Origin of the sequence: Micromonospora saelicesensis (assembly GCF_900091575.1) — a bacterium.
GTDB classification, from domain to species: Bacteria; Actinomycetota; Actinomycetes; order Mycobacteriales; family Micromonosporaceae; genus Micromonospora; species Micromonospora saelicesensis.
Map to the genome: position 1 here is coordinate 55,872 of NZ_FMCR01000009.1, position 53,759 is coordinate 109,630.

At 70.1% G+C, this 53,759-nt stretch carries 60 protein-coding genes and 1 pseudogene (2 of these 61 cut by a window edge); 29 read left to right on the plus strand and 32 right to left on the minus strand.

From position 1 onward, the window contains the following. Both GA0070561_RS30120 and GA0070561_RS33985 read right to left on the minus strand, forming a co-directional pair. Positions 1 to 80 carry the start of an NUDIX domain-containing protein gene (locus tag GA0070561_RS30120; RefSeq protein WP_208603885.1) on the minus strand. Its footprint begins 442 nt before the window's first position, so the window shows 80 of its 522 coding nt (coding positions 1-80); its start codon is at positions 78 to 80; its stop codon lies off the left edge, out of view. A 40-nt stretch (positions 81 to 120) separates the two neighbouring features. Next, on the minus strand, positions 121 to 1,479 hold the full coding sequence (locus GA0070561_RS33985) for an NsdA family TPR-like regulatory protein (protein WP_208603886.1): 1,359 nt from the start codon (positions 1,477 to 1,479) through the stop codon (positions 121 to 123). Between the two features lie 217 nt (positions 1,480 to 1,696). Between GA0070561_RS33985 and GA0070561_RS33855 the strand changes: the two genes are divergently transcribed. Continuing rightward, on the plus strand, positions 1,697 to 1,858 hold the full coding sequence (locus GA0070561_RS33855) for a hypothetical protein (RefSeq protein ID WP_167362535.1): 162 nt from the start codon (positions 1,697 to 1,699) through the stop codon (positions 1,856 to 1,858). Further along, on the plus strand, positions 1,845 to 3,089 hold the full coding sequence (locus GA0070561_RS30125; RefSeq protein WP_091408210.1) for a helix-turn-helix domain-containing protein: 1,245 nt from the start codon (positions 1,845 to 1,847) through the stop codon (positions 3,087 to 3,089). Before GA0070561_RS33855 ends, GA0070561_RS30125 begins: the two co-directional genes overlap by 14 nt. A 28-nt stretch (positions 3,090 to 3,117) precedes the next feature. Here GA0070561_RS30125 and GA0070561_RS30130 read toward each other — a convergent pair whose 3' ends face one another. Together GA0070561_RS30130 and GA0070561_RS30135 are read right to left on the minus strand one after the other, a co-directional pair. After that, a complete protein-coding gene (locus GA0070561_RS30130) occupies positions 3,118 to 3,987 on the minus strand; it encodes a hypothetical protein (protein WP_141710496.1) in 870 nt (289 codons plus the stop codon). A gap of 80 nt (positions 3,988 to 4,067) precedes the next feature. Next, positions 4,068 to 4,535, minus strand: a complete 468-nt coding sequence (locus GA0070561_RS30135; protein ID WP_091408216.1) for a peptidase inhibitor family I36 protein — start codon at positions 4,533 to 4,535, stop codon at positions 4,068 to 4,070. 456 nt (positions 4,536 to 4,991) lie between these two features. On the opposite strand from GA0070561_RS30135, the gene GA0070561_RS30140 reads away from it, so the two are divergent. Continuing rightward, positions 4,992 to 5,333 carry a GlsB/YeaQ/YmgE family stress response membrane protein gene (locus GA0070561_RS30140; RefSeq protein WP_181539213.1) on the plus strand — a complete coding sequence of 114 codons (342 nt, stop codon included), beginning with the start codon at positions 4,992 to 4,994 and terminating at the stop codon, positions 5,331 to 5,333. 231 nt (positions 5,334 to 5,564) lie between these two features. Here GA0070561_RS30140 and GA0070561_RS30145 read toward each other — a convergent pair whose 3' ends face one another. From GA0070561_RS30145 to GA0070561_RS30160, 4 genes are all read right to left on the minus strand, one after another. Then, positions 5,565 to 5,987, minus strand: a complete 423-nt coding sequence (locus GA0070561_RS30145; protein WP_091408218.1) for an SHOCT-like domain-containing protein — start codon at positions 5,985 to 5,987, stop codon at positions 5,565 to 5,567. 11 nt (positions 5,988 to 5,998) lie between these two features. Next, on the minus strand, positions 5,999 to 6,256 hold the full coding sequence (locus tag GA0070561_RS30150) for a hypothetical protein (protein WP_091408220.1): 258 nt from the start codon (positions 6,254 to 6,256) through the stop codon (positions 5,999 to 6,001). Next, positions 6,256 to 6,633 (minus strand): DUF2089 domain-containing protein, encoded by a 378-nt coding sequence (locus GA0070561_RS30155; protein WP_208603887.1) that lies wholly within the window; start codon positions 6,631 to 6,633, stop codon positions 6,256 to 6,258. The genes GA0070561_RS30150 and GA0070561_RS30155 overlap by 1 nt, the downstream gene beginning before the upstream one ends. A gap of 220 nt (positions 6,634 to 6,853) precedes the next feature. After that, a complete protein-coding gene (locus GA0070561_RS30160) occupies positions 6,854 to 7,297 on the minus strand; it encodes a hypothetical protein (RefSeq protein WP_091408225.1) in 444 nt (147 codons plus the stop codon). Between the two features lie 152 nt (positions 7,298 to 7,449). On the opposite strand from GA0070561_RS30160, the gene GA0070561_RS30165 reads away from it, so the two are divergent. Beyond that, complete coding sequence (locus GA0070561_RS30165) at positions 7,450 to 7,782, plus strand: YciI family protein (protein ID WP_091408825.1); 333 nt, start codon at positions 7,450 to 7,452, stop codon at positions 7,780 to 7,782. A gap of 186 nt (positions 7,783 to 7,968) precedes the next feature. On the opposite strand, the gene GA0070561_RS30170 is transcribed toward GA0070561_RS30165, so the two are convergent. Beyond that, the gene (locus tag GA0070561_RS30170; protein ID WP_244166495.1) at positions 7,969 to 9,042 is read right to left on the minus strand and encodes a glycoside hydrolase family 43 protein; all 1,074 of its coding nucleotides are present in this window, start codon (positions 9,040 to 9,042) and stop codon (positions 7,969 to 7,971) included. A gap of 146 nt (positions 9,043 to 9,188) precedes the next feature. Here GA0070561_RS30170 and GA0070561_RS30175 point away from each other — a divergent pair, with 146 nt between their 5' ends. Both GA0070561_RS30175 and GA0070561_RS30180 read left to right on the plus strand, forming a co-directional pair. Further along, a complete protein-coding gene (locus GA0070561_RS30175; RefSeq protein ID WP_141710497.1) occupies positions 9,189 to 9,530 on the plus strand; it encodes a hypothetical protein in 342 nt (113 codons plus the stop codon). A 256-nt stretch (positions 9,531 to 9,786) separates the two neighbouring features. Next, positions 9,787 to 10,791: a hypothetical protein gene (locus GA0070561_RS30180; RefSeq protein WP_091408230.1), complete on the plus strand. Its 1,005-nt coding sequence runs from the start codon at positions 9,787 to 9,789 to the stop codon at positions 10,789 to 10,791. Between the two features lie 244 nt (positions 10,792 to 11,035). Here the strand turns inward: GA0070561_RS30180 and GA0070561_RS30185 are convergent, their stop codons facing one another. Next, the gene (locus GA0070561_RS30185) at positions 11,036 to 11,920 is read right to left on the minus strand and encodes a S41 family peptidase (protein ID WP_091408233.1); all 885 of its coding nucleotides are present in this window, start codon (positions 11,918 to 11,920) and stop codon (positions 11,036 to 11,038) included. A gap of 504 nt (positions 11,921 to 12,424) precedes the next feature. On the opposite strand from GA0070561_RS30185, the gene GA0070561_RS30190 reads away from it, so the two are divergent. Together GA0070561_RS30190 and GA0070561_RS30195 are read left to right on the plus strand one after the other, a co-directional pair. After that, positions 12,425 to 13,315 carry a GNAT family N-acetyltransferase gene (locus GA0070561_RS30190; protein WP_091408236.1) on the plus strand — a complete coding sequence of 297 codons (891 nt, stop codon included), beginning with the start codon at positions 12,425 to 12,427 and terminating at the stop codon, positions 13,313 to 13,315. 265 nt (positions 13,316 to 13,580) lie between these two features. Continuing rightward, the gene (locus GA0070561_RS30195; protein ID WP_091408238.1) at positions 13,581 to 14,402 is read left to right on the plus strand and encodes an HARBI1 family protein; all 822 of its coding nucleotides are present in this window, start codon (positions 13,581 to 13,583) and stop codon (positions 14,400 to 14,402) included. A 99-nt stretch (positions 14,403 to 14,501) separates the two neighbouring features. Here GA0070561_RS30195 and GA0070561_RS33370 read toward each other — a convergent pair whose 3' ends face one another. Both GA0070561_RS33370 and GA0070561_RS30200 read right to left on the minus strand, forming a co-directional pair. Beyond that, positions 14,502 to 14,687, minus strand: a complete 186-nt coding sequence (locus GA0070561_RS33370) for a hypothetical protein (protein WP_141710498.1) — start codon at positions 14,685 to 14,687, stop codon at positions 14,502 to 14,504. Between the two features lie 85 nt (positions 14,688 to 14,772). Further along, positions 14,773 to 15,438: a TetR/AcrR family transcriptional regulator gene (locus GA0070561_RS30200; RefSeq protein ID WP_091408241.1), complete on the minus strand. Its 666-nt coding sequence runs from the start codon at positions 15,436 to 15,438 to the stop codon at positions 14,773 to 14,775. 101 nt (positions 15,439 to 15,539) lie between these two features. On the opposite strand from GA0070561_RS30200, the gene GA0070561_RS30205 reads away from it, so the two are divergent. Next, positions 15,540 to 16,454 (plus strand): SDR family NAD(P)-dependent oxidoreductase, encoded by a 915-nt coding sequence (locus tag GA0070561_RS30205; RefSeq protein ID WP_091408244.1) that lies wholly within the window; start codon positions 15,540 to 15,542, stop codon positions 16,452 to 16,454. Positions 16,455 to 16,559: 105 nt separating this feature from the next. Here GA0070561_RS30205 and GA0070561_RS30210 read toward each other — a convergent pair whose 3' ends face one another. Together GA0070561_RS30210 and GA0070561_RS30215 are read right to left on the minus strand one after the other, a co-directional pair. After that, a complete protein-coding gene (locus tag GA0070561_RS30210; RefSeq protein WP_091408247.1) occupies positions 16,560 to 17,168 on the minus strand; it encodes a hypothetical protein in 609 nt (202 codons plus the stop codon). 54 nt (positions 17,169 to 17,222) lie between these two features. Then, positions 17,223 to 17,942, minus strand: coding sequence for a DsbA family oxidoreductase (locus GA0070561_RS30215; protein WP_091408250.1), 720 nt, complete (start codon positions 17,940 to 17,942; stop codon positions 17,223 to 17,225). A 115-nt stretch (positions 17,943 to 18,057) separates the two neighbouring features. On the opposite strand from GA0070561_RS30215, the gene GA0070561_RS30220 reads away from it, so the two are divergent. Next, a complete protein-coding gene (locus GA0070561_RS30220) occupies positions 18,058 to 18,489 on the plus strand; it encodes a winged helix-turn-helix transcriptional regulator (protein ID WP_091408252.1) in 432 nt (143 codons plus the stop codon). Between the two features lie 5 nt (positions 18,490 to 18,494). Here the strand turns inward: GA0070561_RS30220 and bla are convergent, their stop codons facing one another. From bla to GA0070561_RS30245, 5 genes are all read right to left on the minus strand, one after another. Further along, entirely contained in the window at positions 18,495 to 19,418 is a 924-nt protein-coding gene (gene bla, locus GA0070561_RS30225; RefSeq protein ID WP_091408255.1) for a class A beta-lactamase, read from the minus strand. Positions 19,419 to 19,444: 26 nt separating this feature from the next. Further along, the gene (gene rph / locus GA0070561_RS30230) at positions 19,445 to 22,075 is read right to left on the minus strand and encodes a rifamycin-inactivating phosphotransferase (RefSeq protein WP_091408257.1); all 2,631 of its coding nucleotides are present in this window, start codon (positions 22,073 to 22,075) and stop codon (positions 19,445 to 19,447) included. A gap of 169 nt (positions 22,076 to 22,244) precedes the next feature. Continuing rightward, positions 22,245 to 22,946 (minus strand): DUF4396 domain-containing protein, encoded by a 702-nt coding sequence (locus GA0070561_RS30235; protein WP_091408259.1) that lies wholly within the window; start codon positions 22,944 to 22,946, stop codon positions 22,245 to 22,247. A 143-nt stretch (positions 22,947 to 23,089) separates the two neighbouring features. After that, entirely contained in the window at positions 23,090 to 24,502 is a 1,413-nt protein-coding gene (tnpB, locus tag GA0070561_RS30240) for an IS607 family element RNA-guided endonuclease TnpB (RefSeq protein WP_091408262.1), read from the minus strand. Further along, positions 24,499 to 25,077: an IS607 family transposase gene (locus GA0070561_RS30245; protein ID WP_091408832.1), complete on the minus strand. Its 579-nt coding sequence runs from the start codon at positions 25,075 to 25,077 to the stop codon at positions 24,499 to 24,501. The genes tnpB and GA0070561_RS30245 overlap by 4 nt, the downstream gene beginning before the upstream one ends. Before the next feature lie 116 nt (positions 25,078 to 25,193). On the opposite strand from GA0070561_RS30245, the gene GA0070561_RS30250 reads away from it, so the two are divergent. From GA0070561_RS30250 to GA0070561_RS30265, 5 genes and pseudogenes are all read left to right on the plus strand, one after another. Further along, positions 25,194 to 25,598 (plus strand): hypothetical protein, encoded by a 405-nt coding sequence (locus tag GA0070561_RS30250; protein WP_091408264.1) that lies wholly within the window; start codon positions 25,194 to 25,196, stop codon positions 25,596 to 25,598. Between the two features lie 99 nt (positions 25,599 to 25,697). Next, on the plus strand, positions 25,698 to 26,444 hold the full coding sequence (locus GA0070561_RS30255) for an MBL fold metallo-hydrolase (protein WP_091408266.1): 747 nt from the start codon (positions 25,698 to 25,700) through the stop codon (positions 26,442 to 26,444). A 31-nt stretch (positions 26,445 to 26,475) separates the two neighbouring features. After that, a pseudogene (locus tag GA0070561_RS34415) lies at positions 26,476 to 26,577 on the plus strand (pyridoxamine 5'-phosphate oxidase family protein); the annotation flags it as partial. 111 nt (positions 26,578 to 26,688) lie between these two features. Continuing rightward, positions 26,689 to 27,291, plus strand: a complete 603-nt coding sequence (locus GA0070561_RS30260; RefSeq protein ID WP_244166496.1) for a TMEM175 family protein — start codon at positions 26,689 to 26,691, stop codon at positions 27,289 to 27,291. 14 nt (positions 27,292 to 27,305) lie between these two features. Continuing rightward, positions 27,306 to 27,749 (plus strand): DUF5990 family protein, encoded by a 444-nt coding sequence (locus tag GA0070561_RS30265; protein ID WP_091408269.1) that lies wholly within the window; start codon positions 27,306 to 27,308, stop codon positions 27,747 to 27,749. A gap of 13 nt (positions 27,750 to 27,762) precedes the next feature. Here GA0070561_RS30265 and GA0070561_RS30270 read toward each other — a convergent pair whose 3' ends face one another. Then, on the minus strand, positions 27,763 to 28,854 hold the full coding sequence (locus tag GA0070561_RS30270) for a winged helix DNA-binding domain-containing protein (protein WP_091408272.1): 1,092 nt from the start codon (positions 28,852 to 28,854) through the stop codon (positions 27,763 to 27,765). Positions 28,855 to 28,863: 9 nt separating this feature from the next. After that, positions 28,864 to 30,051, minus strand: a complete 1,188-nt coding sequence (locus tag GA0070561_RS30275) for a DUF418 domain-containing protein (RefSeq protein WP_141710499.1) — start codon at positions 30,049 to 30,051, stop codon at positions 28,864 to 28,866. Positions 30,052 to 30,237: 186 nt separating this feature from the next. Between GA0070561_RS30275 and GA0070561_RS30280 the strand changes: the two genes are divergently transcribed. Further along, positions 30,238 to 30,897, plus strand: coding sequence for a hypothetical protein (locus tag GA0070561_RS30280; RefSeq protein ID WP_141710500.1), 660 nt, complete (start codon positions 30,238 to 30,240; stop codon positions 30,895 to 30,897). Positions 30,898 to 30,902: 5 nt separating this feature from the next. On the opposite strand, the gene GA0070561_RS30285 is transcribed toward GA0070561_RS30280, so the two are convergent. Next, positions 30,903 to 31,613, minus strand: a complete 711-nt coding sequence (locus GA0070561_RS30285; protein ID WP_091408840.1) for a carbonic anhydrase — start codon at positions 31,611 to 31,613, stop codon at positions 30,903 to 30,905. A 171-nt stretch (positions 31,614 to 31,784) separates the two neighbouring features. On the opposite strand from GA0070561_RS30285, the gene GA0070561_RS33860 reads away from it, so the two are divergent. Continuing rightward, positions 31,785 to 32,291, plus strand: coding sequence for a hypothetical protein (locus GA0070561_RS33860; RefSeq protein ID WP_167362536.1), 507 nt, complete (start codon positions 31,785 to 31,787; stop codon positions 32,289 to 32,291). A 70-nt stretch (positions 32,292 to 32,361) separates the two neighbouring features. On the opposite strand, the gene GA0070561_RS30295 is transcribed toward GA0070561_RS33860, so the two are convergent. Together GA0070561_RS30295 and GA0070561_RS30300 are read right to left on the minus strand one after the other, a co-directional pair. Beyond that, positions 32,362 to 33,783 (minus strand): DUF1996 domain-containing protein, encoded by a 1,422-nt coding sequence (locus GA0070561_RS30295; protein ID WP_244166497.1) that lies wholly within the window; start codon positions 33,781 to 33,783, stop codon positions 32,362 to 32,364. 336 nt (positions 33,784 to 34,119) lie between these two features. Then, positions 34,120 to 35,130, minus strand: coding sequence for a saccharopine dehydrogenase family protein (locus tag GA0070561_RS30300; RefSeq protein ID WP_091408281.1), 1,011 nt, complete (start codon positions 35,128 to 35,130; stop codon positions 34,120 to 34,122). Positions 35,131 to 35,224: 94 nt separating this feature from the next. Between GA0070561_RS30300 and GA0070561_RS30305 the strand changes: the two genes are divergently transcribed. Further along, on the plus strand, positions 35,225 to 36,163 hold the full coding sequence (locus GA0070561_RS30305) for a helix-turn-helix domain-containing protein (RefSeq protein WP_091408284.1): 939 nt from the start codon (positions 35,225 to 35,227) through the stop codon (positions 36,161 to 36,163). A 69-nt stretch (positions 36,164 to 36,232) separates the two neighbouring features. Here the strand turns inward: GA0070561_RS30305 and GA0070561_RS30310 are convergent, their stop codons facing one another. Together GA0070561_RS30310 and GA0070561_RS30315 are read right to left on the minus strand one after the other, a co-directional pair. Continuing rightward, positions 36,233 to 37,078, minus strand: a complete 846-nt coding sequence (locus GA0070561_RS30310) for an SDR family NAD(P)-dependent oxidoreductase (protein ID WP_244166498.1) — start codon at positions 37,076 to 37,078, stop codon at positions 36,233 to 36,235. A gap of 85 nt (positions 37,079 to 37,163) precedes the next feature. Beyond that, positions 37,164 to 37,853, minus strand: coding sequence for a maleylpyruvate isomerase family mycothiol-dependent enzyme (locus tag GA0070561_RS30315; protein WP_167362537.1), 690 nt, complete (start codon positions 37,851 to 37,853; stop codon positions 37,164 to 37,166). A gap of 79 nt (positions 37,854 to 37,932) precedes the next feature. Between GA0070561_RS30315 and GA0070561_RS30320 the strand changes: the two genes are divergently transcribed. The 3 genes from GA0070561_RS30320 (at position 37,933) to GA0070561_RS34425 (ending at position 39,247) form a co-directional block, all read left to right on the plus strand. Next, entirely contained in the window at positions 37,933 to 38,586 is a 654-nt protein-coding gene (locus GA0070561_RS30320; RefSeq protein ID WP_091408289.1) for a TetR/AcrR family transcriptional regulator, read from the plus strand. A gap of 124 nt (positions 38,587 to 38,710) precedes the next feature. After that, on the plus strand, positions 38,711 to 38,956 hold the full coding sequence (locus tag GA0070561_RS34420) for a hypothetical protein (RefSeq protein WP_244166499.1): 246 nt from the start codon (positions 38,711 to 38,713) through the stop codon (positions 38,954 to 38,956). A gap of 96 nt (positions 38,957 to 39,052) precedes the next feature. Beyond that, the gene (locus GA0070561_RS34425) at positions 39,053 to 39,247 is read left to right on the plus strand and encodes a hypothetical protein (protein ID WP_244166500.1); all 195 of its coding nucleotides are present in this window, start codon (positions 39,053 to 39,055) and stop codon (positions 39,245 to 39,247) included. Between the two features lie 8 nt (positions 39,248 to 39,255). Here GA0070561_RS34425 and GA0070561_RS30330 read toward each other — a convergent pair whose 3' ends face one another. The 3 genes from GA0070561_RS30330 to GA0070561_RS30340 form a co-directional block, all read right to left on the minus strand. Further along, positions 39,256 to 41,307 carry an amylo-alpha-1,6-glucosidase gene (locus tag GA0070561_RS30330; RefSeq protein ID WP_091408291.1) on the minus strand — a complete coding sequence of 684 codons (2,052 nt, stop codon included), beginning with the start codon at positions 41,305 to 41,307 and terminating at the stop codon, positions 39,256 to 39,258. Continuing rightward, the gene (locus GA0070561_RS30335) at positions 41,307 to 41,672 is read right to left on the minus strand and encodes an SCP2 sterol-binding domain-containing protein (RefSeq protein ID WP_091408293.1); all 366 of its coding nucleotides are present in this window, start codon (positions 41,670 to 41,672) and stop codon (positions 41,307 to 41,309) included. Before GA0070561_RS30335 ends, GA0070561_RS30330 begins: the two co-directional genes overlap by 1 nt. Before the next feature lie 81 nt (positions 41,673 to 41,753). After that, the gene (locus GA0070561_RS30340) at positions 41,754 to 42,785 is read right to left on the minus strand and encodes a carboxypeptidase-like regulatory domain-containing protein (RefSeq protein WP_167362538.1); all 1,032 of its coding nucleotides are present in this window, start codon (positions 42,783 to 42,785) and stop codon (positions 41,754 to 41,756) included. 243 nt (positions 42,786 to 43,028) lie between these two features. On the opposite strand from GA0070561_RS30340, the gene GA0070561_RS30345 reads away from it, so the two are divergent. The 3 genes from GA0070561_RS30345 (at position 43,029) to GA0070561_RS30355 (ending at position 46,040) form a co-directional block, all read left to right on the plus strand. After that, on the plus strand, positions 43,029 to 43,979 hold the full coding sequence (locus tag GA0070561_RS30345) for an SRPBCC family protein (protein ID WP_091408299.1): 951 nt from the start codon (positions 43,029 to 43,031) through the stop codon (positions 43,977 to 43,979). Between the two features lie 29 nt (positions 43,980 to 44,008). Further along, positions 44,009 to 45,181 (plus strand): zinc-dependent alcohol dehydrogenase, encoded by a 1,173-nt coding sequence (locus GA0070561_RS30350; protein ID WP_091408302.1) that lies wholly within the window; start codon positions 44,009 to 44,011, stop codon positions 45,179 to 45,181. Between the two features lie 283 nt (positions 45,182 to 45,464). Further along, positions 45,465 to 46,040: a GNAT family N-acetyltransferase gene (locus GA0070561_RS30355; RefSeq protein ID WP_244166501.1), complete on the plus strand. Its 576-nt coding sequence runs from the start codon at positions 45,465 to 45,467 to the stop codon at positions 46,038 to 46,040. 4 nt (positions 46,041 to 46,044) lie between these two features. On the opposite strand, the gene GA0070561_RS30360 is transcribed toward GA0070561_RS30355, so the two are convergent. Beyond that, positions 46,045 to 47,064 (minus strand): S66 peptidase family protein, encoded by a 1,020-nt coding sequence (locus GA0070561_RS30360; protein ID WP_244166502.1) that lies wholly within the window; start codon positions 47,062 to 47,064, stop codon positions 46,045 to 46,047. Between the two features lie 398 nt (positions 47,065 to 47,462). On the opposite strand from GA0070561_RS30360, the gene GA0070561_RS30365 reads away from it, so the two are divergent. After that, positions 47,463 to 47,849 (plus strand): DUF2267 domain-containing protein, encoded by a 387-nt coding sequence (locus tag GA0070561_RS30365; protein ID WP_167362539.1) that lies wholly within the window; start codon positions 47,463 to 47,465, stop codon positions 47,847 to 47,849. A 34-nt stretch (positions 47,850 to 47,883) separates the two neighbouring features. Here the strand turns inward: GA0070561_RS30365 and GA0070561_RS30370 are convergent, their stop codons facing one another. Then, complete coding sequence (locus GA0070561_RS30370; RefSeq protein ID WP_091408850.1) at positions 47,884 to 49,362, minus strand: glutamate-cysteine ligase family protein; 1,479 nt, start codon at positions 49,360 to 49,362, stop codon at positions 47,884 to 47,886. Between the two features lie 153 nt (positions 49,363 to 49,515). Here GA0070561_RS30370 and GA0070561_RS30375 point away from each other — a divergent pair, with 153 nt between their 5' ends. Beyond that, positions 49,516 to 49,854, plus strand: a complete 339-nt coding sequence (locus tag GA0070561_RS30375) for a DUF3817 domain-containing protein (protein ID WP_091408310.1) — start codon at positions 49,516 to 49,518, stop codon at positions 49,852 to 49,854. A 163-nt stretch (positions 49,855 to 50,017) separates the two neighbouring features. On the opposite strand, the gene GA0070561_RS30380 is transcribed toward GA0070561_RS30375, so the two are convergent. Next, positions 50,018 to 50,566: a hypothetical protein gene (locus GA0070561_RS30380; RefSeq protein ID WP_208603893.1), complete on the minus strand. Its 549-nt coding sequence runs from the start codon at positions 50,564 to 50,566 to the stop codon at positions 50,018 to 50,020. Between the two features lie 142 nt (positions 50,567 to 50,708). Here GA0070561_RS30380 and GA0070561_RS30385 point away from each other — a divergent pair, with 142 nt between their 5' ends. The 3 genes in view from GA0070561_RS30385 to GA0070561_RS30395 are tightly spaced (at most 49 nt apart) and all read left to right on the plus strand, a layout consistent with a single transcriptional unit that may run on beyond the window. Then, positions 50,709 to 51,833, plus strand: coding sequence for a baeRF2 domain-containing protein (locus GA0070561_RS30385; protein WP_091408316.1), 1,125 nt, complete (start codon positions 50,709 to 50,711; stop codon positions 51,831 to 51,833). Further along, on the plus strand, positions 51,826 to 53,580 hold the full coding sequence (locus GA0070561_RS30390; protein ID WP_091408319.1) for a thiamine pyrophosphate-binding protein: 1,755 nt from the start codon (positions 51,826 to 51,828) through the stop codon (positions 53,578 to 53,580). The genes GA0070561_RS30385 and GA0070561_RS30390 overlap by 8 nt, the downstream gene beginning before the upstream one ends. Positions 53,581 to 53,629: 49 nt before the next feature. After that, positions 53,630 to 53,759, plus strand: the start of a protein-coding gene (locus tag GA0070561_RS30395) for an iron-containing redox enzyme family protein (protein ID WP_091408321.1). It continues 965 nt past the right edge of the window; 130 of the gene's 1,095 nt are visible here — the first part of the coding sequence; its start codon is at positions 53,630 to 53,632; its stop codon lies off the right edge, out of view.

Genomic DNA, 53,759 nt, shown 5'->3' on the forward strand with positions numbered 1-53,759 from the left:
GGGTCGGTGATGAAGGCTGCGGCGGCGGCGTAGAAGGAAGCCAGGTTCGCGTACCACGTGGCGGGCTCCGTCCAGGTCACCTCGGTGACGCTAGCGGATGTGTCTAGCTGCGCTCTTGCTCTAGATGGCTGCCGGCATGGCCGCGAGGGTATGCAGGACCTCGTTGACCTGGGGTGATGCCTGCTGCGGGCTGAGCGTGGTAGCGAGTTCGTGGACGCGCTGTCGGACACGCGCCGACTGGATGCCCGCAACATGCTGCCTGAGCTTTGAGGCCCAGTCGCAGGCGGCGTCGGTGTCTCCAGCGCGGGCGTGCGTCGTGGCGACGAGGGCGGTGTGCAGGGCACGCGTCCGAGTGTTTTGGCTGTGGAGTGTGAGCGCTTCGGGAGCGTGTCGGAGGGCCTGTGTGTACAGGTGCAGGTCGCCCAGGCACCTCAGCGCGGCCCCGGCCAGGTGGGCAGGGCTGAAGTAGCCGACCCAGCGCGGCCCCGGATCTGTGCCCGTCCGGTCGACAGCACGCTCAGCCCTAGTGAGGGCGAGCTGGCAGGCACGTCGCTCGCCGGACTGTCCGTAAGCGGTAGCTGCGGTGGCGTGCAGCCGAGCGAGGACTGCGGCGGGTGCGCGGCCGGCACCATCGATGGCTGCTTCGACAAGCCGGGCCGCCTGTCGGGCGTGCCCCAAGAACACAGCCTGGGTGGCGAGGTTGGCCAGCAAGTGAGCGCCGTAGAGGCGGTCGTCACCGGCCTTGGCGAGCCGCAAGCCGAGCGTCACATGATGTTGCGCCATGGCATGTTCGCCCGCGTCGTACGACATGAAAGCGAGTTGGCCGGAGAGTGTTGCCGCTGCGCGCATGAGGTCGCGCCCCACGGCATCGGTGTAGGTGCCGTGCATCATCGGCGTGACCTGACGCACCAGGAAGTCGGCCATGACAGCGCGGGTGCGCGGAGAGCCGCTGCCATGACGTCGGTCAAGATCGGTGAAGTGGTCCGCCAGCGCGTACAGCGATTGAACATCGGTGGAGGTGACCTGTTGCCGGCCGTTCCGGCTGACCGCCTTGTCGGGCAGGTCATACCGCCAGCCAAGCGCCGCCTCTAGCGCTTTGCCGCTATCGAACACCCCGCTGTCCTGTTGGCTGAGGCGCTTGGCCAATTTCGTCCAGATCAGCTCGGCGGTATCGATCGCCCCATCGACGGTCGCAGGGTAGACGCACATGCCGATGCTCTCGGCCGCGCCAAAGCCCAGCTCGGTCACGCCGACCGAGCGACCGAGCTTGCGGGCTAGGGTCTCAGCCATCGCGGCCTGGGCGTGCTCGCCAGGCCGACGACCGCGCAACCACCAGTAGACGCTGGCAGCGTCGTAGCGCCAGGCGCCCTCATTGCGGCCGGCGTGGTTGAGCTGCCGAGCAAAGGCGGCGTGAGCGTTACCGTAGCCGGCGGCAAGTAGCAGCCCCTCGAACGCTGCGTTCGTCACCGGTCGCGCCATGGTTCCGCCTCCAGGCATCAGTCAACTACCAACAGTGACGACCCTATTAGTTGCCGAGGTCCTATGGGGACCGGCGCAACCCTGCGCAACCCACGTCTTGAGCAGCGCAACCGAGCGCACTACTTGCCATCTGGTCCGTCGATCGGCAGCCCGCTTCGCTGATCGGACGGGGTTCTGAGTGACGGCAAACGTCACACCCCGGCCAGCGGAGGTGTCGATGCAGGGCGACCAGTCGGCGAACAAGGGTGAGCAGTCTGAGGCGGCCGAGCGGGAGGCCGCCAAACAGCGCCTCCTCGCCCAGGCCGAGGCGGAGCGCGTACCCGTGGACGACACGACCCGCGCGGTCCCGGACCGGCGGTGGCGGCGTGACCAGCGATGACCTCCCGATTGGTCGCCGGGTGGCCCGCTGGCGGGTGCGGCGGTCGATGACGCAGCAGATGCTTGCCGACCGGTTGCGCAGGTCGAAGAGCTGGGTGGACAAGGTGGAGCGGGGCGTGCGCGCCCTGGACCGGTACTCGGTGATCCAGGAACTGGCCGACGTCCTGCGGGTCGACCCGGAGGTGCTGCTCGGCCAGCCACGGAGCACCCCGGCGGGCACGCCGGACGGGGTGGAGGACATTCGGGCCGCGCTCGCCCGCTACGACACCCCGCAAGCCCAAGAGCAGACGACAAAAGAAGTAAGAAGGCAGGTCGGGTACGCCTGGCTGAGCTACCAGCACGCGCACTACGGCCAGTTGGTGCGCGTCCTGCCGAGTCTGCTCGACGCCGTCCAGGGCGTGCGGTCGGCGGAGCTGCTGGTGCAGGCGTACTGGATCACCTCGTCGCTGCTGGTGAAGCTCGGCGAGGCCGACCTCGGCTGGCTGGCCGCCGACCGGGCGATGTCCGCCGCCGGCGATGACCCGATCCTGGCCGCAACGGCGACCATCTCGGTAGCCCAGGCGCTCCGCGCGTCAAACCGCGACCGCCTAGCCCTAACGGCGGCCCTAACCGCCGCGAACCGCATCACCCCCACCCCAGCGCACCCCCGTGATCATGAGGTTGACGGGCCTCATGAAGATCAAAGCGACCGTCAACCTCATGATCACCGGGGCGGAGGCAGGGGCGAGCCGCAGCGGTCGGCGGGGGAGTGGGCCGTGGGTGGGACGCTGCTGCTCCAGACCGCCCTCGCTGCCGCCGGCTGCGGCGAGAGCCGCCGCGCCGACGAGCTGATCGACCGGGCCGCGGGGATCGCCGCCGGGCTGAGGGGGTACGACGACACGCACCACACCAGCTTCGGGCCGATCGCCGTGGAGCTGGCGCGGGTGGTGGTGGCGCAAAGGGATGACGCCGGCGAGGCGTTGCAAAGGCACTCGACCTTGGTGCGGCGGGAGGCGTGGCGGCGGTTGCCGGCCGAGTATCGGGGCGCGTATCTGGTGGACGTCGCGCGGGCGTACCTCCAGGTGGGTGACGTGCGCGGCGCTGCCCGCGCGCTCGTCGACGCGGACAGCGTCGCGCCGGCTGAGGTCCGGTGCCGGCCGTTGGCGCGTACCGTGATCGCCGATGTCGCCCGCGCGCAGCCGGCGCCGGCCGGTGTGGCGCGACTGGCCACGCTGGTCGGCCTGACCCGCTGACCGACCTTCCCGCCGGTCGCGGCTGGCCTCACCTCGTCGCCAGCACGCGTCGGCCATTGGCGAGCCGGGCGCTCTTGGCCTGCTCGTAGCGTTGGATGTCGGCGGAGCGGCTCGCGATCATGCGCTGCTGGTGCTCGACCATCGCCGCTTGCCAGATCGTCACGAGGTCCGTGCTGTCCTTGCACGCGACGTCGGCCACCGCGGTCCGGCGCTCCACGTCGCTGGGATGGTCGGTGCTCCACCGTGGGTCGTCGTTGGCCTGCCACGGGTCGGCGTAGGTGAACCCCTTACCGGCCACGCAGGTGGACCAGGCCCGGAAGCCGGCCTGAACCCGCGGGTCCTGCTCCGCTTGTTGGCCGGCCCGCAGGGCCAGGTCGTAGAGGAGCGTCTCGCCGACCGGGGGCCCGCCCTCGGTCAGGCGCCGGTTCGCCTCGCCGAGGCAGCCGCCCTCAGGGATCCGGCCGCCGGCCGGCTCCGGTCCGTCGGTGCCGAACCGGGTGCCGGTCAGCGCCAGCGCCGTCTTTTCCGGAGGCGGTGGAGGCTTGTCCTCAGCCGCGTCACCGCCGGGTGCGGCGTGGTATCCGAGGTGCTGCGCCTTGTCGTGCTTCACCAGCCCGTACAACCCGTCGCGTGTGGCAGCCGGGTCGGTGTGGTGCGGTTCCGGCGGCCGGTAGGAGATGCCGAGTCGGCGCATGCAGGCCACGACAAGTTTCGCCTCGGCCCGCTGGAGAAGCAGATCCTCGTCCCCGGACGGAAACAGTCGGTCCAACGGGAGGCTCATGGCCGCCACCGGTGTTGGCCCTGCGGGCCGCTGCGCGGGACCGCTCGGGTCACAGGCGGCCCCGGCACCGACGGTCAGACAGGCCAGGGCCAGGGCGGCGAATTGCCTACGGATCATGGGCATGAAGACCTCGCTCAGGCTGGAGGGGCCCGCGTTGCCCGCTGTTTCGCGGCCGACGCGAGCCCCTCGATGCGGTCCTAGGGGCGGCAGCGGGTCTGTGGCTGGCCGGCCCAGACAAAGCAGAACGAGCTGAATCGGTCGTCCCAGTGGTTCCCGTTCTGGTCCCGGTCCAGCGTGAGGTTCAGGGCCTCGTCCGACTGGCCGCTGTTGGCCTTCTGCCGCCAGAAGTAGAGGCCCCGGTAGTTCTCGTGCTCGAAGAGGCGGACGGCATTCTGCGTGTCGTAGTTGCGCAGCGAGCTGACGTTGTCATGCAGCAAGCAGTCCGAGGTGCAGGCAGCCACGAACGACCATTGCTTGAAGTCCGCAGTGGTCGAAAGGGTGTCGTAGCGACCGCCGCGTAGGTCGGGGTGCTGCCACATGCACAGTTCGCCGCTCTCGCACACGCCGTTGCGCGACGTCGCCGCCTGGGCCGGGCTGGCCACGGCCAGGAGCCCGCCGGCCGCCAGCGCCAACGCACCGAAGAACGCCAGGATTTGTCGCTTCATGAGTCTCCTTAGCTTGGGGATCCTTCTGCCGGAGCTGAGTGATTGTGCTGGTGGCACCGGTGTGGACGAGGTCAGTCAACCCCCGGGGTAGCGGCGCGGCCGAGACATTCGAACCAGTTCGAATCTCGACCCTGCCCGGGGTCTCCCGGGCTGCCGCTAGGGGTCCGCCCGGTTTGGTGAGGGGCGCCCAGGTGCGCCCGCGCGGGGGTGGTCGGTGGGCGGGCGTTGGTGCGTACCGTGATCGCCGACGTTGCCCGCGCGCAGCCGGCGCCGGCCGGTGTGGCGCGACTGGCGACGCTCGTCGGCCTCACCCGGTGAAGGGTCACGCGGTCGTCCACGACCAGCACCGTTCACAGTGAACGACGCAACCCTCCACACCACCGGTGGCCGGGGCGGTGTTTCCGGGAACGTGAAGTTCGGGCATGTACCTCGGCAGTGCTGGAGGGAGATTCGGCAATGCTGGTAACTGGTTATCTCGGCGCGGTGCTCATCGGTGCCCTCGTCGGCCTGCTCGGCCGACTCATCCTGCCGGGGCGGCAGCGGATCGGTGTCTTCGCCACGTTCGTCATCGGCGTCGGCTCGGCGGTGCTGGGCACCGTGGTCGCCCGGGCGCTCGATATCGACGACGGAGCCGGCGTGAAGGTGTGGGTGCTGCGCTGGGACTGGGTCGTGCTCGCGATCCAGCTCGGCGTCGCGATCATCGCCGTGGCGCTGGCGAACATGCTCACCTTCACCCGGCTTGCCGGCGGCGACGACAAGCCCCGTCGGCGGGTCCGCCGCAGCCAGGCCAAGGGCTGAACGAGCGAACAACCCCGGGTGGCCGCGACGTGCGCTGCCCTGTCGTCGGCTGTCCCAGCTGACGTGTGCGGGACGGCGCGGAGGGACCACCCGTCCGGGTGGTCCCTCCGCTGTTTCGCTGGTGAGTGGCTAAACTTCAGGTTGGCAGTTCACCTGTGCTCTGCTGCGGCGGGCGCAGCCTCGGGAGGGTGTTCCCGCACCCTCTCGAGGGGCCGTCCCATCGGACGGCGCCTACTCGCAGAAGACCCGCACTGTGGCATCGGGTGAATCCACCTCCACGGTCACCTCGTCGAGGTGCTCCACGAGCGCCTCCAGCTGCTCGGGCTTGAGCTGCGTCAGGTCGATCGGCACACCCGAGTCGCTGAGTGAGGCATTGGCCTTGACCAGGGCCTGCGGAGGGACCAGCGCCGCCAGCCGTACGCCAGCGCGCAGCAGTTGCAGTGGCACCCGCACGTTGACCCGCGACGGCTCGCCGTTGTCGGTGGCGTCCACCACCACCCGCAGGTACTTCACCTTGCCCTTCGGTCGGGCGTCGAGACTCCCCGTCGCCGGTGCCTGATCCCGTTCGAGTGCGGCGATGAGCTGCTCCGCCTCCTCTGCGGTGATTTTGCCGGCGACCAGCATGTCGAGGATGTCCTTGCGTTGTTCGGTCATTCGAACCTCTCCTATCGGATAGCCACGAGCACGGCCGTGCGGCCCTGCTCGATGTCGAAGCGGGCGCCGGGCAGCGCGGAGATGACACGCCAAGCGGCGCCGAGTGCCCGCACCACACCAATGCGGAACACGACGCAGGCCACGATCGCCGCCAGCACGACCAGGACCACGACCGGGAAGAGCACGAGCGCCACGGGGAGCACCGGAACCCAGACGCGGACGGGTCGGCGGTCCGGGCGGTTGACCTTGACGGTCACCAACTGCGGCATCACGTCGGGCCGCCCAGCTCGGCCAACGCCTGCTGTGCGGTGATCTCACCGCGGCGCAGCCGGTCGATGACGTCGGCTCGCGAAGGCGCCGGGTCGGTCTCGACGAAGTCGAGCATCTGCGTGATCCGGTTGAGTCGTGACTTGATCGTCGGGTAGCTCACCCCGAAGATGCGTTCCATCTCCTTGATCGAACCGTGGCAGCGCACGAACGCCGTGACGAACACCTGATCATCGACGTTGAGCTGAGCCAGTTGCGGTGGCTCAAACTCGCCCTCGATCGCGACGCCGTTGCTCGCCAGGCGCACCCGCTCGACGACGAAAGGCTGCCCTCGCGTCAGGCTGGTCAGGTCCTGCCAGTCCATCGCCTGTCCTGTCATACCTTAAGTTGTATCTTAAGAATCCTCAACTTCCAAGAGTCTGATCTTAATTTTCCTAAGGTGCGCTCGGTTGGAAGAGGCCTGGGTCGATCTCGCCGCCGGCCGGGAATGCGAAACCGCGGCGGGACCCGAAGAGGTCCCGCCGCGGTCGAAGGGTGTTGCTTGCCGGGTGCCCAGCGGCGGGAGCGGGTGACCCCGACTCCCGCCCGCGGCAAGCGGATCAGCACATCCGGATGTACCAGACCGGCGAGAAGTCGACAGCCTCCCAGGCGACTCCAGAGCTGAAGCCGCGGATCGGGTTGCGGTTCTGGTCCATGATGTCGGCCCAGGCGCCCCAGGTCTGGTTGTTGTAGATGGAACCCCAGCCGTTCCAGTTGGTGAGCGAGTACCACCGACACTGGTACAGCACGAACATGCGTCCGCCGAAGTAGGTGTCGGTGTAGACGCAGGTGGCGGTGTAGGGGCAGGGGCCGACAGCCTGGGACGAGACGCCGCTGATGCCGGCGTTCGGGTTGTCGGAGGCGATCGCGTTGGCCGGGTTGGCCGGTTGCGCCGCGACGCTGACGACCGGTTGGTCAGCCGGGCCTGCGGTGGCGGACGACGGCACTGCCAGCGTGGCGATGAGGGCCGCGAAGGCCGCGATCAGGAGCATGCGTAGCTTCATGCATTCACGATGCCCGATGGGCACGGAAGCGGAGAGTGTCTCGCCTGTGACGGAAAGTACCCCTTCTGTTGAGGTGTCAACGACCTGGTATTTCAGCCGGGGTCGTGATTGTGACTCGGCGGCCAGCGCAGGCGGCCACTAAGATGCACGGGGTGGGCAGGTTCCTGGCGCTCTTCAACGGCGCCGCTGACGAGGCCGACAAGGCCGAACTCACCGAGCAGCAGCAGGCCGAGTTCATGAACGCCTGGGCGTCATGGGCGCAGGCCAACGAGAAGGCCATCGTCGACCCCGGTGCTCCCTTGTACGCGAAGAAGCGGGTCACGGCGCGAGGTGTCGAGGACTTCACCGACGCCCTGATCGCCTACACGATTGTGGAAGCGGACTCGCACGACGAGGCAGTCGAGATCTTCTCCGGGCACCCGCACCTGGGACTGTTCGCCGGAAACTCCATCGTGGTCCTGGAGTGTCCGCCGCCGCCCAGCTGACACGCGCGCCGCCCACGATCCACTCGCCTTTAGGGAAGTCGGGGTGTCCCGGCTCCGTAGACGCCCCGACTTCACGGAACCCGAGTCGATCTCTCACCACTGGTCGGCAACACGGAACCGCGGCGGCACCCGGAAAGGGCCTCGGGCGACAGGAGAGACGCCAAGGCTAGACGATAACCATCGATATCACTCGAAGAACTTGATGCTGAATCCGGTGTCGGACGTCGGGCCGGGCACGTTGGCGCGGCGGTAGGTGGTGTTGCCCCACCAGCAGAAGGTGCCGGTGTACCAGTAGCGGTTCGCCCAGGAGTACGCGGTGCCCTTGGGCACCCCGTGGTACATCAGCGGGAACCTCGGCCCTGCGGGTGGGCTGGTGGCGATGTCGCCGTTGAGCAGCACGAAGCTGTGGTGACCAGGCCCGTTCACGTACAGGGTGGGATCCCAGCCGGCCATCATGGTGGCCCGGTTCGAGCCGAACAGGCAGCCGTTCGACTTGTACCAGTCCCACACGTACGTCGGGTCGCCGCCGGCGCGCAGCCGCAGGTCGGCGAGGCAGTACTGGTCGCTCCAGCTGCCGTTGGCGGAGTAGACGATGTGGAGCTGCCCGTCAGGGTCCTTGATCGCCTCGGGTGACTCGTTGATGAACGGGTTGCCGACGACGCGCTCCCAGCTCTCGCGGGGCTGGGAAATGATGTACCGGCCACCGGTCGGGGTGAGCGGGTCGCTCATCCGGCTGAGGTAGATGTTCTGTTCGACGTTGGTGTCCCCGGCCCAACCCGACCAGACGAACCACCGCTGCCCGTTGAAGGTGAACAGGCTGCCGTCGATGGCCCATTTGCCGTCGGGCAGCCCGAGCTGCCGCTCGGCCGTGTAGCCGCTGACCGGTGACGCCGAGTGGATCGCGTACATGCGGTGGGCGGTGCCGCGCCCGGCCGAGAAGTAGATGTAGTAGCGGCCGCCATCAGTGACGATCTCCGGGGCCCAGACCTCACCGAGGTTGCGGCTGTCCGTCCAGACCTGCCGCGCGGGTGCGGCGGCCAGCGCGTCGGGAGAGGCCGCCTGCCGCACGGCGATCCCGCCGTTGACCGACTGGACGGAGATGTAGGTGCCGCCGACGCGGATCACGCTGGGGTCGGCGGCTCGCATGCCGGTCTGCCCGGCCGCCGCCGGCGCGGCGCCGAGCAGGGACAGGCCGGTGGTGAGTACGACGGCCAGCAGGAAGGAGAGGAGTCGCGGAAGGGTTCGGCTACCGACGTTCACGATCGGGATTCCTCTCCTCGATGGAGCTGGAGGCAGCAATCGACACCCATAGATTAGGGCAGGAGTTGCTGTGCCACAGTGTTTCCGCGAGCAGGCATCGGAGCTGGCAGTCACTGGCGGGCATGGGTGCGCTAGCGTTCGGCCCCATGGAACCCGTGGACGTGGTCTTGGCCGTCGTGTGCGCAGCGGCCAACCTGGCCATGGCCGCCGTGCTGCTGGTCAGGAGCCGTGGGGGCACGGCCGTACCCCGGATCTTCGGCCGCCGACAGCCCCTTCCACGCCTGCGGGCCGCGATGCATGCCTGCCTGGGGCTGGGACTGGGCGTCGGCCTGCTCGTCAAGGACATCTTCCCGCCGGACTCCACGGGCGACGCGGTGGTGTTCCACGTGGTGAGGATCTTGCTGGTGGCTGCTGGCGTCACCGCCCTGCTGAGCGCCCTCCGGTACCCGCGATCCCTCCCTGGCGAGACCGCCCGCCAGGGGCGGTGACCGGGCGTCTCATAACCTTCGGCAGGGTTTGCTGTCGGCCGCGATGAGCCCGCCGCCCACTTGCCGACGTGTTGGTGGCTTCGCAACCAGACGGATACCGCTACAGCGATCACCACGAAGATCGAGCGCGGCGAGCGGCGAAAGCGCGATCCGACGGAAGTCCGACGTTGGGCGTCCAGTCGCTCACGCAGGGTCCAACCTGGAAGCCGGCTCGCCATCAGGGCGATCAGTACACAGAGGAGGTTGGAGAGTTCAGATGCTGATCATCGCGGAGGAAAAGGACGCCTACCCACCGAACGGTCAGATCCCCAACATGGACACCGACGCGAAGGCGTGCCGCGACATCCTGACCAGGATCGAACCGCTCCTGCCCACCGACCTTCGGGGAGAGGTGATCGGTGCCTTGGTGACCTGGTCGGAGAGCGTGCTGAAGCCGGGTCAGAGCTTCGGTACGTGGGCCGAAGCCATCACCGTCGCGACCAGATACGCACGGAGCGACCCCGCCCTTAAGACCGACAACAGTCAGCGGCGTCGTGACCAGGCCGTCGACGACGACGAGGTGGTCAAGCTCAAGGCGGCGCTGGGGAGTACGGGCAAGACCGGCGACCCGCAGATCGCGTTGCGCGACGAGAGCCGCAGGTGGGCGAACTGCGGGATGGCGGCGTTCCAGATTCGCGAGCTGTTGCACGCCGCAGGCGGAAAGCCGGCCAGCGTGTCGCGCGAGACCTACGGGAGTGGCGGCGGCGACGCGCTCAAGAAGGCGTTGCTCGTCAAGCCGGTCGGCACCGCTACCGTCCTGCTGCTCGACTGCCAGTTCCCGCAGGTGCACAACTTCATCATCGAGGTGCACCACGACGGGTCGCGCTACCTTGCCCAGGGCTACCAGGGCACCTACTTCGCCCACTGGTGGCTCGGAATCAACGACAGCTACTCCTCCAAAAAGCCCACGCCAGAGATTCTCGCTCTGCGCGAACGGTACGGGTTGGGTCGGGCGATCAGCCCGGAGAATTACGCGGCCCTGCTGGACGGCCTGGTCGCGGCCGTCTCGTCCGACTGGCAGGAGACCGCCAACCAATGGTCGGCGTTGCCGTTCAACCCTGACCGGCAGGAGATCGACGGGATTCGCCGCCGGTCCGGATCGCCGACGCTCCTCGTCGAGGTGTTCGAGCTGGGCAAGCCCGCCGTGGCTCGGGCGGCGCTCGGCGACAACGGCGTCGCGTCGCTCAGCGAGCTGGCCACCCGAGGAATGGCAACGACCTGACACGGCCTGCTCGGCGACGTACTCGTGCTCAACGTGCAGGCCCTGCTGTACCTGGCTTCTGGTGCGGTCGCCTACTTTGGCCTGCGCACCGTCCGGCAGCAGCGGCGCCCCGTCGTACGGCGGCGCGCCACCGTCGACGTCGGGTAGACCATGCGCGCGGCGGTCCGGCGACAGGCGTGGTCCACGGCCTCAATCCCGCTGCTGCCGCCGGCGGCCCAGCGACGGCCGCCGACGCAGCCGCGCTCTATGCGCCCGAGATGGCAGTGAGTGCCGTGTCGAGTGCCTGGTCCGCCGGGACGGGTACGTCGGGGACCACTCCGACGCCCTCCCAGTTGGTGCCGGTGACGCTGTTGATGGTCCGGGCGGTCGGTACGGTCACGAGGATGTGTTCGGTGACCGGGTGGCGGGCCGTCGGATGCGCGCCGCCGCGCGTCGTCTCACCGACGACGACGGCCCGGCCGTGCGCCCGAAGGGTGTACGCCACGTCTTCGCCCCCGGAGAACGTCACCGCGCTGGTGAGCACGTGGACCGGGCGGTCGGTGTAGCGCGGCGCGGGCAGGTGCACGGTCGTCCAGAACTGGCGGGTCGCGCCGGTGGACCGCTCGTAGAAGTCGTTGAGGTGCACCTGGTCGTCGCGGAAGAAGTAGCTGCACCACATCGCGGCTCCCTCCGGTGTTCCGCCGGAGCAGGCGCGCAGGTCCAGGATGAGCGCGGAGCTGAGGGCGACCAGTTGCATGGCCGCACCGATCGCGGCGGCGCCTTCGTTCGCGTACGCGATGCGCCGCACGTCGATGAGCCCGACGTTGCCGTTCAGGTGCTCAGCCCGGCGGATCCCCTGGTTCTCCGCCCTGAGCAGCGCGAGGAACGCGGCCCGCCCGCCGTCTTCGTCCGCTGGATCCAGCGACTGCGGCTGGTCCGACCACAGCAGCCGCAGATGCTTGTCCGGGCACACCTCCTGCAGGTGAGCGGTTACCGACTCGCCGAGCGCCGGCCCGTCCAGGTTGTCGTACTCGCCCGCCGCGAGACGGCGCCGGATCGCGGCGTCGAGGTCCGCGACCTTCCCAGGAAAGACGTACCCCGCCTCGATCCGGTCCAGGGCCTGCCCGATCATCTGTTCGTTTGAGAGCACGGCGGGCCACGGTAGACCGCAATCAGCCCCACGACCAGCGAGTTTCGCACTGACCCAGGTGCCACGAGGTGTGGCCGTAGCCCGTCCACTGTCAGCCGTCAGAGCGTCGCCGTCTTTCTCTGAGCACAAAGCCCACGGCCACGAGGAGCAGCCCAACCGCGATCAATCCGCCGGCCAGGTACCGGAAGATCGGTTGGACCTCCGGCCAGGCGAACTGTGCCGCGGCGATCAACACGAAGAATGCGAGTACGACCAGTGAGCCTTTTCGCGCAATGACCTGACCACTGAGAGTGACTGTGCGCCCCGACGGGGATCGCCTGGTGTTGTCGCTGTGGCAGCAAGCAGCGCTCCAGCGGCGTCTCGGGCGCGTACGATGCGTACCGGACAAGCCTGACACCCCGCGCTGGCAACGTTGCGGAGTGCCTCATCCGGCGGACCGTGACGAGGGTGCCGTCTTCCTGTAAATCGATCGCGCCAGGCCGCTTCCTTGGGTTGGGTGCACCAATGAGCATAATTCTGAGCACCCCGAGCGTTGAGGAAATGTCGCCAGCGGTCGATGCGCTCAAGCGGTGGCAGTACGACGGGGGGCCCCTGCAGCTTCATTCCGGCGACCTCGGCTGGCACTCGCTGAATGGTGCCGAGGCTACAGCCGCTGCCCTCCGGGTGTGGTCGCGAGACGGGGAGGTTCTCGCGATCGGGCTGCTGGACGGCCCCCGACTGGTGCGCATGGCCGTCGCTCCCCACTGGCGCGATGACGAGGCACTGACCCACCGGCTCGTCGCCGATCTGGACGACCCGGCACGCGGTGTCCTGGCTCTCGACGGCGCGACCGTCGAAGCTCGGCGGGCCGACCTCCTCACCCAGTTGCTGCTGAAGCGGGGCTGGGAACGGGACGAGCCGTGGACAACGTTTCACCGCACCCTCTCGAACCCGGTCCAGGAGTGCGGTTTGCGCATCGAGACGATCAAGCCCGATCGCGCAGAGGTGTGGGTCGCTGTCCACTGGTCCGCGTTCCGCGGCTCGACCTTCACCGATGCCGACCGACGCCGATTTCTCGGACGCTGGCTCGCCATGGCTCGTGGCCCGTTCTACGGTGACGCACGCAGCCTCGCCGCGTTCGACGAGAACGACGACGCCGTGGCGGTGGCGGCCGTGTGGTCAGCCGGCCCCGGGCGGCCGGGACTGCTGGAACCGTTGGGCGTCCACCGCGGTCACCGAGGCCATGGTTACGGCACAGCGATCACGCTTGCCGCCGCCGCGGCCCTTCGCGACATGGGGGCGTCCAGCGCGAATGTGGGCGTGGAGTGCTCGAACGTCGGCGCCGTGGCCACCTATGCCTCGGCTGGCTTCACTCCGTCGGCTGACGTGGTCGATCTGCGCCGGGGCCCCCGGTGAAGGATCTGGCCGCGCGGCGCGGTGGCCGCCTGGGCGTCCCTCGCAGCGGCTGTGACCTTCCCAGGTGAACTTGTTCCCTGGTGCACTGGACCGAGAACTGAGCGGACACCGAGCCCTCTCCGCGTATCGGTGTTAGTGGGGCGGGTAGCTGCTTCGACGGTCGATGGGGACACGCCCGACCTGTTGCGGTGCAAGGGAAAGACCCAGAACCCCGGTATGAAGTGGTCCTCTCACAGATCAACTTCAGGTGGGGTCCTGCGTCGCCATGAGTGTCACGTACACCGCCGAGCTGTCGGTACGCGAGGAGACCGTGTTGTTCCTGTCCGGGCTCCTGCACACGCAGCGGCGGCGACTCGGGACCCGTACCGGGACGCGGTCGCTGAGCTGCTTCAAGCAGGCGATTATGGTGATCCGCTGGTTCCTTGACGGCACTCGGGTCAAGCAGTTGGCCGGCGACAACCAGATCAGTTCGTCGGCCGGCTACACCTACCTGCACGAGGGCATCCGGGTCCTCGCCGCGCACGCGCCCGGCCTGGAGTCGGTGCTGTTGGCGGCGAAGATGGCCGGCTACGCCCACGTCAACATCGACGGGACCCTGATCAAGACCGACCGGTGCTGCACCCCTGGACCGACGCCGGGAGTGGATCTGTGGTGGTCCGGCAAACACGACAACCATGGTGGCAACGTGCAGGTCGTGACCGCTCCGGACGGGTGGCCGCTTTGGACCTCACCAGTACGGCCCGGCCGGGAGCACGACACGACCGCCCTCCGCGAACACGACATCCTGCCCCTGCTGACCACTTGGACCAACGACCAGCGGCGGATTCTCGGCGACCTCGGCTACGAAGGCGAAGCCGACACGATCACGACCGCGTTCAAGAAGCCGCGCAACGGCACCTGCACCAACGTGCAGCGGCAGTTCAACAAGGCCCACAACGGCGTCCGCGCCATTGGCCAACGTGGGAACTCCCTGCTCAAGACCACCTTCAAAGCGCTACGCAACGTCAGCCTGTGCCCCTGGAACATCGGCAGGATCACCGCGGCGGCCCTCGTACTCCTGCACGTCGAGCACAACCGCACCACCTGATCACCCAACGCCACGACCCGTTACGCGGAAAGGCTCAGTGCACCTGTTACTTGACGACGCAGCATCGTGAACCTCCCCCTGCGAACCTGCGTGCCTTCCTCAATTCCGCTGCTGCCGCCGGCGACGCAGCAGGTGCACGAGCACGGCAGCCAGAACCAGGATGATGATCACGGCGGATGTGCCCACGAACGCGTCCGGATAGCGCTCACCGACAGTGCTGGCGAGCACGTACCCGATGATGGTGCCCAAGACCACGAGGAGTATGCCGAGAGTAGGTCGCTTCACTGGCCTCACTCCTTTGAGGACTCACACCTGACCCTCTCGGATGTGCTCGAAGTTCTCGTCGGCCAAACCTCGAGAGCCTTCCGACTCAGGAGCGCGGCAGCATGCCCACGAGCGACGTGATGATGGCGACCCGCAGGGCTGTCCGTAGGTCGACATGGTGGACCGCGAGCGCCGGCTCGGACTCGTAGACGGCGAGCAGGCTCGGTGGCGGCGACGTGTAGGCGGACAGCGCGCCACCCATGATCAAGGTGTTCAGGCAGAACAGTTCGGCGTTGTCGCCGACCTCGGGCAGGTGCCGCCGGACGAGGCTGGCCATGGCCGCGAGCTTGCCCAGTGCGGCCCGCTTGTGCCGGCGGGCCACCTCGACCGAGACGTTGTGCTCGAGCACCCCGCCCTGCGCGCCGAAGAGATCGCAGAGCACCGTCTGGGCGGCGAGCGACCGGCTGAGCACGTCTGCCACCTGCTCCGCGCGTTCCAGCGGGGACCCGCTCAGGTCGACACCGTGGGCCAGCTCCTGCTCCAGCTCGGCCAGCCAGGTCGTCGTCCGGTCGTCCAGCAGGTCGAGCAGGATCGCCTCGCGGGACTCGAAATAGCGCAGCACGGCCGTCTTGGCCAGGCCGACCCGCCGGCTCAGCTCGTTCAGGGTCACCTCGGCCACCGGCATCTCGTCGAGCATCGCCGAGGTCGTCTCCAGGATCGCCCGGCGCCGGACCGCACGCTGCTCCTCGCTGCGCGCCCGCTGGAACGTCATGACGCCAACCCTAGCTTAGGTACCGGCGGTCCCTTGACAGCGTACCGCCGGTACCTTACCGTTCAGGCATAAGTTACCGGCGGTACCTAAAGGAGCCTGAGATGAACTGGACCGAGCAGCAGATCCCGCGCCAGGACGGCCGGGTGGCAGTGGTCACCGGCGCCAACACCGGGCTGGGCTTCGAGACGGCCCGGCGGCTCGCCGAGCGCGGGGCATCGGTCGTGCTGGCCGTGCGCGACACGGAGAAGGGCAGGCTGGCCGCCGCCCGGATCAACGGCGACGTCTCCGTACGGGAACTGGATCTGGCCTCGCTGGAATCGGTGCGCGCCGCCGCGGCCGGCCTGCGCGCCACCCACCCGCGGATCGACCTGCTGATCAACAACGTCGGCGTGATGTACACCCCGAGGCGGACCACCCGCGACGGCTTCGAGATGCAGTTCGGCACCAACCACCTGGGCCACTTCGCGCTCACCGGCCTGCTGCTCGACCTGCTGCTGCCCGTGCCCGGCTCCCGGGTGGTCACGGTCAGCAGCAACGGCCACCGCATCCGCGCCGCCATCCACTTCGACGACCTGCAATGGGAACGTTCCTACGGCCGGGTCGCCGCCTACGGCCAGTCGAAGCTCGCCAACCTGATGTTCACCTACGAGTTGCAGCGTCGGCTCGCCGCGCACGGCACCACCGTCGCGGTGGCCGCACACCCCGGCATCTCCAACACCGAACTGCCCCGCAACGTCCCGGCGGTCGTCCGTCGACCGCTCACCTGGTTGGCCCCGGCGATCACCCAGCCCGCGACGGCGGGCGCGCTGCCCACCCTGCGGGCCGCCACCGACCCGTCCGTCCTCGGCGGGCAGTACTACGGCCCGGACGGTCTCGGCGAGGCGCGCGGCTACCCGAAGCTGGTCACGTCCAGCCCCGACTCCTACGAGGTGAGCGTGCAGCAACGTCTCTGGGCCGTCTCGGAAGACCTCACCGGCGTGCGGTTTCCGGTGGGCAGGGCCGCCGTCGCGGCGTGACCGTGCCCGGGGCGGGCACGCGGTCCGGGCGCGGGCAAGGGTTGGCGACCGTGGTCGATCACAGACGGCGGCGGCCCGGCGGGAGGCGTGGCGGCGGTCAGGTGGTCAAGGAGCTGTCGTCCCTGCCCTCCGCCTGGCCAGTGTGTCGCGGATGGTGAAGACGACGAGCGAGAGCGGCACGAAGACCCACAGCTGGAGCACTGTGTAGCGGCGCAGTTCCCGGTTGGTGTCGATGCCTGCCAGTTCGGCGTCGAGGGCACCGGGTCGCATCAGCATGAGCGCGTACGTGGACAGCGGTGCGTAGTTGAGACCTGCGCCGGTCAGCCACAGGCCGAACGCTCGGCCGCCGAGGTCGTTCGAGGACGACAGCAGCCAGACGCCCCACGTCACCATGACAACTACGCCGATGAGGAATTCGGCCAGAATGATCCGCCGTCGGCGGGTGGTTCCTCGGCTGCCGTACATGTCGACGGCCGCCAAACGACGAACGTTCACCAGAACGATGGTGCCACCGACGGGCAACCCGTCACAGAGTCGGGCGGGACCGCAGGGGACCCGGAACGGCCGGATCACCCACGGGCCGGTGGCGCCGGCCGACGCCGGGCTGCCGGTGCCGACCAGCGTCGCCGCGATCACGACGAGCATCGTCACCAGGCTCGGGTGGGCGATCCACTCGCGGTCACGGAAGTCGGGGTGTCCCGGGAGCCAGGACACCTCGACTTCACGAAACCCGAGTCGATCTCATACCACCGGCCGGGCAACGGGACCTCAGGTGGTGCGGTCGGGCACCGCGCACCCGTCCGGGGCGCACATGCCCTCGGTGTCGCTGATCACCGGCAGCGGCTGCGGCGTCGGGTGGCTCTCGGCCCACGCTTTGTCGATGACCGCGAGCAGGTCGTCGAGGCCGATCGCGCCGGGAACGGCGAAGCGGCCGTCGAAGACGAGGAACGGCGCGCCGCGTGCCCCGAGGCGCTGTGCCTCGCGCTGGTCGGCCGCCACGCGGGCCCGGTAGCGGCGGCTTCGCAGGGCGTCGGCGGCTTCGTCGTGGTCCAGGCCCACCTCGGCGGCGAAGTGGAGCACCTCCTCGACGGTCCACAGCTTGCGGGCCTGCCCGAAGTGCGCGCGGAACATCGCCGTCCAGGTCTCGGCGCCGCGCCCCTGGTCGGTCGCGTAGGCGAGCAGTTCGTGGGCGAAATCCGTCGGCCCGAGCGTGCGGTCCACCGCGTGGTAGGGCGTCAGACCCTCCGCCTCGGCCGCCCGCTCGATGGGCCGCAGGACCCGGTCGACGGTTGTCGCGGGAGCCCCCGCCATCGTGATCAACTCCCGCTGACTGACCCCCGCGCGGGGCAGGTCGGGGTGTAGCTGGAACGACCGGTGGATCACCCGCACCTGATCGCCGTACGGGAGCCGGTTCAGGGCCTGGTGGAGCCGGTGGTCCATCAGCCCGCAGTACGGGCAGACGATGTCCGACCAGAACTCGATCTTCATGGTGCTCCTCAGTGATTCTCACTTCTTGTTCGTAGCGCCATGATGCATCAGAATCGGAGGGCCACAAAAGGTACATTCATGTGCGTAGCGCGGGCTACGCGGAGGGGTGGCGGGGATGAGCGCAGGAGATCTTCGGCGCAGACGCACCAACGTCCGGGGCAACGTCCGAGCCGCTCCGGGGCCCTGCGCGCACTGGAACGACGAGGACGCCGACTTCATCCGCGAGGTCCTGGACCTCGTCGGCGACAAGTGGAGCGTGCTGATCATCGGCACGCTCGCCGACGGCCCTGTCCGCTACTCGGACCTGGGCGACGCGATCCCCGGTATCTCCCAGCGCATGCTCACGCTGACCCTGAAACACCTCCAGCGCACCGGCCTCGTCACCCGGACGTCGTATCCCGAGGTGCCGCCCCGCGTCGAGTACGCCCTCACCGACCTGGGCAGGTCGCTACTCTCCACCGTCCTGGCCCTGGCGGCCTGGTCCGCCGACCACCACGCCGAGATCCGCCGCCACCAGACCGCGTACGACAGCCGCGCCGCGACCTGACGGGCTCATGCTCCCAGTTGGGCGACGACCACGCGGGCGGCCTGGGCGATGACCGCGTCGTCCGGGGTGGCGTCCTTCTTGTCGCGGCTGGACAGCACGGCGAGCACGATCGGGGCCCGGTCGGGCGGCCAGATCACCGCGATGTCGTTGCGGGTGCCGTACCCGCCGGTCCCGGTCTTGTCGCCGACCACCCAGCCGGCCGGCACCCCGGCGCGGACCAGCGCCGCGCCGGTGGTGTTGCCTCGCAGCCAGCCGATCAGCACGTCACGGTCCGCCGGTTGCAGGGCAACCCCCACGGTGTACGCCCGGAGGTCGCCGGCCAGGGCCCGCGCGGTGCTGGTGTCCCGCTTGTCGCCCGGTGTTCCCTCGTTCAGCGCGGTCTCGTAGCGGGCGACGTCGGTGACCGTGTCGCCGAGCGCGCGCAGCTTCGACTCGAACCCCGCTGGCCCGCCGAGGTGACGCAACAGCAGGTTGCCGGCCGTGTTGTCGCTGTAGCGCACGGCGGCGTCGGCGAGGGCGCGCAGACTCATGCCCTCGCCGACGTGCTTCTCGGTGACGGGGGAGTGCGCCACCAGGTCCCGCGCCGAGTACCGCACCACGCGATCGAGCTGGGCGTCGGTGGTGCCGTCGAGCACCTCGGCGGCAGCGAGGGCCTTCCACGTCGAGGCGTACGCGAACCGCTCGTCGGCGCGGTACTCCACAGTCCGGCCGGTGCCCGTGTCGACGGCGTAGATCCCCAATCGCGCCCCGAACTGCTCCTCCAGCCGCCGGAACTCATGATCAGCGGCCGCCGACGGGGCGAGCGTCACCTCCGGGCTCGGGGTCGTCCGCGCCTCGGTCGCCTCGCCGCCGCTGCCGCACCCCGCCAGCGACACCACTGTCGACACCGTGGCCACCACGATCGCCAGCCGTCGGACCGAAACCGCCATCGTCGTTCCTCCTGTAGCGCCGTCGGTCAGGGCAGGATCTCGACGTATCCGTCGCTGCCGTGCACGCGGATCCGCTGCCCGTCGCGAATCAGCCGGGTGGCGTCGAGCACGCTGACGACAGCCGGCAGGCCATACTCCCTCGCGATCACCGCGCCGTGCGTCATCAACCCGCCGACCTCCGTCACCAGCCCGGCGATACCGACGAACAGGGGCGTCCAGCTCGGGTCCGTGTGGGCGGTGACGAGGATGTCACCGGCTTCGAGGTCGGCCTGCGCCATGTCCAGGATGACGCGGGCGCGTCCTTCGACCGTCCCGGAGGACACCGGCACACCGGCCAGGGCGCCGGCCGGCACGTCGTCGCGTCGGTACGCCCCGGTGATCGCTTCGCCGTCGGAGGTCAGCACCCGGGGCGGGGTGAGCGCCTGGTACGACCGGAACGCGTCGCGGCGCTGCCGGATCAGCTCGTCGTCCACCCGGTGCGTGCGCGCGGCCTCGTGGAACTCCTGGAACGTGAGGTAGAAGACGTCTTCGGTCTCGGTGAGCACCCCGGCGCGCACCAGGCGCTCGGCCTCTGCCAGCAGGGCCTGCTTGTAGATGAAGTAGCGGCTGATGATGTCGTACTTCGGGTACTCCCGGTAGCCGGTGAAGGTCCGCACCCGGTCGATCATCCGTGCGGTCTCGTCGGCCTTCTGCTGCCCGTCCGGCAGCGCCCGCAGGCGCGTCAACACCTCGTGCGCCTGCTGCTGCGCCTGCTGTTGGCCCTGCTCGAAGCGCCGCCGGGCCGCGCCCGGCTCGAAGAGCTTGATGTTGTCCAGCAGCACGGGCACGAGGGTGCCGGGGCGTTCGCTCCACCGCGGCCTGGTGATGTCGATCTCGCCGACGCAGCGCATGCCGTACCGGTCGAGGTACGCCTCGATGGCGGCGCGTGCCTCGGCCCCGCCCGCGACCTTCGGCAACTCGTCGAGGAAGTCGTCGTGCGCGACGCCGCCTTGGGCGACGTCCTGGAGGAACGCCACCACCTCCGGATACGGACGGATCACGTCGGCGACGTCGAGCAGCGCCAGCCCCATCTCCGACGTGACGTTGCCGGGGGCGGAGAGGGTGAGGGTGTCCGCGGCGTTCTTCTCACCCAGCCACTCGTGCAGCCGGTCGTTGAGCCACCAGGTGGCCTCCATGCCGGCCATGATCGCCTGCATGTTCAGCGGATCACCGAGGACCCGCTTGTGCTCCTGGAAGGCCTCCAGCAGGAAGTCGAACAGCGCCGTACCGGTCACCGTCGCGATGTCGCGCCGCAGGGCGGCGATGGACGCCTCGCTGCGCTCGATCAGCTCGGTGACGATGGCCGGATCGGTCTCGATCGAGGTGGACGCGCCGCCGGTCGTCAGCTGGGCGGGACCGCCGCCCTCCGGGAGCGTCGGAACGAAGTCCCCGCGGTCGATCAGGGTCTCCAGCGCGTCCCTCATCAGCGGATCGGACTTGCCCGCCATGTTCAGGAAACCGGCGCGGCTCGTGGGTGAGGCCAGCAGTCGGGTGGCGTCGACGAACAACCTCCCGCCGGCCGCCAGCATCGGGGCGATGGCGGTCAGCTGCCACATCGAGAGCCCCAACGGCCGCATGGCGTCGGTCATCATCTGCTGGTGACCGACCGAGAGGTAGACGTGGTTCTCCTGGTCATCGGCCGCCGGGATGGGGAACAGCGTGGTGATCGGCCGGCTCTGCACGATCTGGAAGTCGTCGTCGACCAGGCACCACTCGATGTCCTGCGGGCGGCCGAAGTGCGCCTCGATCCGTCGCCCGAGCCGCACGAGTCGCACCACCTGCGCCTGCGTCAGCGCCGGCTGCTCCTGCCGCTCCGGGTCGATCACCACTTCCCGTGTGCCGCCGCCGGGCAGCGCGGCGACGGCACGCTGTTTCGCGGCCACCGTCCCGGCGACGACCTCGCCGTCGCGCACCCTGAAGACGTCCGGGTTCACCAGGCCGGACACCAGGGCCTCGCCGAGGCCGAAGCTGGCGTCCACTGTCGCGACCTTCCGGTTGCCCGTCACCGGGTCCGCCGTGAACAGGATGCCGGAGGCATCCGGAAAAACCATCTGCTGTACGACGACAGCCATCTGAACCGTGCGGTGGTCGATGCCGTTGCGCAGGCGGTAGATGACAGCCCGCTCGGTGAACAGTGACGCCCAGCACCGGCTGACGTGTCGCAGGATCGCCTCCGGCCCCACCACGTTCAGGTAGGTGTCCTGCTGACCGGCGAAGGACGCCGTGGGCGTGTCCTCCGCCGTCGCGCTGGACCGCACGGCGTAGGCGGCCTGCTCGCCGAACCGGGCGAGCGCGCCGGTGATCGCGGCGGCCAGGTCGCCCGGAACCAGGGTCTCCTCGACGCTGCGGCGGATCTCCGCGCTGAGCGTGCGAATCGCCTCCCGGTCGTCCGGGCTCAGGCGCGACAGCTGATCGAGCCGATCGTCGATCGACGGCGTCTGCGCCATGATCCGCCGGAAGGCGGCCGTCGTGACGCAGAACCCCGCCGGCACCCGGATGCCGTCGATCCGGGACAGCGCGCCCAAGTGCGCGGCCTTGCCGCCGACGACCGACACCTGCGTCTCGTCGACCTCTCGAAGATCCAACAGCGGTGCCTGGTCGCCGCGGTCCCTGTCCATCGACAACACACCCACGTCGCGCCCCCGTTACCTCGTTTGTGCTGGTCCGGCCGCCGATTCTGCGCCACGACCGGGGTCTTGCCGCAAGCCCCCAGGTGCGGTATACGTTAGAAGTGGCAGGGAGAGTGATCTCCTTGCCGCTTGTTTTTGTCGGGGTGGCCGGGCTCGTTCAGTCGTAGGGGAGTCGGCGCGGCTCGAACCTCAGCCTTCGGCCGAGCTGCCAGGAGGCGGTGGGCCAGGCCGCGACGAAGCCGGCTATCAGCCCGAGCTGACCAGCGAACCAGAACGTCGGGCTGTCGGGTTGCAGGTGTAGCTCCGGAAAGACCACCCGATGCGCGAGGGTCAGCCACACGAACAACGCCACCTCGAACACGGTGATGGTCAGCAGCTCCATCCTGCCGACGCTCGACAGTGCGTGCCAGACCTTCGTCAGGCTGCGACCCGGCCCGGCGAAGTACCGGAAGAGCATGGCGATCGTCACCGCCGTCAGGTAGTCGCCGGCGTAGGCGACCCACAGCGGGTCCTCGGCCGGGTCGAATCTCACGGCGTACAGGGCGACCTCGGCGACGATGAACCCGAGAGCGCAGTGCGCGCCGCAGCGGGACACGTGGGTGACGACGATGCCCCGGCGGGGCCGTCGCGGTTGATCCTCCTGCCGCCGTTGAGAGAACGCCTCGGGCCTGCCCCAGTTCCAGTAGAGGCGGACAGCGGCCGGGCCGATGTAGAGGACGGTCACCAGCCAGACGATCTCCATGACCCGGACCGGCTGACGGTTTCCGCGGAGATAGGTGTCGGCCAGCACGACCGCGAAGCTGACGACGCCGACCGCGAGCGAAGCCCACGAGAGCGCTACGAGCCAGGTTGGTTGCATCCCCGCCCCTTCCGCCAGCCGAGCGAGTCTTTCATGGCGTACTCGTTCGGATCGGCGGATCGGGCGTTCCCGCGTGCCGGCGCGGACGGATTCACCCTCCCCGACCCTGCCCGGACGGAGGAGTGAACCAGCCGGCCGCTGCACTACTGTGCGAGGGTGACGAGTGCCGTTGCCTCTCTGTGCGCTCTGGCGAGCGCGCGATTGGCAGTCTCGCCTTGCGGTGAGACGGTCCCGGTCTGACCCGCTGGCGCGGTGCCGGGTTGACGCTTCAATGCCACCAGCCCCGCGAGCGGGGTCTTGCGGTCGGCTCCACGTCCAGGCGCCGGGCCACTCCCGGCGGTTGTTGCGTCAGCCGCGAGCGCGGCCAGGTTGCAGGCGGCGTTGAGGTCCCGGTCGAGGACCAGGCCACACGATTCGCACTGGTATTCACGCTCGGACAGGGCGAGTTTGGTTTTCACCGCGCCGCAGCCCGAGCACGTCTTGGAGGAGGGATACCAGCGGTCGGCCAGGATCAGCCGGCCGCCGTTCCACCCGGTCTTGTAGGTCAGTTGCCGGCGGATCTCGGCGAACCCGGCGTCGGCGATGTGCCGGGCCAGCTTGCGGTTGCGCAGCATCCCGGTGACGTTGAGGTCTTCGATTACGACCGTGCCGTATTCGCGGGTCAGCCGGGTGGTGAGCTTGTGCAGTGCGTCGCGGCGCAGGTTCGCCACCCGGGCATGCGCCCGGCCGAGCCGGGCTGCCGCTCGCTCCCACCGCTTCGAGGCGCGTCGGCCGGTGCGCCGGTCCGGGCCGGTTTTGCGCGCCAGCGCCCGACCGAGCGCCCGCATCCGCTGCTGCGCGGTCGTCAGGTATCGCGGGTTGTCGATCAGCTCGCCGGTTGACAGCACCGCTAGGTGCCTTATGCCGACGTCGACGCCGAGCACCGCGCCCGGCCGGGCGGGTAGCCGCTCGGGGCGCTCGACCTGAACGCAGAAAGCGACGTGCCACCGGCCGCCGTCACGTCGCACGCAGGCGGACATGATTCGGGCGGTGCCGTTGTCGATGCGGCGGGCGAGCTTGCGGGCGGACTCATGCAGCTTCAGCCGGCCCAGCCGGGGCAGCACCACATGCTTGCGGTCGGACTCGACCCGGATCGTCCCGGTGGTGAACCGCACGGACGCGATGGTGCGGCGGCGGGACTTGAACCCCGGGAACCCGACCGGCCGGCCGGCGCGCTTACCCGAGCGCGAGTCGGCCCAGTTCTTCAACGCGCGAGCGAGGGCGTCGAGGCCGGTGTTGAACGCCTCCTTCGAGCACTCCCGCCACCACGGCGCGACGTCGGGCTTGGCGACGTTCCACGCCTTACGCAGCGCGGGCAGCGTCCACGACAACGTCGGGGTCAGCATCTCCTCCGACACGCCGTAGGTGCGTTCAGCGGCCCGCTGATCCATGACCGCCTTGACCCTGGCCAACGCCCAGTTGTGGGCCACCCGGGCCGCCCCGGCGTGCGCCAACACGTCACGTTCCTGCCCCGGGGTGAGGTCGAGGGCGAACCGGTACGCCTGGATCGTCTTCACGCCCGGTCCTCGGTGGCGGCCTCGACCGCGCGCCGGGCACGGTTCGCGGCGGCGCGGCGGCCGTACAGGCGGGCGCACAGCGACGTCAAAATCTCGGTGACGTCACGCACGAGATCGTCGTCCACCTCAGCCGGGTCGACCACCAGGAGACGGCGGCCCTGCGCGGCAAGGGCGGCCTCGACGTACTCGGCGCCGAAACGGGCGAAACGGTCCCTGTGCTCGACCACGATCGTCGACACGCCCGGGTCGCGCAGCAACGCGACGAACTTCTCGCGGTGCCCGTTGAACGCCGAACCGACCTCGGTCACCACCCGGTCCACAGCCAGGCGCCGCCCGGTCGCCCACACGGTGACCCGGGCGACCTGCCGGTCCAGGTCCGGCTTCTGCTCGGCCGACGACACGCACGCGTACACGACGGTCTGCCCGGCCTCGCAGGTCGCACCGGTCAACGGTTCACCGACCATGATCAACCGACCGAGTCGATACGCCGGAACAGGCAACGTCCCCGACTCGTAACGCCGCCGTGCAGTCGCGTACGAGATGCCAGTAGCCGCCGCCCACTCCTTCAAATTCAAGCCACCCACCATAGACAACTAGTGAGCATTAGTAACGACCCATGGGTTAGCAGCAGTCAACCCCTTGCGAAGCGGAAGCGCGCGTCGGTCCGATCGGCGCGCTGCTCAGCCGACTCGTGTTCCTCGGCATCTGCCTGCCCGGACCGGTCCTGCTCGTCACCGCCGTGACGCTGGACCCACCACGATCCTCCAGCGACTTCTGGGGTCTGCTGGTCGGTGGCGTCCTGGCGACAGCCATCGGTGTCGGGTTCGGCGTCTTCGGTTGGCGGGTGGTGGGCCGCTCGCGCGGTGACGCGCGTCGGCTGGCCGCTGCTGGCGTCGCCGCGACAGCGGAGATTCTCGCGGTGGCGAACCACCTGGACGGCGAAAATCCCGGGCTGGAGCTCCGCCTGCGGATCAGTGGGCCGGGGTTCACCCCGTTCGAGGCGGACACGATCCGCACGGACGATCCGGCGCTCGTGCCGGGCGCGGTGCTGGCGGCGGTGGTGGACCCCGCCGACCGTCTCTTCTTGATCATCTAACTTCTCCTCGCGCCCGCCGGATTCCATCTCGATCGTGACAACCACGGATCGTGATTCGCGGGGTCGAAGAGGCGTCGCCGCGCTGGCACACTCTCGGCCATGGTCGACTGGTATTCGCGGGCCGAAGTGGACGGCGACGTCGTCCGGATCTCGGAGCCGCACGTCAACGAGCTGCTGTCGGCGAACTTCTGGTGGTTGCGGGGTGACGATCGGGACATCGTGATCGACGCCGGGCTCGGTGTCGTCGCCCTGCGGGAGGCGATTCCGGGCCTGTTCGAGCGCGATCCGCTGGTCGTGCTCACCCACGCGCACCTGGATCACGTCGGTGGGGCGTCGGAGTTCGGGGACCGGGCCGCCCACCCCGCCGAGGCGGGGATCTTGGCGGCGGGCGTACCGGCGAGCCTGTACGGCGCGGAACTCTTCGACAAGCTGGGCATCGACGCCGCCGGGGAAGCCGTCCCGGAGCTCATGATCGATGTCCTGCCCGATCCCGATTACGACCCGGCTGCCTACCGCGTCGCACCCATGACCCTGCGCCGCCTGCTCGACGACGGCGACCGGGTAGACCTGGGCGGGCTGGTGCTGACCGTGCTGCACCTTCCCGGCCATACGCCGGGGAGCATCGCCCTCCTGGAGGAACACACCGGGACCCTGTACTCGGGCGACATCATCTACGAGGGCGCCCTGATCGACGATCTGCCGAACTCCGACGTGACCGCGTACCGGCGAAGCATGGAGTTTCTCGTCGACCTCGACGTGTCCGTCGTCCATCCCGGCCACGGGGACAGCTTCGACCGGACGCGCCTTCGCCAGTTGGCCGAGACCTACCTGCGCAGGACGGCGTAGGGCCGCCCTGCCGATCTTGACGGCACCTGTTGTGGTCGGACTGGCCAGCAGCCGCGGTGCCCAACTGTTTGGGACGGCCAGGGTGCTTGCACCGGAGCATCCGGACCGCGCGCACTACTGGGCAGGGGTTCGCGCCACGCCAGTTCTGGCGTCGCTCTGCCAATGACGAAAGCTGACCTATTGCATAATTCGCCTCGTGCCTCCCAAAAGGGAAACTTCACGGCTGACCCGTAGCCCGGGCCGCTTGCTGGCCTTCAGCGACGGTGTCTTCGCGATCGCCGTGACGCTCCTCGTGCTGGAGATCCAACCGCCCCACGACTTCGGGCGCCTCGTCCAGGGGCTCGGTGCGCTGTGGCCGTCGTACCTGGCGTACACGCTGAGCTTCCTGCTCATCGGGCAGGTGTGGGTGAATCACCACGTCATGTTCGACCGCGTCCGGCACGTCGACCGAGGGGTCCTGTTCCTCAACACGTTGCTCCTGATGGTCATCGCGTTCCTGCCGTTCTCCACGTCACTGCTCGCCGAGGCGCTGCGCGCGGAGCAGGGGCTGCGTGCGTCGGTCGTCGTCTACGGCGGCACACTGTGGACGGCGGCGGCCCTCTTCAACATCGTGTGGGCGCAGCTCCGCCGGGCCAAACTGCTGGACCCCGGCCTCGGTCCCGTCGGCGCGCGAGCCATCGGCCGCCGGTTCGCGCTCGCGCTGGTCTGGATCGGCTCCGGCATCCTCGTCGGCGCGTTCGTGCCGATCGCCGGTGTGGCCATCATCGCCGCGTTCCTGCCCGCCTACTACCTGCCCATCCGCGGCGAGTACGGCGAGAACGACACCGCCGAGCAACCGGCCGACTAACTAGAGTCGGTGGAATGCGGATCCGGATCGACGGCAGCGATCTCCCAGGTCGGCGTCCCGGTGCGGAGGCCGACGCGCTGCGGCGGGGCAACGTGCACGTCGCGGTTCAGCGCAAGGCCGAGGTGGTCGATCAGGTGCCGGCCGACGCGGCAAGCGCCACCTGGTCCTTCGAGGTGTCCAGCCGCGAGATCGACGGAGCGATCGACGTCGGTGGCCCCTGGGTGCACGGCCGCCCCGGGGCGCGGTTTCTCTATCTGAGCTGGGGCGCGGTGACCCAGGACGGCTTCGCGATGTTCCGACGAGCCAAGTTGATGTTCACCGACGTGCCGACCGAACTGCTGCGCGCCGCCCACGAGGGCAACGGAACGCTGGTCGGCCGGCTCGGGTTGACCGATGCCGCCGGTGGGCCGATCTGCGCTCGGGTGCACCCGCCCGCCATCGCCTGGGCGGTGGAGTGAGTGCTGTCGAGGGCTAGCTGCCGAAGTCGACGCCGCTGAGGGAGACGGAGCGGTACGCGGCGAGGTGTTCGGCCTGTGCGGTGATGGCCTTACGCGTGGCCTCCGACAGCCGGTGCCACGGCTGGACGGCGACAGTGAACGTCCTGCCGGACTTGCGGGGACGCCAGGTGCCGACCAACTCGCCGTCGACCAGGACGGCGCCGGGGCGACCCAGCACCGGCCACAGCTCCTTGGCGTGGGCGTTGTCCGGCACCAGCGTTGCCCGGTCCTTGGCCTGCAAAAACAGGTCGAACGGGCCGAGCAGTCGGGTGACTTTGCTGCCGGCCGACTCCAGCGCCTCCTCGTCGGCGGCCAGCAGTGAGCGCACCTCGCGGTCGACCGTCACCTCGATCACATCCTCGGGCCAGTGCGCCTTCACGTCCTTCACCGGGGCGTCGAGGTAGTCGGCGACCTGTTTCGGGGTGGCCGGACCGAGCAGGCGAAGATACGCGCGGATGAGGTCGAAGCGGTCACCCGCGGCGGCTGCCTTCCTGAACCCGGCGATGCGCCGCAGGACCGGGGGTGAGGTGTCGAGCTGCAACTCCAGTCCGGCCCGCACGGCGGCGAGCCGGAACGGCATCTCGTAGAGGTGCGTGGCGTCACACGGACGGCAGAACCGCAGATAGGGCTCGGGCAGCATGGTGGCCAGGCGGCCGGAGACGTCCCCCTTGACCGTCGGCGTGCTGACGAGGGCCCGCATCCGGTCGGCGATCTCGTCCAGGGCTGCCAGAGTGTCGATGCCGGCGGCCTTCAACGGTTTCGCGGCGTCGTAGATGCGCTTGCCCGCGTCGGCCTCGGAGAAGGGTTCGACGGCGGCGGCCACCTTCGCCACGTCGGCCCGGCGGTAGAGGTGGGGAGCGCCCCGTACCGTCCACAGCAGGACCAGATCGGTGTCGGACAACGCGGTCACGTCGACCCCGCGTACCGCCAGCGCCCACCGGGCGCCGTCCGGACCGGTGTTCTGCACGCCGAGGTCCAGGACGGCGGTGTCGGCGAGCGTGCCCTCGTCCCGGTCGAGCTGCTGGGCCTGGACGCGGAAGTTCATCACCTGGTGCCGATCGACCATGTCAGCACCCTAGTTGGGGCGGCGCTGCCGGTGGGTCCAGGCGCGCAGCGCCCATTCGACGGGGCCGTACCGGAACCGCCGCAGCCACCACGAGCTGACCATCAGCTGCACCGCGAAGATCACCAGTGCGATCAGCAGTGTCTGTGCCGGCGAGGTGCGGCCGACCAGACCCCACCCGAGGCCGGTGAAGACGAGCACGCACATGAGCGACTGGGCCAGGTAGTTCGTCAGGGCCATCCGCCCAGCGGGCGCGAACGCGCGCGCGAGGCGCGGCCGCCGCGTGAACAGGCGCAGCACTGTCGCGGCGTAGGCGGCGGCCAGGAACGGCGCGGTGACGATGCTGACCATAAGTCCGGTCAGGTTTGCCGTGGAACCACCGACCGCGAACACGACGGCGCCGGCCAGACCGATCGGATACCCCACCCGTTCGCACCAGCGCAGCAGATCCTCGTGGGCGGGCACGGTGGCGAGAAGCCGGTGCTTGCCGGCGGCGAGGCCGACGAGGAACGCCGCGAACGCCAGGGGCCCCTGCACGGCCAGACCGCCGATCATCGCCGGCATCGACCGCAGGTGCTCCAGGACGACATCGCCGAGGCCGCCGCCCAGGGCCACCGTCGAACGCGCACCGGCGCTGACCGCGGCGGCCTCGTCCGGAACCAGTGTGGCACCGAGGACCGCGGCGATGCCGACCACGACGGCGATGCCGCCGATGATGGTCGCCGCCGCGACCAGCGCGGTGCGGGGCTGGATCCGCCGGACCGCGAGCAGCACCAGACCGAGCAGCGCGTACGTGGTGAGGATGTCGCCGTGGAACAGCAGCACCGCGTGCAGCGCGCCGAGAACGAACAACCCGGTGAGCCGGCGCAGGAACGCCGGGCGGAACGCCACTCCGCGCCGAGCCGCCGAGTCGAGTTGCAGGGTGAAGCTGTAGCCGAACAGAAAGGCGAACAGCAGGTACGCCTTCATCGCGAACAACAACTCCACCGCGCCGGCGATCAGCAGGTCGACTGTGCCGTGCGTCGGATCGTCGACCAGGTGGAAGTCGTAGCCGGAGCTGAAGAACGCGATGTTCACCAGCAGGATGAGCAGCAGCGCGCTTCCGCGCAGTGCGTCCACGACGGTGATTCGGGCGAGGGTGTCCACGGGCGAGGGCGGTAGGTGGCCGTCGCCTGGTCGGTAGAGCCCTGTCACATTCATGGTGTCCAGCCTCCGGAGCGTGACCCGCCGCCGTGAAGTGTTTTCGTCACACGGACCGTCGTGACGAAAAGACGCCATCCCTGCGGCGGGGGAGGCGAATCCCTCCGCGCGGCGATCCGCCCGTCGCGCCGTTCGGCGACGGTGATCTCGGATGTGCCAACGCCCGCCGCTGATGGAGACGACGCCGTGACTCGAACACCACGCACGAACGCTGTGCCCGCCCCGCCGCCACCGCCGTCCTGGGCCCGCCGAGCCGGGCACGTGGCGTGGATCGCCCCCGTACTGGGGTTCATCCCGCTGCACGTGCCATGGATCCTCGGCATCCCGCTGTTCGCCAATCCCGACCCGTTCCGCGAGTGGTACCACGGTCGCGGGCCCGGAGTGGGGGATCACCCGGTCGACGGTTTCCTCGGCCTGCCGGCCGGCGCGTTCTACCTGGGCCTGCTCTGCGTCCTCGCCGGGCTCGGCGGCGTACTGGCGCTGGGACTCATCAAGGACTGGGGGGTGGTCTTCCCCCGGTGGGTGCCGTGGCTGCGCGGACGTCGGGTGCCACAGTGGTTGCCGCTGACGCCGACGGTGCTGGGGTCCGCCCTGATGATCGGCTATTCCGCGACCCTGCCCTGGCAGTTCGCCGCGGACCTGGGGGAGTCCAGCGCGGATGACATCTTCACCCCGACCGGCGTCCTGATCGGCCTGCCGCTCCTGCTGGCCTGGGCGGTCGCGTTGCCGCTGGCCGGTTGGTCCTACTACCGCCGTACCCGCCGGCCGCGACGCGACCGGCGGCGCTGGTCGGCGGCAGCGGAGGACCGACCAGCGTCGCAGGCCGGGTGGCCCAGCATCGGGTGACGGCCTCAGGCCACCAGGGAAACCCGCCCGTTGTCCAGGTCGTAGCGGGCGCCCACCACCCGCAGCGCACCCTCGTGCACCTTCTCGGCGATGATCGTGCTGCGAGCGCTGAGCGCCCGCACCTGAGCGACGATGTTGGCCCGGACCGCCTTCTCCACGGGGTCGCCGGGCTGCTCCAGCACCGGCTCGACGACCGGGCGCAGGGCATCCACGATGGTGCCGATGTGCCCGGGCGCCGTACCGCCGGTGTGGATGGCATCGATGGTGGCGGTGATCGCGCCGCAGCGCTCGTGGCCGAGGACGACGATGAGCAGGCTGCCGAACTCCTCCACCGCGAACTCGACGCTGCCGAGCAGCAGGTCGTCGACGATGTTGCCGGCCACCCGGTTGTCGAACAGGTCACCCAACCCCTGGTCGAAGAGCACCTCGGGAGCCACCCGGGAGTCCGCGCAGCCGACTGTGATGGCGAACGGGTGCTGGCCGGCGGCGAGCCGGTGCAGGTCGGCCAGGCCCTGGTGCGGGTGCCGGCCGTGGCCGGAGGTGAACCGACGATTGCCGGCCTGTAGCCGACGCAGCGCCTCCGTCGGCGTGTCGACCGGGTTGTCGGCCGGGGCGGCGGAGGCGGCGGACGGGCTGGCTGCGGCCACGCCGAGCGCCACGGCGGCGGCGCCACCGGCGGTCAGCAGCGAACGGCGGGACAGGTGGGAACGTGCCACGATCATCTCCCTGAGGTGAGGCAACTCGCCTCTTCCTACCAGCCCGCCGTCCACATAGGTGGTTGCCGTGCGGTGGCCAGTGGGCGACGGTGAATCGCCACTGACAGCACGCGGAGTGGCAGACGCCAAGCAAATTGATCATCGTCTGGGCATCGGCTATCGTGCGCGTCCGTGAAACCTTCCCGTCTTGCCTCAGCCATGTTGATCCTTGCCGTTTCGACGGCCCTCGCCGCCTGTGGCGACGCCGACAAAGCGACGACCGCCGGATCCACCACGCCCGCTCCCACCTCCGCAGCCCCGTCCGCGGTGGCCACCTCCGCCGCCGCCACTCCGGCCTCGTCACCCGCCGCGGGCGCGGCGACCGACAAGCAGGTCTGCGAGGCGGTGAAGAAGGCCAGCGACGAGATGAGGACCGAGATGGTGAAGGTCGCCACGACTGGCGACGCGTCGGCGGCGGACTTCAAGAAGATCCTGACTGGGCTGGAGCAGAAGGTGACCACTGTCGCCTCGACCGGCGACGGCAAGTTGGCCGATGCTCTGCGGACGTTCGCCGCCGAGGCGGCCAAGGCTGCGGCCGCGGCGGACCCGGCGACCGCCGCCGACAACCCGGCCTTCGAGAAGGCCGGCAAGGAGGTCAACGCCGCATGCAAGGCGGCCGGCGTCAGCGTGAATCTCTGATTGACGTGATGCGATGACGGACGGCCCCCACGCCTGAGCGGGGGCCGTCCGTCGACAACGGAGACGGTGGTCAGCCGCCGGCGAAGGTCGTGTCGACGCCACACTTGGCGTTCTGGTTGAGGCAGGACTTCACCAGGTCACCGAGACGCTCCGGCTCCCAGGCGTTCATGAAGTCGCCGTGCATGGATGACGGCTTGCCGGAGGAGAGGCTCAGACCGTCACCGCCGAGCGACTCGTAGTTGACCATGAAGGACAGATCCGGCACGGCCACCGGGTACTTGCCGGTGCAGACGCCGTTCACCGGGTCACCCATGTGCGACTTGTGATCGGGTGAGTCGATGTTCTTGCCGTCCCAGCAGTCCTTGAACACGAGCTGGAAGATCAGGTTGCCGCCGGGGGCGCACTTCGGCCAGTTGCCGTCGGCGCTGCGGCCGATCTCGGTGCTGCCGGCGCACCAGAACTGGTTGCTACCGGCGTTCTTCGGAGTGTCGACCTGCCGCTTGGCGTCGCCTTCGACCACGACCAGGCCCGGCGGGAACGGCTTGACTGTCGACGGGTCCTTGACCCGCGAGCCGTAGTAGATCCGCATGCTCTTGATCGGCACGGCCTTGCCGTCCTTGCGCAGTTCCGGGGTCCAGTAGGCGCTCTTGTCCCCCGGGGCGTTGCAGGTGTTCGCCGCGGCGAACAGCTTGTCCGTCGTGGTGAAGGCGTCGATCTTCGGGCCGAAGAAGGTGTGCATGTGCGAGGCGCCGGACAGACCAGGTAGGACGATCGGGTCGTCCGGGGCGGAATTCGCGACGCCGCAGTCGGTGTGGAACTCCGGCACCCGGGTGGTGCCCGGCGGCACCGCCTTCGGCTTGATGGCGTTGAAGGCGGCCAGTTCCTTGCTCCACCTGGCCTGGTCGACGGGCACCCAGCCGCCGGCCGGTGCGCTCGGCGGGACGGACGTCGACGGGGACGCGGACGCGGTGGAACTCGGCGTGGCCGAGGGGGTGGCCGACGTGCTCGGCGCGGCCGACGTGCTCGGCGACGTGCCCGTCGCGGGGCCGAACGTGAACCAGTTCAGGTTCACGAAATCCGACGTCGAGGCGCTCTTCATGACGGCGAAGACGGTCTGCGCGCCGGCCGGCACAGCGGACGCCGTCGCGGTGACGGTGGTCCACTTCTGCCAGCCACCGGTCTGGGCGATCGGGAAGCTGGCCAGCAGCGGACCGTTCTGCGCGCCGAGACGCAACTCGACAGTGCCGCCGGCGGCGTTGTGCGAGGCGACCCGGGCCGTCAGGTCGACGCCCGTTACCGACACACCGTCGAAGCGCAGCCAGTCGCCGCTGGCCAGCCAGCCGACGTTGCGGCCGCCGTCGGCGTCGCCGGTGCTCTCGGTCTGCGCCCCGGACTGTGCCGCGAAGGCCTCTGCCTGCACCCGGCCGGGCACGGCGACCTCTTCGGCCTGGGCGCCGGCGATGTAGATGCCGCTGCCGGCCAGCGCGGCCACGACTGCTGAGGCGAGCGTGATGCGAGTGAGGCGACGACGCTTTCGCGCCCGATCCGGCGGTGCGACGTGCGCGGGGGGAGTCCGCATTACCAGTGGTTTCCTTCGAGTCGACGATAAAGCTCTGTCGGAAGGAGTATGTGCACGTCAGGGGCCTTCATCAAATTGCGAGGAAAGAATTAAGGAGGCCGGTCGACAAGTGCCCTGGCAGCCAGCGCGGAGGCTTCGGATGACATTTTTTCGCCCGCACAGCCTTAAGTTTCTTTTAAATCCCGCCGCCCCTGTTCTGGCTCGATGATTACGAGTTTTGCGTAACGAATTGTGGCCGAATTATCGGCCTCAGTCGCTGACCGGTTCGACGCGGATGGCCGGCGACAGCGCGCGCAGGAAGTCGGGCGCGTCGAACATCTCGCCGGCGGAGGCCACGCCGCTCGTCCTCGTCCGACCATCAAGGACGCGCCGAACCGCCTCCACGGCCAGGGGCGCGCTCACGGCGTAGATGTCGCGGCCAGTGGCCACGACGCGCCGGCGCGCGTCGCCGCGACGCACGATGACGTCGACAGTGAACGTCTGCGCCGACCGGCCCAGCTCGTCGACCGCGACCGGCGCCGCCGCGGCGGCCAGGTCGGTGGTGGCGTCGACGGTCATGTAGGTGCGGATCTCGGGGATGGCCAGGTGACGGGGGATGGTGACGACGTCGGCCATGGTGAACTCCCCGAGGACGGTGCGCCGGCCCAGCGGCGCGGGAAAGTCCCAGTCGGTCCTCGGCAACTCCCCGCCGGGCTGGTACTCCAACCGGCCGCCGGTGTAGCGGACCCGGCGGCCGTCGCGGCGCTCGCGGGAGACGACGCCCGCGGCGACCGTCCCGGCCGTCGGGTGCCAGCTGCTCAGTCCGTACGCGACGTGCGCCTCGTCGGCCGACGTCCAGTCGCCCATCGCCGTCGTCGCGAGCAGGTCACCGAGCCCGCCGAAGAAGGCCATCGCCGGGACCACCGCGACGCCTGCGGCGTGGGCGCGCTCGGTGAAGTGCGCGAACGTGTCGAGGTTGGCCTCGATCTCGGCCGCCACGTCCACGTACGGGATCCCGGCGCGCAGCGCGGCCTCGATCACACCGGCGGCCGTCGACGCGAACGGACCGGCGCAGTTGATGACCGCGTCCGCGCCGGTCAACGCGGCGTCGAGCGAGGCCGGATCGTCGACCGACGCCACCCGGTAGCCGAGCCCGAACACCGCCAGCTGACGCGCGTCACGCCCCACCGGCAGGGCATCGAACCCGCGCTCGCGCAGCTCCGCCATCACGAACCGCCCGGTGTGCCCGTACGCCCCGAACACCGCCACCCGGTAACCCATCGCTGCCCCCTCGAAAGATCGACTGGGACCAGCCTCGCGCAGCGGTCGGCGGCCGACCAGTGTCGGGAACGCCAACCCCCGTACAGTTTCGGACATGGCCCTTGTCGCGATCGCCGCCACCGACGGGATGCTGCACTTCGAGCTGGCCCTGGCCTGCGAGGTCTTCGCCCACGACCCCTCCGGCCTGGCCAACCCCTGGTACGACGTGGCGATCTGCGGCCCCGGCCCGGTCCGGGTCGGTCGCTTCCTGGTGGCGCCCGACGACGGGTTGGACCGCCTCGCCCGCGCCGACACCGTGATCGTCCCGTCGGTGGAGGACGTCGACGCGGACGTACCCCCCGACCTGCTCGACGCGGTCCGCGCGGCCCACCGGGCGGGCGCCCGGATGGTCTCGCTGTGCACCGGCGCGTTCGTGCTGGCCGCCGCCGGGGTGCTCGACGGGCTGCGGGCCACCACGCACTGGGCCCACACCGAGGCGCTGACCGCCCGCTATCCCCGGGTACGGGTCGACCCGGACGTGCTCTACGTCGACAACGGCACCGTGCTCGCCTCCGCCGGCAAGGCCGCCGCGATCGACCTGTGCCTGCACCTGATCCGCCGCGACCACGGCTCGACGGTCGCCAACGCCGTCGCCCGTCGCCTGGTCGTGCCACCGCACCGCGCCGGTGGTCAGGCCCAGTACGTCACCACGCCGGTGCCGGCCCGTGACGACCACCCGCTGGCCACCCTGTTTCCCTGGGCGCTGGCCCGCCTGGACCGGCCGCTGACCGTCGAGGACCTGGCCCGGCAGGCGAACATGAGCTCCCGCAACCTGGCCCGCCACTTCCGGTCGGCCACCGGCACCACCCCGCTGCTCTGGCTGTCGACGCAACGGGTCCGCCGCGCCCAGGAACTGCTGGAGCAGACCGACGACAGCATCGACGCCGTCGCCGAGGCGGCCGGCATGGGCACCGCCGCGACGCTGCGTCGACACTTCCATCGCACCGTCGGCGTGCCCCCGGACGCGTACCGGCGCACCTTCCGCAGCGCCTGAGCGCACGGCCTGCCCCGGCCGCCCCGGAGGACTGGGCGGCCGGGCTCAGGCCGGCGGAGGCTGACTCGTTCAGACGGCGGTGCGGCCACCGTCGGCGTCCAGAATCACGCCGGTGACGAACCGTGCCTCGTCGCTGACGAGGAACGCGATGACGGCGGCGATGTCCTCCGGATCGGCGATGAAACCCAGCGGGGCCTGGGCCGCGAGTTGTTCCAGGACCTCGCCCAGGGCTTCCGATCCCGGAGTGCGGGTCGGGCCGGGGCGCACGGAGTTCACGCGCACTCCCGCCGGGCCGAACTCGGCTGCCCAACTCTTGGTCAGCAGGTCCAGGGCGGCTTTGCTCGCGCCGTAGACCGACAGGCCCGGGAGGGCGACTTCAGCGGCGAGGGTGGAGACGTTGACGATCGCTCCACCGCCTCGTGCCGCCATCGCAGGTGCAAGGTTCGCGACCAGATAGAACGGCGCCTTCAGGTTGGTGCCCAGCACCGCGTCGAAGGTCGATTCCTCGGTGCCCGCGGTTGGTCCACCGGCCCCGATCGCCGCGTTGTTGACGAGGATGTCGAGGGTTCCGCCTGCGGACTCGGCGGCCTGGGTGGCCCTGGCCGCGAGTTCTACAGCGGATTGCGCGTCGCGCAGATCGGCGGCGACGAAGTCGGCCTTGCCTCCCTCGGCGTGGATCTGCTCCACCACTTCCAGTCCTCGTTCGGCATTGCGCCCGGAGACGATGACACGGACACCAGCGCGAGCGAGTTTGAGTGCGGTGGCGCGGCCGATTCCGCTCGTCGAGCCGGTGACGAGAGCAGTCGTGGTTCCCACGGGGGTCTCCTTGCTGGGTTGTTTCAGATGGGCCTGATGGATGCGCCAGGCGGCGCTTTCCAGTCCCGGATACGTACAACGTACGTAAGCGTGCGTCACGTACGTTGTACGTGTCAAGTGATGTCGAGCACGCCGCTGGTACGGCCGGTCGGGGCAGCGGCGTGCTCGACGGGCCGCGTTTGCTTCAGAGTCGGTTCGCCAGGATGGCGACGCCGCTGCCCGCCAGGTTCGGGACGGCGTGCTGTCGACCGGCGAGGACGGAGATGATGCTCTCGGCGGTGCCGACGACTTCGGGGGCCCCGGCAGACGAACGCGACCAGCCCGTGTCGGTGGTGCGGAACGCGATGCCGCGGGCCCGCGCTACCGCGGGGATGAACGGGTTGGGCACGCGTGTCTCGACGGTGAGGACCGCGTCGGCCACCGGCGGCGCCAGGACGCCGGACCTGCCGAGCGCGAATGCGATATCGAGGTGGTGAACGACGTGGTCGCCGAGCAGCAGCGGCGCGGGCAGTAGGCGTCCGATGCCTCCTGGTTGCGCCCGGAAGCGGTCGAACGCGTCGATCAAATCCGGGGCGCTGGTTCGGCTGGCGTACTCACGGCTCAGAAGATCGTTCGAGGCATCGAACGACCAGCGCCGCCGCCCCATCGCCAGCAGGAGCCGAGATGGCGGCAGGTGCAGGCCCAGCACGAGGTGGGCGAGCACAACCTTGTTCGTCCAGCCTGCGCAGAGGCTGGGCCGCTCCCACTCTTCATCGGTCAGGGCGCGGGCGAAGGCGACGAAGGTGTCATCCTGCTGCTGAGCCAGGTCACGCCATCCCGTTCCACTTTTCAGGCTGGCCCGGAATGTCGGGCGCTCCGAGTTTCTAGTGATCATGAATCTCCTCCTACTATACGTACGCTGTACGTATAGTACCGTCGGACACGTACGCTGTACCCATCCGAGGAGAGCCAGCATGAGAGCCCGTTTCACCCTCGCGGACATCCAGCAACACGCGCTGGTGATCGTCGACCGGGATGGCTTGGCCGGGCTCACCATGCGCTCCCTCGCGGCGTCCCTGAAAACAGGCGCCATGACCCTCTACAACTACGTCGACAGCCGCGAAGCCCTTGAGGAACTCGTGGTCGACGCCGTCTCGTCCCGCGTCCAGATACCGGAGCCAACCGACGATTGGCTGGCCGACACGCGTGCCGTGGCCACCGCCATGTGGAGGACCTTCCGCGCGCACCCGGCGGTCATCCCGCTCATACTCACCCGCCGCACGTCCTCCCGAGCCAGCCTCGCCCCAGCCGAGGCGCTCGCGGCAGCCCTCGCTCGCGGAGGTCTGGACGGCGTCGACCTGTTCGTCGCGTTCCGCGCCGTCTCGGCGTTTGTCACGGGTATCGCGCAGAATGAGCTGGCCGGCGCGCTCAGCCGGGAGCAAGATCCCGCATCCGCCGCCCGTCGCATCGAAGCGCTTGCGCAAGGGGCTCTACCGACCCTCGCCGAACTTGCCCCGGTCGGGGCCGTGTTCAGCGGCCAGGAATTCGAGCGCGGTCTCACACTCGTCCTCAACGGCATCACGCACACTCCCCGCCCGTTCGGCCCTCACGATCAGGCAGGTCGTTAGCGCGGATCTCCTGGTGGGCAGACGCCGTGGTGGGACGCCGGGGCGGGGTACGCGCGGAGGGCATCGCTCGTCGGCGTCGGGCAGAATGCCAAACTCCTGCTCTGTACGGCGGTCGGGGAGTTTGATGGGCTACAGCTTCGAACACGTCGATCTGCCCGAGCCCGCCGCGACCGCGCGCGCCCACGCCGAAGCGTGCATGGACCTGAACGGGTCGTGCGGCAACTGGCCACAGTGCTACGAGGAGTACTCGTCCCTCGCCGCCACCTACCAGTTCGCTCTGAACATTGCCGGCATGCAGTTCTGTCGGGAACGCATGCGGTGGGCCGGCATGACCTACCAGGCGACGCCGCAGCCCTTTCCGGACTGGTAGTTCGACAGCTTCGACGACTGGCGCACAGATCAGCGCCGCCGTGACGCCTACAAGGCGGCCGAACGGGCGGCAGCCGCGCAGACCAGCCCCGGCAAGGTGGGGATCCCCGAGTTCAAGCTGACGAGCAACGGCCCCTGGGTGGTGGGCGAGACCGAGATCGAGCAGGCGTTGATTCTCTACGACGCGTCGCCGACGCACCTGCGCGCCGAGTGGGAGACCGACGAGCTGTGGGTGACCTGGCTCGACTGGCTGAGGGAGACGCGCGCCCACGGCGGCTTCACCGTCAGCTGATTGTGCCGCTAGAGCTGGTCGGGGCGTTGGCGGGCGAACGCGTCGCGCTTGCCCCAACGGCCGGGGATGTCCAGGAGCGCGATGCGCCCGAAGGTGGCGGGCAGCGCCGGGTCCACGGCCAGGTGGTCTTCGTGCGGGTTGATACCGAGCATGGTGCGGATCAGCAGCATGCAGGCTCCGCTGGACCATGCCTGCGGACTGCCGGCGGTCGGGTACCGGATCGGAAACTTGGTGGTGTCGCGGTCGAACCCGCCGAACGCCTCGGGTAGCCGACCCTCGAAGTAGGTGGCGGCGGACAGGATGCCCTCGGCGATGCGGGCCGCCTCGTTGCCGAACCCGTAGCGGCGCAGACCCCAGGCGATGAACGAGTTGTCGAACGGCCAGACCGTGCCGTTGTGGTAGCCGAGCGGGTTGTAGCGGCGCTGCCCCTCGGCGAACGTCCGCACCCCCCAACCGGAGAAGAGCGCCGGCCCCATCAGGTGCTCGACCACCCGAGGCGCCCGCTCCGGTGGCACGATGCCGCTCCACAACAGGTGCCCGATGTTGGACGACAGGCTGTCCACGGGGGTGCCGTCATGGTCGAGCGCGAGGGCGTAGAAGCCGCGGTCCTCCAGCCAGAACTCCCGGTTGAACCGCTCGTACAGGGCCGCCGCCTCGCTCTCCAGCCGCTCGGCGTAGGCATGATCACCCCAGAAGGAACGGGCCAGCCGGGCGCCTCGGATCTTCGCGTCGTAGGCGTACCCCTGGGTTTCGCAGGTGGCCCTCGGGAAGCCCGGCAGTCGGCCGTCGGCGTAGGAGATGCTGTCCCAGGAGTCCTTCCAACACTGGTTGTCCAGCCCGGTGGCCCGGTTGCGTCGCTGGTACCAGATGTAGCCGGTGGAGTTCAGATCCGCGTACAGGTCGATCCAGGCCAGTGCCGCACGGGCCTCCTGCTCCAACTCCATCACCAGCGCGGTGTCGCCGCTCCACCGCTCGTACTCGTCGAGCAGCACCACGAACAGCGGCGAGGCGTCCACCGTGCCGTAGTAGGGGGAGTGTGGCTGCTCCTCGAACGCGGCCGACTCCCCGTAGCGCAGCTCGTGCAGGATCCGGCCCGGGTCCTCCTCCAACACGTCGTCGGTCCGGGCGCCCTGCAACGACCCGAGGATCCGCAGTGTCGGTGGGGTCAACGACGGGGTGACCGGCAGGGTTTGCAGGCAGGTCAACAGACTGTCGCGACCGAACAGGGTCATGAACCAGGGCAGGCCGGCCGCGGGCACGCTCGCCCCGCCGAGCGAGAGCGGGGCGAAGCGCAGCGCCGCCAGGTCCACCAGGCTGCGGTGGTAGACCTGCTGGAGGCCGACGCTCTCGGTGTCCAGGGTCGGGGCCGCCGCGACCCATTCCTGCACGCTCGTGGGCAGGGTGGAGTCGTCCGGCCGTAGGGCCCGCAGGGCGGAGCGCAGGTCGACGCCGTCCGGGCGCAGCGCCAGCATGACGGCCTGCAACCGGGTGGACCACTGCTGCCCGGGCGGCAGCCGGACCGCGAAGCCAAGGCCGTCCGGGCCAAACTCCGCGGGCTCGCTGGCCGACACGACGACCTCACGCCGGTAGGTGCCGCGCCGGTAGCCCAGGCGCAACTCGTTCGGGCCGACGTGCGTGTAGTGCTCGCCGCTCTTCTCGCCGACGTCGAACTTGATCTCGAAGATGTCAGCGAAGTCGGCGGCCACCTCCAGGCGTACGTCGAGTGTCATGTCCCGCTCGCCGTAGTTGAAGATCGTCAGCGACTCGGTGAGGTCCGGGCCGATGCGCCTGCGGCGAATGGCCGACACGTCGGCCTCCACGTAGTCCACCGCCGCGCCCGGCACCGCGAAGAACGTGACCTCGAAGTACTGGCTGTCGTCCACCGACAGCGCGGTCATGCACTCTCCGTTGACGGTGAGCCTCCAGCGGGACAGGAAGCGCGTGTCAGCGGCGAAGAGGCCGACCGGGGTGCTCGGGGACGACTGCACGTCGCCGCTGGCGTCGGACACCATGAAGGTGTTCCCGTCGATGCACGCCACGGTGCCCGCGATGTCCCTCATCAATCACGTCCCACTGTCGGGATCCTCGCGCTGGAGCCGCCGGGCTCTCGCGGAAACAGCCGCCCGATGCGCAACGCCAGGGCGAGATCACCGTCGACCATGATCTCGCCCCGGGTGATCGCCGCCAGCCCGTTCACCTCGCCCCGCGCCATCGCCTCCGCGAGTTGCGCGGACACCTGGATCACCGTGGTGGCGGGGGCATCGCTTCGCGTCACGCGCATCCGGCCATGATCGATGTCCAGCAGCCACTGCTCCAGGTTGCCGTCGTCGCGGATGTCGAATCGCACGCTGCCACAGACCTTGCTGAACCGTGGATCCTGGCCAGCGTCCGTCAACCGCTCGAAGAAGGCGCTGGTCTCGGACATCCCACCTCCTCGGGCGCTGGTAAGAGCGGATGCCGGCTACCCGCTGCCGCGCACTCCTAACGCCGGGTGGTGCCCCCTTGTTCAGGATGCGAGCGACAAGCGGGTCCCGAGGTTGAAGTCCACCACGACCGGCGCCCGTCGGACCCGCACGGGAGTCGCGGCGTCGAAGCCGGCGGCGTCGCGGTGCCAGACCGGCGGGGCGTACGCGCAGTCGCAGCGCAGCTTCACCCGCTGCCCGGGGAGCAGGCGCAGGGTGTAACCGCTGCCCACGTCCGCGACGCCGGCCAGGTCCCCGGTGGCCGCGTCGAACGCGATCACCTGGGCGTAGGTGAGCAGCTCGTCGACCCGTACCGCTCCGGTGAGCGGCGTCCCGGCGGGCAGCGCCTGATCCAGGGTCGCCGTCTGTTGGGCGCGGACCCGCACCGGCCGTGCCTGCTGCCGACTGCCCACCCCACCGGACCACACCGTGGCCAGCCCGTCGGCGGCGAACTGCACGGGCCAGTGGTACGGGCCGAGGCCGGTGATCGTGTAACGGCCTTCCTCGTCGGTGGTCGGGCCGTGGTCGCCGTATTTCGGGTGCGGCACGTAGGGCACCACCATGACCAGCGCACGCGGGATCGGCGCGCCCGTCTCCGCGTCGGTCACCACTCCGACGACGGTGCCCGGCGGGTCGAGTCGGACGTCCGGCACGCCGGTCACCACGCCGGCGCGTACCTGGACCACCCGGGCCCGCTCGCGCTCACCGGTGCCGCCGTGCCGGCCGACCCACTGCCAGCCGTGCGCCGTCGTGTCGTAGGGGCGCACCAGCAGCCGGTACCTCCCCGGGGCGACGTCGCCGGTCACCAGGACGCCCTGCTCGTCGGCGCAGCCCCCGTACCGTCCGAGCTGGTCCTCGCCGAGCGTGACCGCCGCCAACGCCGCGGCGTCCACCGGGACGAGCGCGGCGCAGGCCCGGGGGACCGGTGCGCCGGTCGCCGCGTCGCGCACCACGGTGCGGACGCCGCCGGGCGCGGGCGACCCGGGGGTACGCGCGTGGGCAGGCGCGGCGGCCTCCCCGACGAGCAGTGCGACGGCGATGGTGGCGGTCAGGTGGCGCAGCAGAGCACGGCTCACGGGGATGTCCTTCCGGCGGCGCGGCGGGTTGGGCCGACGGTAACGGCGTTCAGGTGATCCAAATCGGTCAATGTCGCGATGCCGACCGTTGCCGCAGGTTTTCCTCTCACACCGCCCGCATCGGACGTTCTGCCCCGAACCCGGCGCGCGCGGCACCTGTTCGACATAGCGTCACGGGGGCGGGGAAACCACCGCCGCCCCCGCCGGCGGATTGGCGGCGACGCCCACCGGAAGGGACCGGACATGAGTCAAGTCGACACTGTGCTCCTGCCGGAGCTGGACGGACCGGTGCCGGCGACGCTGCCGAGCGCGCTCGGCCTGCTGAGCCTGGCCCTGGGAGTGGGCGCGCTGGTCGCGCCCGGACCCGTCGCGCGACTGACCGGGGTGGACGACTCCCCGGCCGCGCGATCCGTGCTTCCGGCCATCGGCCTGCGGGAGTTGGGCAGCGCCGCCGGCCTGCTCAGCGGCCGCCGCCCGGCCGGCTGGGCCTGGAGTCGGGTGGCCGGCGACGCCATGGACCTCACACTTCTCGGGCGGGCCCTCGCCGAGCGCAGCGGTGAACGCCGCCGCCGGGTCGCGCTGACCACCCTCGCCGTCGCCGGCATCACCGCCGTCGACGTGCTCGCCGCCGTGCGCGTCGGGCGGGCTCGACGGGCCCGCGCGCGGGTGATCCGGATGCAGATCGCGGTGACGGTGAACCGGTCGCCCGCCGAGGCGTACCGGTTCTGGCGGGACATGGAGAACCTCCCCCGGTTCATGGCGCACCTGGAGTCCGTCCGGGCCGACGACCTGCGCCGCTCGCACTGGATCGCCCGTGGCCCGGCCGGGCACCGCGTCGAGTGGGACGCCGAGATCATCGACGACCAGCCGAACAAGTCGATCACCTGGCGGTCACTGCCGGGGACCCGGGTGCCCAACGCCGGCCGGGTCCGGTTCGTGCCCGCCCCCGGCGACCGGGGGACCGAGGTGCGGGTGGAGCTGCGCTACGCGCCGCCGGCCGGCGCGCTCGGCCGAGCGGTGGCGAAGCTCTTCGGCGAGGAACCCGAGCAGCAGGTCCGCGACGACCTGCGCCGGTTCAAGCAGGTGCTGGAGACCGGCGAGGTCGTCCGCTCCGAAGGCAGCCCCAACGGCATCTCCGTACGCCAACAGGCCATGCAGCGACCCGCCCAGCCGCTGCCGGCGTCCCGCCGCTGACCGCCCGAGCTCTCCGAAAGGGACCGAGAATGAAGGCCACCGCCTGGATGGGCACCGACAGCGTCAAGGTCATCGACGTACCCGACCCGAAGATCATGAACGCCCGGGACGCGATCGTGCGGATCAGCACCACCGCGATCTGCGGCTCCGACCTGCACCTCTACCACGGCTACATCCCCGCGATGCGCAAGGGCGACATTCTCGGCCACGAGTTCATGGGCGAGGTGGTGGAGGTGGGCCCGCAGGTCCGCAACCTCGCCCCCGGCGACCGGGTGGTGGTGCCCTTCCCGATCGCCTGCGGGCACTGCTCGTCCTGCCAACGCGGCCTCTACTCGGTCTGCGAGAACTCCAACCCGAACGCCGGCATCGCCGAGAAGATCATGGGGCACTCGCCGGCCGGCATCTTCGGCTACTCGCACCTGCTCGGCGGCTACGCCGGTGGCCAGGCCGAGTACGCCCGGGTGCCGTTCGCCGACGTCGGCCCGGTCAAGGTGCCCGACGAGATCAGCGACGACCAGGCGGTCATGCTGGCCGACGTGTTCCCGACCGGCTACATGGGCGCCGAGATGTGCGACATCAAACCCGGGCAGGTGATCGCCGTCTGGGGCGCCGGGCCGGTCGGGCTGCTCGCCGCGGCCAGCGCCCGGTTGCTCGGCGCGGAGCGGGTGATCGTCATCGACCGGTTCCCGTACCGGCTGCGGCTGGCCGAGGAGCACATCGACGCCGAGACGATCAACTACGAGGAAGCCGACGTGCTGGACACCCTCAACGAGATGACCGCCGGCCGGGGCCCCGACGCGTGCATCGACGCGGTGGGCCTGGAGGGCCACCACGGCAACACCGCCATGTACGCGTACGACCGGGCCAAGCAGGCCGCACGAGTCGAGACGGAACGGCCGTTCGCGCTGCGGCAGGCGATCCTCGCCTGCCGGTCCGGCGGGGTGGTCTCGGTCGTCGGCGCGTATGGCGGCTTCGTCGACAAGTTCCCGATGGGCGCGTTCATGAACCGCTCGCTGATCATGCGGACCGGTCAGTGCCACGTCCAGCGCTACACCCGGCCGCTACTGGAGCGCATCCAGCGCGGCGAGATCGACCCGAGCTTCATCGTCAGCCACCGGATGCCGCTGTGTGACGCCCCGAAGGGCTACAAGATCTTCCAGAAGAAGCAGGACGACTGTACGAAGGTGCTGCTCAAGGTTTGACCGGCGGCCAGCTCTGCCGGTTGGGAAGTGCTTCGCGCGCTGCCTTTGGAGCTGATGTCGCAAACGATTCAGCCCGGCTGGCTCGGCTGGCTCGACTGCCTCTGCTGCCTCGGCTGCCTCCGCCGGAGAGTCCGGCGGCTGGGCCGGGGTGGGCCGGGGGGTGATGTCGTCAACGATTCAGCTCCAAAGGAGTCGACCAGAGCCTCGGCTGTCAACGCCGGTCGATCTGCGCCCACCCGGTGCCGAACCCAGCCTTGGCTCTGCGCGAGCTAGCGTGTCCGCCATGGAGAGTGGCGGTATGTCGGTGCCTGTCTCGGTCGACCTCACTGTCCGGCTACGGCCGGTTGCCGAGCCCGACCTGGCGATGCTCCGGCGGTTCTGCACCGAGCCGGGCCTGATCGGTCTGGACTGGGCCGGCTTCCGGGACGCCGGGGTGCCGGCGCGGCGGTTCGCCGTCGACGGCTACCTCGGCGAGGACGACGGACGGCTCGTCGTGGAGGTCGAGCAGGAGCAGGCCGCCGCCGGCGTCGTCAGCTACACCGCTGGGCGTTACGCCGGCCGGGCGTCGTACTGGGAGATCGGCATCGCCCTGCTGCCGCAGTGGCGGGGGAGGGGCATCGGCTGGCGCGCCCAGGCGTTGCTCTGCGACTACCTCTTTCACCACAGCCCGGCCCAGCGCATCCAGGCCGGTACGCACCCGGAGAACCTCGCCGAGCAACGGGCGCTGGAGAAGGCCGGCTTCCAGCTCGAGGGCGTCGTGCGGGCCAGTGAGTTTCGGGCTGGCCAGTGGCGCGACGGCTACCTGTACAGCCGGTTGCGCGACGACCCGTCCCCCTGGGACCCGACGCCGCAGGCCTGAGCCCCTAGCGCGGGCGGACCCCCGGCTCCACCGTCAGGGTCCCTGCCGTGGCGTCGATCGTGGCGCGCGAGCCCAGCGGAATGGTGAGCTGCCCGTCGCCATGCCCCAGCCGCAGCCCGCCCAGGACCGGCACGCCAAGGTCGTACAGGCGGTCCTTGAGCACCGCCGCCGCGTCCCACTCGCCCGGTTCACCGACACTGTTGGTGATCTGGCCGATGACCACACCGGCGACCCTGCGCAGCACGCCCACCCGGCGCAGCTCGGTCAACATGCTGTCGATGCTGTACGGAGCCTCGTCCACGTCCTCGAAGAAGAGGATCGCGCCGTCGAACTTCGGGGAGTCCTCCGCGCCGAGCGAGGTGGAGATCAGCGTCAGGCAGCCGCCGAGCAGGGGCCCCGATGCCCGCCCCGGCACCACCACGGAAGCGGCTGTCTCGGCCGGGTCCCGGGAGATCGTGACGGGTGCGGTGGTCATCACCGCCCTGCGGAGCGCCTCGGCCGACTCGGGGCCGGTGCGGGCGTCACTCCAGTTGACCATGGGGCCGTAGAAGGTGACCAGGCCCGTTTCGCGCCAGAGTTTGCCGTGGATGCTGGTGATGTCACTGAAACCGACGACCACCCGGGGGTCCCGGCGCAGAACGGACACGTCGATCTGGTCGACGATCCGCTGCGTGCCGTAACCACCTCGGGCGGCGAAGACGGCACGGACGCCCGGGTCGGTGAGCGCGGCGTTCAGGTCGGCCAGCCGCTGCGCGTCGGTGCCGGCCAGATAGCCGTACTTGGTGAAGACATGCTTGCCCAGCTCGACCTCCAGGCCCCAGCTGCGCAGGATCTCGATGCCGCGGGCCATGTTCGTGGGGTCGGGCGTGCTGCCGGGCGACACGACCCGGACCCGGTCACCGGGTGCCAGCGCCGGTGCCCGCAGGACGCGCTTCGCACCGACCGGCGCGGCCTGCGCGGACGCGGCCTCCGACGAGCCGACGAGCACCGCGCCACCGGCCGCCGCCGCTCCCATCCGCAGCATGTGTCGACGGGACAGGGGCACCCGCGCGGGCCCCTGGATCGCGGCTGGGTCTGTTCCAGAAGTGGCCACCGGCGTCCCCTCATCGTGATCAGACGATGTGTGCGAGCTGCCACAGCCTACGACAGCCATCGATTGAGGTGGGGGTCCACAAGGGACAACGACCACTCCAGCGAACGCGCGTGCCCCTGTCTCAGCGGACGGGCTTCCGACACGGCCCGACCTGGTTCAACTGGCAGCCCGGGTGACGCGACTGGCATGTTTTGTGAGGCCTCGCCCGCCGACGGCGGGAAAGTCCGGGTCCGCGCGCGACCCCGTTTGTCGCCAGGGAGCCTGGGAACTCGCCCCGTTCGTCCGCAGGCAGGCCCGACGGCATGCCGACGAGACCGAAGGAGCAGGGCATGGAGTACGAGCAGATGATCGCCACGGTGCGACAGCGCGCGGGCCTCGGTGAGAACGAAGCCGTGCGGTCCATACAGGCCGTCCTGTCGGTGCTCGGTGAACGGCTCGCCGGACAGGAGGCGGACAACCTGGCCGCGCAGCTACCGGAGCGGCTGAACGGGTCCGTCACCCGCAACGCACAGGGCCGCCGGTGGGACGTCGGCGAGTTCCTGAAGCACGTCGGGGACCGCGAACAGGTCGCGAACGCGGACCAGGTGCGTCAACACGCCCAGGCGGTGCTGCGTACCGTCGCCGAGGCGCTGAACGACGACGAGCGACACGACCTGCTCGCCCAGCTTCCCGGCGGCATCATCGATCTCTTCGGTGTGCCCACCCCGCGAGGCTGAGCAACGCGCCGATCGGGCTACCCGTCCGGAGTGCTCACGGGATCGGCCACTCGTGCACCGGCCGGTTGCTGTGCATCAGGTCGACGTAGTGTCGGACCACCTCGCGCAGCGCCTCCGGCCGGTCCAGGTGGTCGGCCGACTCCAACCGGTGCAGCGTCTCCACCTGCCAGGTCGCGCCGTTGCGGCCAGTCAGGCAACGCTGCTCGATGATGCCGAGCAACCGGTCACGCTCGGCCGGGTCGAGCCCCCACCGGTCCAGGCCGTGATGCGCCATCGGCAGCAACCGGCGCAACACCAACTCGGTGACGGGCAGGTAACCGAGACCGGGCCAGAAAACCTGCGCGTCGATGCCGTGCCGGGCGCAGCTGGTGAAGTTCTCCTCTGCGGCGCTGAACGACATCTGCGACCACAGTGGCCGGTCCGACTCGGCGAGGGCGCGCACCAACCCGAAGTAGAAGGCGCCGTTGGCGATGGTGTCCAGCACGGTCGGACCGGCGGGCAGCACCCGATTTTCCACCCGCAGGTGCGGCCGGCCCCGCGACACGTCGTACACCGGGCGGTTCCACCGGTAGACGGTGCCGTTGTGTAGGCGCAACTCGGCGAGGTTGGGCACCTCACCGGCCGCGAGGGCCTGTGCCGGGTCCTCCGGGTCGCAGACCGGCAGCAGCGCCGGGAAGTAACGTACGTTCTCCTCGAACAGGTCGAACACGCTGGTGATCCAGCGTTCGCCGAACCAGACCCGGGGGCGTACCCCCTGGGCCTTGATCTCCTCCGACCGGGTGTCGGTGGCCTGCTGGAACAGCGGGATGCGGGTCTCGCGCCACAGCTCCCGGCCGAAGAACAGCGGCGAGTTCGCGCCGACCGCCACCTGGATGCCGGCCACCGCCTGGGCGGCGTTCCAGTAGTCGGCGAACTGGGCCGGGCTGACCTGAAGGTGGAACTGGGTGCTGGTGCAGGCCGCCTCCGGGGTGATCGTGTCGGCGGTGACCGCCAACCGTTCCACCCCGCTGATGGCGATCGGCAGGTCCTCGCCGCGGGCCGCGAAGATCTGCTCGTTGAGCAGTTTGTAGCGGGGGTTGGCCGACAGCGTCTCGGCGGTCAGGTGCTCCGGGCGCAGCGTCGGCAGGATGCCGATCATGACCATGTGGGCGCCGATCGCCCGGGCCTTCACCTCGGCGGCGTTGAGGCTGGCCCGCACGTACTCCTCGAAGTCGGCGGTGCCGGTGCCGGTCAGCCGGCGCGGCGGCACGTTGATCTCGATGTTGAACTGGCCCAGCTCGGTCTGGAAGCTCGGATCGGCGATGGCCGCCAGCACGTCGGCGTTGCGCATCGCCGGATTCGACGCCTCGTCGACCAGGTTCAACTCGATCTCCACGCCGGTCATCGGCCGGTCGAGGTCGAAGCGGGACTCGCGCAGCATCTCGGCGAAGACATCCAGGCAGCGGCGGACCTTGTCGCGGTACCGGGCTCGATCCTCTCGACTGAAGGTTCGTACGCCGACGTCCTCGCCCATGGTCACCACCCCGTCACCGCTGGTCCCCCTAACCTCGCACGTGATCGGCGGGCGGGGGAAGACCCGAGGACCCTTTCCTACCCAACTGCCCGCCCCGTTAGCCCAGCCAGAGCCGACCGATAGCATTGCGGGCCGAGAGGTGGTGGCGTGCGGATGCGCGAGAAGGTGACCCGGCTGTTCGTCGCGGCGGCGATCGCCGAGGCCTGCTCCTGGCTGGCCCTGCTGGTGGGCATGCTGGTCAAGTACGGTCCGCCGGACAACGAGCTGGGCGTCAAGATCTTCGGGCCGATCCACGGCGGCCTGTTCGTCGCGTACGTCCTGCTGGTGCTTGCCGTGGCCCGGCTGCACCGGTGGAGCCTGCTGGCCACGGCGGTGGCCCTGGCCAGCGCGGTGCCGCCGTTCGCCACCCTGGCCTTCGAGCGCTGGGCCCGCCGCCGGGGCATGCTCGGCGTCGACCGGCAACCGGCCCGCGAGCCCACCCCGGTCGGCTGAACCGCCGACCCGCCCGCACACCCACCCTGGTCGGCTGAACCACCGACCCGCCGGGGTCGGCTGAACCACCGACCCGCCGGGGTCGGCTGAACCACCGACCCGCCGGGGTCGGCTGAACCACCGACCCGCCGGGGTCGGCTGAATCACCGACCCGCCGGGCCGGTCAGGTCAGCGCGGAGCAGGCCGCGATGCCGGCCACCAGCAGTGTGCCCAGGAACGCCTGCAACAGCAGTGGCGGCCCGAGATGCGACCAGAGCGTCGCCGTACGCGGGGTCAGTAGCTGCCCGGTGGTGAGGTTGACGATCCGCTCGATCCGGGGCGGCAGCTCCGGGTCGCGTTGCGGGCGCAAAGTGAGCTGCACCTGGTCAGCCGGGTGCAGGGCGCTCTGCGGCAGGTGACCGTGCAGCTCCACCTCGCAGAGCTGACCGGCGGCGTTGCGTAGCCGCACCGGGGTGACCAGGTATTCCGGGCCCTGCTTCAGCTCCTTCCAGCGACGGCGGGTGCCGCCGGCGCCGAACGAGAAGAGCGAGCGCAGCAGCAGGGCGGGCAGCCGGGCGAAGGCCGCCGCCGCGAGCACCGCCACCAGTACCGGCTGACCGATGCGTACCTCACGGGTGTAGCCGTCGAGCAGGCGGATCAGCCGCCCGGTGACGATTCGTTCCGTCGGGTGCACGATCCGTCGGGTATCGAGTCCGCTGTCCATTTCCACCACCGAGAGTCCGCTTGTGTTCACAGATCGTATCGACGTCCTCGGTTGAACGACGTGAATGAAACCTGGTCACGGGCTCACGGCCGCGAGGTGACATCCCCGGCGACCCGGGTAAGCGGGGGGCCGAGCTGGAAAGGGGTCGAGCATGCAGCTGTCCTTCCTGCGCCCGCTCTACGACCGTCCCGGGCCGTGGTGCTCGGTGTATCTGGACGCCTCCGCGGACACGGAGGACGCCCATCCCGCGTTGGATCTGCGCTGGCGTGCCCTGGAGCGCAGCCTGGCCGAACAGGGGGCGGACGAGGCGAACATCGCCGCGCTGGACCGGGTGGTCCGAGGTCATGATCCGATGGTCGGGGACTACGGGCTGGCGCTCTTCGCCAGTCATGGCCAGGTGGTGCTCTCCGAGTACCTGTCCGCGCCGCCACTGCGGGACCTGGCCCACGTGGGGCCGCTGCCGCACGTGATGCCGTTGCTCGCCCAACGCGGCGAGCAGGTGGCCTGGGTACGTGTGATCGCCGACCGTCTCGGCGCCGACGCGATGGCGGTCAGCGCCGGCGGGGTGCCCCGCCGGGCGCACGTCGCCGGCCGGGACGAGTACCCGCTGCGTCGGGCGAAGCCCGGCGGCTGGTCCCAGTCGCGCTACCAGCGGGCGGCCATGGAGGCGTGGCACCAGAACGCCGGCGACGTCACGGCGGCGACCGTGCAGCTGGCCGACCGGGTCGGCGCGGACGTGGTGGTGGTCGCCGGTGACGTCCGGGCCACCGGAATGATCGCCGCGCAGATGCCGGAGCGCTGGCAGGACCTGGTGGTCCGTACCGATGCCGGGTCGCGCGCCGGCGGCGCCGACCAGACGATGCTGGACGACCTCACCGTGCAGACCATCGCGGAGATCGCCGACCAGCGGATCAGCGCCGCGCTGGACAAGTTCGGCGTGCAGGAGGACGTGGGCGGCGGCCTCGACGCGGTCGTCTCGGCCCTGCAACGCAACCAGGTCGACATGATGCTCATCGTTGACGACCCGTCGGCCAACGGTGAGCTGTGGATCGGCGCGCAACCCACCGAGATCGCCGTCGACCCGGGGCAGCTGGCCGCCATGTCGGTCGCCGACCCGCAGCGGGTACGCGCCGACGCGGCGCTGGTCCGGGCGCTCGTCGGCACCGACGCGGCACTGACCGTGCTCGGCGCCGACGAGGCGCCCGACCTCACCGACGGCGTCGGCGCGGTACTGCGCTACGTCGACCCCAGCACACCGGGGCGCGGCAATGGTTGACCGAACGGTTGCGGACGTCGTGGTGGAGCGGCTCCTGGCCTGGCGGGTGCCCCGCGCCTTCGGGTACCCCGGCGAGGCGATCGCTCCACTGGTCGACGCGCTGGACCGCACCGGCGGCGAGCCGGCGTTCATCCCGGCCCGGCACGAGGAGACCGCCTCGTTCATGGCCACCGGGCACGCCAAGTTCACCGGCGGCATCGGGGTCTGCCTCGCCACCCAGGGCCCCAGCGCCGTCCAGCTGCTCAACGGCCTCTACGACGCCAAGCTGGACAGCAAGCCGGTGGTGGCCATCGTCGGGGAGGACATCTCCGGGCCGCTCGGCGGCGCGCACCAGGAGATCGGGCTGAGCCGGCTGTTCGGGGACGTGTGCAACCAGTTCGTCCGGTACGGCCGCAGCCCCGACGAGGTGGGTGCGCTGCTGGACCAGGCGTTCCGAACGGCGGCGGCGACCCGCAGCCCGACGTGCGTGGTGCTGCCCCGACAGTTGCAGGAGGCGCTGGTGCCCGACCTGCAGTCGTACGGCGCCGGGGTGATCACGGCGACCCCCGGCGAACCGCTGGCCCGGGTCCTGCCGCACGAGGTGGACCTGGACGCCGCCGCGCAGTTGCTCGGCGGCGGCCAGCGGACCGCGATCCTGGTGGGCCAGGGCGGTCGGGACGCGGCCGCCGAGATCATCGAGATCGCCGACCGGCTGGGCGCCGGGGTGGCCACCTCGCTGCTCGGCAAGCCGGTGCTCGACGAGCGGTTGCCGTTCCACACCGGGGTGCTCGGCGAGGTCGGCACCCCGGCGGCGGCCGAGCTGATGGGTGGTTGCGACACCCTGCTGATGGTCGGCACCAACGACCCGTGGACCGACTACTTCCCGATGCCCGAGCAGGCGCGCACGGTGCAAATCGACATCGACGGCCGCCGGATCGGCACCCGCTACCCGGCCGACGTGCCGCTGGTCGGTGATGCCGCCGAGACGCTGCGGGCGCTGCTGAGCCGATTGCGCGGCCGACCCGAACAACAGTGGCGCGCAACCGTGGAGAGTTCGGTGGACCGCTGGCGGGAGGTCGCCGCCGAGCGCGTCGCCGCCGCCGCGGACCCGGTCAACCCGCAGCTCGTCCTGCAGGAGTTGTCCGCCCGGATGCCGGGCACCGGCGCGGTCGCCGTCGACGTCGGCTCGGTCCTCTACTGGTACGCCCGGCACCTCACCCTGCCACCGGGGGTCAACGCGCAGCTGTGCGGAACCCTCGGCTCGATGGGCTGCGCGCTGCCGTACGCGGTGGCGGCCAAGCTCGCCGCGCCCGACCAGCCGGTGGTCGCGCTGGTCGGTGACGGGGCGATGCAGCTCAACGGGCTCGCCGAACTGATCACCGTCTCGCACCTCTGGCAGCAGTGGCGCGACCCGCGGCTGGTGGTGCTGGTGCTCAACAACCGGGACCAGAACGGCATGGGTGGCGGGCGGCAATCGTCGTCCGACCCGACCCGCCGCCGCCCGGACGTGCCGTACGCCGGGTGGGCCCGGCTGCTGGGGCTGCACGGGGTACGGGTGGACCGTCCGGAGCTGGTCGGCGCGGCCTGGGACGAGGCCCTCGCCGCGGACCGCCCCTGCGTACTGGAGGCGGTCGTCGACCCGGCGGTGTCGCTGGCGCCGCCGGAGCCCGCCTTCGCCGACCTGCGGGGCCTGTACGCCGAGGGCGCTCCGGCCCGGAAGGTCCGCGAGCAGGTGGAGGTCACCGCGAACGCCGACGACCTCGTTTAGCCACCCTGGACCAGGGCATGAGTAGCGGCCCGACGACGCTGGAGGTCCCATGTCCGAGCCCGACCGCCGCTACGGTCCCGCGACCCTGCCGACGGCACGGGGTCCGCTCTCCGCGGCGGTCGTGCAGGCTCTGCGGCACCCGCCGCACGAGCTGCCGGCCGATCTCGGCGTCGGCCTCT

Excerpts from the sequence above, each read along its gene's own strand:
- GA0070561_RS30345 (WP_091408299.1), top strand. The coding sequence starts at position 43,029 with ATGAGTCAAGTCGACACTGTGCTCCTGCCGGAGCTGGACGGACCGGTG.
- GA0070561_RS30150 (WP_091408220.1), bottom strand. The coding sequence starts at position 6,256 with ATGCCGCAGTTGGTGACCGTCAAGGTCAACCGCCCGGACCGCCGACCC.
- GA0070561_RS30235 (WP_091408259.1), bottom strand. The coding sequence starts at position 22,946 with ATGCAACCAACCTGGCTCGTAGCGCTCTCGTGGGCTTCGCTCGCGGTC.
- GA0070561_RS30385 (WP_091408316.1), top strand. The coding sequence starts at position 50,709 with ATGCAGCTGTCCTTCCTGCGCCCGCTCTACGACCGTCCCGGGCCGTGG.
- GA0070561_RS30195 (WP_091408238.1), top strand. The coding sequence starts at position 13,581 with ATGAGTGTCACGTACACCGCCGAGCTGTCGGTACGCGAGGAGACCGTG.
- GA0070561_RS30390 (WP_091408319.1), top strand. The coding sequence starts at position 51,826 with ATGGTTGACCGAACGGTTGCGGACGTCGTGGTGGAGCGGCTCCTGGCC.
- GA0070561_RS30140 (WP_181539213.1), top strand. The coding sequence starts at position 4,992 with ATGCTGGTAACTGGTTATCTCGGCGCGGTGCTCATCGGTGCCCTCGTC.
- rph (WP_091408257.1), bottom strand. The coding sequence starts at position 22,075 with ATGGACAGGGACCGCGGCGACCAGGCACCGCTGTTGGATCTTCGAGAG.
- GA0070561_RS30220 (WP_091408252.1), top strand. The coding sequence starts at position 18,058 with ATGAGCGCAGGAGATCTTCGGCGCAGACGCACCAACGTCCGGGGCAAC.
- GA0070561_RS33855 (WP_167362535.1), top strand. The coding sequence starts at position 1,697 with ATGCAGGGCGACCAGTCGGCGAACAAGGGTGAGCAGTCTGAGGCGGCC.
- GA0070561_RS30360 (WP_244166502.1), bottom strand. The coding sequence starts at position 47,064 with ATGCTGCGGATGGGAGCGGCGGCGGCCGGTGGCGCGGTGCTCGTCGGC.
- GA0070561_RS30270 (WP_091408272.1), bottom strand. The coding sequence starts at position 28,854 with ATGGTCGATCGGCACCAGGTGATGAACTTCCGCGTCCAGGCCCAGCAG.
- GA0070561_RS30160 (WP_091408225.1), bottom strand. The coding sequence starts at position 7,297 with ATGAAGCTACGCATGCTCCTGATCGCGGCCTTCGCGGCCCTCATCGCC.
- GA0070561_RS30275 (WP_141710499.1), bottom strand. The coding sequence starts at position 30,051 with ATGAATGTGACAGGGCTCTACCGACCAGGCGACGGCCACCTACCGCCC.
- GA0070561_RS30305 (WP_091408284.1), top strand. The coding sequence starts at position 35,225 with ATGGCCCTTGTCGCGATCGCCGCCACCGACGGGATGCTGCACTTCGAG.
- GA0070561_RS30370 (WP_091408850.1), bottom strand. The coding sequence starts at position 49,362 with ATGGGCGAGGACGTCGGCGTACGAACCTTCAGTCGAGAGGATCGAGCC.
- GA0070561_RS30365 (WP_167362539.1), top strand. The coding sequence starts at position 47,463 with ATGGAGTACGAGCAGATGATCGCCACGGTGCGACAGCGCGCGGGCCTC.
- GA0070561_RS30300 (WP_091408281.1), bottom strand. The coding sequence starts at position 35,130 with ATGGGTTACCGGGTGGCGGTGTTCGGGGCGTACGGGCACACCGGGCGG.
- GA0070561_RS30130 (WP_141710496.1), bottom strand. The coding sequence starts at position 3,987 with ATGATCCGTAGGCAATTCGCCGCCCTGGCCCTGGCCTGTCTGACCGTC.
- GA0070561_RS30155 (WP_208603887.1), bottom strand. The coding sequence starts at position 6,633 with ATGACAGGACAGGCGATGGACTGGCAGGACCTGACCAGCCTGACGCGA.
- GA0070561_RS30255 (WP_091408266.1), top strand. The coding sequence starts at position 25,698 with ATGGTCGACTGGTATTCGCGGGCCGAAGTGGACGGCGACGTCGTCCGG.
- GA0070561_RS30335 (WP_091408293.1), bottom strand. The coding sequence starts at position 41,672 with ATGTCCGAGACCAGCGCCTTCTTCGAGCGGTTGACGGACGCTGGCCAG.
- GA0070561_RS30330 (WP_091408291.1), bottom strand. The coding sequence starts at position 41,307 with ATGAGGGACATCGCGGGCACCGTGGCGTGCATCGACGGGAACACCTTC.
- GA0070561_RS30320 (WP_091408289.1), top strand. The coding sequence starts at position 37,933 with ATGAGAGCCCGTTTCACCCTCGCGGACATCCAGCAACACGCGCTGGTG.
- GA0070561_RS30180 (WP_091408230.1), top strand. The coding sequence starts at position 9,787 with ATGCTGATCATCGCGGAGGAAAAGGACGCCTACCCACCGAACGGTCAG.
- GA0070561_RS30145 (WP_091408218.1), bottom strand. The coding sequence starts at position 5,987 with ATGACCGAACAACGCAAGGACATCCTCGACATGCTGGTCGCCGGCAAA.
- GA0070561_RS30265 (WP_091408269.1), top strand. The coding sequence starts at position 27,306 with ATGCGGATCCGGATCGACGGCAGCGATCTCCCAGGTCGGCGTCCCGGT.
- GA0070561_RS30205 (WP_091408244.1), top strand. The coding sequence starts at position 15,540 with ATGAACTGGACCGAGCAGCAGATCCCGCGCCAGGACGGCCGGGTGGCA.
- GA0070561_RS30190 (WP_091408236.1), top strand. The coding sequence starts at position 12,425 with ATGAGCATAATTCTGAGCACCCCGAGCGTTGAGGAAATGTCGCCAGCG.
- GA0070561_RS30355 (WP_244166501.1), top strand. The coding sequence starts at position 45,465 with ATGGAGAGTGGCGGTATGTCGGTGCCTGTCTCGGTCGACCTCACTGTC.
- GA0070561_RS30135 (WP_091408216.1), bottom strand. The coding sequence starts at position 4,535 with ATGAAGCGACAAATCCTGGCGTTCTTCGGTGCGTTGGCGCTGGCGGCC.
- bla (WP_091408255.1), bottom strand. The coding sequence starts at position 19,418 with ATGGCGGTTTCGGTCCGACGGCTGGCGATCGTGGTGGCCACGGTGTCG.
- GA0070561_RS30350 (WP_091408302.1), top strand. The coding sequence starts at position 44,009 with ATGAAGGCCACCGCCTGGATGGGCACCGACAGCGTCAAGGTCATCGAC.
- GA0070561_RS30375 (WP_091408310.1), top strand. The coding sequence starts at position 49,516 with ATGCGCGAGAAGGTGACCCGGCTGTTCGTCGCGGCGGCGATCGCCGAG.
- GA0070561_RS30215 (WP_091408250.1), bottom strand. The coding sequence starts at position 17,942 with ATGAAGATCGAGTTCTGGTCGGACATCGTCTGCCCGTACTGCGGGCTG.
- GA0070561_RS34420 (WP_244166499.1), top strand. The coding sequence starts at position 38,711 with ATGGGCTACAGCTTCGAACACGTCGATCTGCCCGAGCCCGCCGCGACC.
- GA0070561_RS30200 (WP_091408241.1), bottom strand. The coding sequence starts at position 15,438 with ATGACGTTCCAGCGGGCGCGCAGCGAGGAGCAGCGTGCGGTCCGGCGC.
- GA0070561_RS30315 (WP_167362537.1), bottom strand. The coding sequence starts at position 37,853 with ATGATCACTAGAAACTCGGAGCGCCCGACATTCCGGGCCAGCCTGAAA.
- GA0070561_RS33985 (WP_208603886.1), bottom strand. The coding sequence starts at position 1,479 with ATGGCGCGACCGGTGACGAACGCAGCGTTCGAGGGGCTGCTACTTGCC.
- GA0070561_RS30175 (WP_141710497.1), top strand. The coding sequence starts at position 9,189 with ATGGAACCCGTGGACGTGGTCTTGGCCGTCGTGTGCGCAGCGGCCAAC.